The sequence below is a fragment of the Collinsella sp. AF02-46-1 genome (assembly GCF_003465825.1).
Taxonomy (GTDB): domain Bacteria; phylum Actinomycetota; class Coriobacteriia; order Coriobacteriales; family Coriobacteriaceae; genus Collinsella.
Window position 1 is genome coordinate 57,672 of the sequence record NZ_QSBV01000004.1, and the last position, 57,671, is coordinate 115,342.

Here is a 57,671-nt window from a genome sequence, read left to right on the forward strand (position 1 = left end):
CACACCGGCGCCAGGTCGCGATCGGGGATAAAGGCCATCCAGGCGCCCAGCAGCAGCGAGAAGACGCGGGTGTCGGTGCCGTAGTACACGCGGCTGGGGTCGGCGGCAGGGTTATAGAGCACCATCATGGCGATGGCGGAGACAGCAGCCAGGCCCAGAACCATGCGGCGCGTGTTGGGCTTGCTCATGTGCATGGATACCATAGCGAGCAGCAGCGGTGGCCAAACCAGGTAGAACTGTTCCTCGATGGCGAGCGACCAAAAGTGCGTAAGCGGCGAGGGGTCGCCCAGGGCGTTGAAGTACGAGACGTCCTGCATAATCTGCCACCAGTTGTTAAAGAACAGCAGCGACGGCAGAATGTCGGGACGCATCTTGGTGAGCATCACGTGGTTAAAGATGGTGCACAGCGCGCAGGTCACGAACACTACCGTTACCACGGCGGGGACCAGGCGACGGATGCGGCGAATCCAGAAGCTCTTAAGGTCGATGCGACCGGTCTTAGCGACTTCGTTGAGCAGCAAGCGCGTGATCAGATAGCCCGAAAGCACAAAGAAGATCGTGACGCCAAGCAGGCCGCCCTGAGCCCACGTGAGGTTGAGGTGATAGAGCACCACCGCGACGACGGCAAGCGTGCGCAGGCCGTCAAGGGCAGGGATGTAGCGGGACTTGGGGCGAGCAGGCGTCTGCTCCGCGGCGGGTGTGTTGGCGCGGCCCGCGTTGTTGGCAGAAGCGCGATGGGGGCTCGCGGTGCGTCGCGGCTCGTTGGCACGGCGTTCGCCCTTCACGCGTTCGTGCGGCGCCGGCTCGTTGCCCGTGCGGCGTCGACCGCGCGAGCCCGATTGCGAGAATTGTTCCATAAAACATCATCCAATGACGAGAATAATCAGCACGTATTCATTGTAGCTGCCTGCTCCTGTGAATGCTTGCTGCTGGCGCAACCTCAAGGGTGCGTTCACATCAAAGTGAACTAAAGTTATAGAGGTGCGAGAGCGCACGATCGACGCCGACGGTGGGCGTAAGGCCTGCAGACGAGGAGGTTTCCATGGCAGACAACGGCATTGTTGCGGTGTTCGGCAGTATGAACATGGACCTTTCGGTGGCGTGCAAGCGCATGCCGCGCGCGGGCGAGACCGTCGGTGGCAGCGGTTTTATCACCAATGCCGGTGGTAAGGGCGCTAACCAGGCCGTCGCCGCCGCGCGCATGGGTGCGCGAACGTGCATGATCGGCGCTGTCGGGCGCGATGCGTTTGGCGATGTGCTGGTGGCGGGACTTCGGGATGCCGGCGTGGGCGTTGAGTTTGTGGCGCGTCGCGATGACGTGGAGACCGGTACCGCGACTATCATTCGCTGTGAGAGCGACAACCGCATCGTGCTGTCGCCGGGTGCCAACCATGCGCTTGCAGGCGATGATGTGGCCTGTGCGTTGCGCTATCTGGTGGCCGATGAGCTCGATCGCGATGTCTGCGGGCTCGCCCCCGCGGCCGGAAGCGTCTTTATCGCCCAGGGCGAATGTGACCTTGCGGCGACGGCCGAGGCGCTTATTTGCGCTCACGAGCTGGGGTTCTATACGGTCTTTAACCCCGCGCCGGCCTGCGCCCTGCCGGCGGGTGCGTGGCCCGCAGTCGACCTGGTCTGTCCCAACGAGACCGAATGCCAGGCGCTGACGGGCATTCTGCCCGCAGATGACGCGAGTTGTGTCGAAGCGCTTAATGCCCTGCTCGGCAAAGGCGCTGGCGCCGCGGTCATTACGCTGGGCGGTGCCGGTTCGGTTACGCTCGGTGATGACGGCGAGCTGCTGCGCATGCCGTCGCTTTCGAGCACGGTAGTCGACACCACGGCGGCCGGCGATACGTTTATCGGCGCGTTGGCGGCGGCTCGCCTAGAGGGCTTGCCGCTCTTTGAGTGCATGGCCGCGGGTGCTCGCGCCTCGGCAGTGACGGTGTCGCGCCTGGGCGCTCAGCAATCGATTCCCACGCGTGCCGAAGTTGAACATTGGTTTGGTTAAACGATAAAGACGGAGAAGCGGAGTAGAACAATGGCAACCAAGAAGCTGATCCTTGATCTGGATATGGGTGTGGACGATGCGATGGCGCTGGCCTATGCCATCGCGAGCCCCGAGGTGGAGCTCGTGGGCATCACCACGTGCTTTGGCAACGTGCGCGTCGAGCAATCGGCGCACAACTGCCTGGCGGTGCTCGATCTGCTGGGTCGCCCCGAGGTTCCGGTGTACCTGGGCGCCGATCGTCCCATTAAGGCGACTGAGCCCTATACGCCGCCGGCGTCCACCACACTCATCCATGGCAAGAACGGCATTGGCGGGGCGAGCGTGCCCGCGTCGCCGTACGAGCCGGTGGGGGCGACGTCGGCCGACGGTAACGCGGCGGTCGATTACCTGATTGATGCCGCGCGCACCTATGGTCCCAATCTGGTCTACGTGGCGACCGGCCCGCTCTCCAACCTGGCACTTGCCTTGGAGCGCGATGCGGCGGCGATGATGTCTATCGGCCGCGTGGTCGTGATGGGCGGTGCGCTTACCGTGCCCGGAAACGTGAGCGCGGGCGCCGAGGCCAACATGGCAAGTGATCCCGAGGCGGCCGATGCCGTGCTGCGTTCGGGCCGCAAGCTCACTATGGTGGGTCTGGATGTGACGCATCGCGTGGTGCTCACGCGTCGCGACATTGCCGGCTGGACGGGCTCGGGCACCATGGCCGGTTGTGCGTTTGCGAGCATGGTGGAGCACTACATTAGCTCGTACGAGATGAACGCCTCCTACCTGGGTGGCTGCGCGCTGCACGATCCGCTTGCCGTCGCCGTGGCGATTGACCCCACGCTCGTGGGCGCGCTCGGCTGTAACTTGCGCATCGACCTGCTTGGCGAGTATCGCGGCCGCACCATCTGCGATGAGCGCCGTGTGGCCGATCCCGACAAGAGCGCACTCGTGGCACTGACCGTCGACGCCCCGCGCTTTCTGTCCGAGTTCAAGGCGCGTATGGCCCGCGTCCTGGGCTAAATGTTTTTCACGCCCCGCCCCATGTAGTCAATTTGGGACGGGGCTTTTTTAGCTACCGAGTAAATGTGCCCGTTGGGGGAATAGTCGCACCACTTTGCTTGACAACAGGCTAAACTAGCTATTAAACATTTACTATTCTGTTTAGATTGAATTTGCGGTCGTTTAGTTATCGAGTCACGGGGCGGTCAGGCCACGATGCTCGACCGCGACCGTTACTAGGGGGAACAATGGCTAAAGCAAGTGTTCGCGAGATCAGCCGCATCACCGGTTTTTCGCCTGCGACCGTGTCCAACGCGCTCAACCGCAAGCGCAGCGTGAGCGAGGAGACCGCCAAGGTCATCCTGGAGTGCGCACAATCGCTCGGATACCAGCAGTCGACGCAGCTCGAGAGTATCCAGTTCGTGCTTGCGCGCAAGACGGGTGCCATCCTGGACGAGAGCACCTTCCATCCCGCGGTTATTGAGGGCGTGGAGCGTCAGGCGCGTCGCCACGGCATGAGCACGAGCTTTGTCTCGCTCGACTTTAGCGACCTGGACGCCGTGCGCCCGCAGGTCGAGGGCCTGATCGCCGATCCGTCCGCCGCCATTGTGCTAATGGGTACGGAGTTGGGCGAGGAGGACTACGCCCTGTTCGCTAACGCCGCCGCCCACCTGATTGTGCTCGATGGCTGGAGCGATCGCCAGTATTTCGACGCCGTGGTCATTGCCAACACCGATTCGGTGCTGCGCGCCGTGGACTACCTTATCGAGAAAGGCCACAAGCAGATCGGCTATCTGGCGGGCGACCTTCGTATTCGCAACTTTAAGGATCGCGAGCGCGGCTATCGCCAAGCGCTTGAGGACGCGGGCCTCGAGGCCAATCCGGCATGGCGTGTCACGTTGGGCACCACGCTCGAGGGTGCCTATCGCGACATGGGCGTGTGGCTCGACAGCGTCTCGCACGACGACCTGCCGACGGCTTTCTTTGCCGAGAACGACGTGCTCGCCGTGGGTGCCATGCGCGCGCTCAACGAGCACGGCATACGTGTGCCCGACGATGTCTCGATCATCGGCTTTGACGACCTATCTCTGGGTGCCTTCTCCAACCCGCCGCTCACCACGGTGCACGTTCCCAAGCACGAGGTGGGCGAGATCGCGGTGCGCCGCCTGGTGGGCAACATCCGCAATCCCAAGAGCTATACCTGCAAAACGGCCGTATCGACCTATTTTGTCGAGCGCCAGAGCGTGCGCGAAATCTAGGCAGAACGGCGCCAGACCTCAGAGCGGAAAAGTCCGCCAAAGGCAACCATATATGACGCTACCAAGAGAGAGGGTCCTACGGGGCCCTCTTTTTGTTGCCCTTGTATGTTCAGATTGTTTACATACCGTTTAGGCTGATTTCTCTACCGTTTACGGGACTTTCGCGCTAAACTACTAAACAAAAGAGTAAAACATTTAGTAAACAGAACAAAACGAAACATGCGTCTGTTTACTGAACATGTGATTAGGGGAGGACGTACATGGATAAGATCAAGCTCGGTTTCGTGCCCACGCGCCGCAGCATCTTTAGCGCGCCGGACGCGATCAAGTATCGCGGCCTTACGGCTGATCGCCTGCGCGAGATCGGCGTCGACATCGTGGATATCGACGACATCAACGACGAGGGCCTGCTGTTCGACGACAGCCATATCGCGCCTATCGTCGAGAAGTTCCGCGCCGAGGGCGTCGATGGCATCATGCTGTGCCACGCCAACTTTGGTACCGAGTACGTTTGCGCCCGCCTTGCCCGCGAGCTCGGTCTGCCCGTGCTGCTGTGGGGTCCGCGCGACGAGCGCCCCGAGCCCGACGGCACCCGCCTGCGCGATAGCCAGTGCGGCCTGTTCGCCACCGGCAAGGTCCTGCGCCGCTTCCAGGTGCCCTTCACCTACATGACCAACTGCCGCCTGACCGATCCCGAGTTCGAGCGCGGCGTCTGGGACTTTTTGGCCGTGTGCAACGTGGTCAAGACCTTCAAGCACACCCGTATTCTGCAGATGGCCACCCGTCCGTTCGACTTCTGGTCGACCATGTGCAACGAGGGCGAGCTGCTCGAGAAGTTCAACATCCAGCTTTCGCCCATCCCCATGACCGAGCTTGTCCAGGCCGTGCGCGACGCCCAGGCCGACGAGCAGGCCATGGCAGCCATGCTCGCCCACATTGCCGACAGCTTTGAGATCTGCATCCCCGAGGATAAGGTCCCCGCTGTGGCCGGTCTTGCCATCGCCATGAAGCGCTTGGTCGAGAAGTACGGTTGCAACGCCGGTGCCATCCAGTGCTGGAACGCCCTGCAGGACGAGTTGGGCATTATGCCCTGCGCCGCCAACGCCATCCTTAACGAGATGGGTATCCCCGTCGTGTGCGAGACAGATATCCACGGCGCCATCACCGCGCTGATGGTCGAGGCTGCCGATCTGGGCCGTCACCGCGGCATGTTCGCCGACTGGACCGTGCGTCATCCCGACAACGAGAACGGCGAGCTGCTGCAGCACTGTGGCCCCTGGCCCTGCAGCTGTGCGGCCGTCAAGCCCAAGCTCACCTACCCGCTGGCGTTCGATCACCCCGGCGCGCTGACGGCCGAGGCCAAGCACGGCGACCTCACCCTTGCCCGTTTTGACGGCGACAACGGCGAGTACTCGCTGCTGCTGGGCAATGCCCGCGGCATCGACGGCCCGGCCGGCATGGGCACCTACCTGTGGGTCGAGGTCGACAACCTCAAGCGCCTCGAGGCCAAGATCGTCGAGGGTCCCTACATCCACCACTGCGTCGCCATTCACGCCAACGTCGTGCCGGTGCTCTACGAGGCGTGCAAGTACATCGGCATTGCCCCCGACTTATACGACCCGATTGAAGAAGACGTCAAAGCCTACCTGCGAGGAGAGTAGAAATGGCAACTATCGAAGAGCTTGAGTCCCTGCGTTGGGACCTTCGCCGCGATTGCGTCGATATCATCATGGCTGGCGCCGGCGGCCACATCGGCGGCGACATGTCGGTGATCGACGCCCTCATGACCCTCTACGCCAACCATCTCAACATTTCGCCCGAGACCGTCGACGATCCCAACCGCGATCGCTTCGTGCTCTCTAAGGGTCATGCCATGGAGGCCTACTACGCGGTGCTCTGCCACGAGGGCTATCTGGACCTCGATGACGTCAAGGCCCGCTTCTCCAAGTTCGGCAGCCCCTACATCGGTCACCCCAACAACAAGCTCAAGGGCATCGAGATGAACTCGGGCTCGCTGGGTCACGGTCTGCCCGTGGCCGTGGGCATGGCGCTTGCCGGCAAGATGGACGGCCGCGACTACCGCGTCTGCACCATCATGGGCGACGGCGAGCTTGCCGAGGGCTCGGTCTGGGAGGGCGCTATGAGCGGCGGCAACTACCAGCTCGATAACCTGTGCGCGCTCGTGGACCGCAACCGCCTGCAGATCAGCGGCAGCACCGAGGACGTTATGAAGCAGGACTCGCAGGAGGAGCGCTGGGCCGCCTTCGGCTGGAACGTGCTCTCCATTCCGGGCAACGACGTCCAGGCCATCGACGCCGCGCTGACGCTGGCCGCCGAGACCAAGGGTAAGCCCACGGTCATCATCCTCAACACGGTGAAGGGCTACGGCTCGCCGGTTATGGAGGACAAGGCCTCCTGGCATCATCATCTGCCCAACGATGAGGAATATGCCCAGATCATCGCCGATTTCGCTGCCCATAAGGAGGCTATCAATGGCTAACAAGATCGCCAACCGCAAGGTTATCTGCGACACGCTGCTCGAGGCCGCCGCAACTGACAAAGACATCGTCGTCCTGTGCTCCGACTCCCGCGGCTCCGCATCGCTCACGCCGTTCTTCGATCAGTATCCCCAGCAGTCCATTGAGGTCGGCATTGCCGAGCAGGACCTGGTGAGCATCGCCGCCGGCATGGCCTCGTGCGGCAAGAAGGCCTGGGCCGCCTCGCCGGCGTCCTTTGTGACCACGCGTTCGTATGAGCAGTGCAAGGTCGACGTCTCGTACTCCAACACCAACGTCAAGCTCATCGGCATCTCGGGCGGCGTGTCCTATGGCGCCCTGGGTATGAGCCACCACTCCGCGCAGGATATCGCCGCCATGAGCGCGATTCCCAACATGCGCGTGTATCTGCCGAGCGACCGCTTCCAGACCGCCGAGCTTGTGCGCGCCCTGGTAGCCGACAACAAGCCGGCCTACATCCGCGTGGGGCGCAACCCGGTCGAGGACGTGTACGCCGAGGGCGAGTGCCCGTTCCAGATGGATCGCGCCACCTGGGTGCGTCGCGGCACCGATGTGACGCTTGTCGCCACCGGTGAGATGGTCCGCCATGCCGTGGACGCCGCCGATTTGCTGGCCGAGCAGGGAATCTCGGCAACGGTGCTCGACATGTACTGCGTCAAGCCACTCGACGCCGAGGCCGTGATCGAGGCCGCCGGTACCACGCGTGCCGTCGTGACGGTCGAGGAGCACAGCCCCTTCGGCGGCCTGGGTTCCATGGTCGCGCAGGTCGTGGGCGAGCATTGCCCGCGTCCGGTTAAGTGCCTGAGTCTACCCGATGCGCCGGCCATCACCGGTACGAGCCCCGAGGTCTTTGCGCACTACGGCCTGACGGGCGAGGGAATCGCCAAGACGGTCGCCGAGTTCCTCGGCAACTAGTAGAAACAGACGCTGCGCGGCCGCCAAGCACCGCACCTTGCCGTTCAAACCGTCGCTTGCGTACACAAAGTACGCGGCGGCCCTCTTTCACGGCGATCTGCGGCACTTGACGACCGCTCGCTCCTTGTCCGTCGGGTTTTAGTTTTTGAATCGACGGGGGAGACAGGAGAGTACATGAGCAAATACATCATCGGAATCGATCAATCCACGCAGGGTACCAAGGCGCTGCTGGTGGACGAGGGCGGCCATTTGATTCATCGTGCCGATCGCCCGCATCGCCAGATTGTCAACGAGGCCGGCTGGGTGAGCCATGATCCAGCCGAGATCGCCGCTAACGTGCTGGCCGTGGCACGCGCCGTGGTGGAGGAGACCGGGGTCGATCCGGCCGACGTCGCCGGCATCGGCATCTCCAATCAGCGCGAGACCACCGTTGCCTGGAGGCGCACGACGGGCGAGCCGCTGTGCGACGCCGTGGTGTGGCAGTGCGCCCGCGCCCGTGAGCTGTGCGACGAGCTGGCCGCGCGCGAGGGTGTGGCCGAGCTGGTGCGCGACACGACGGGTCTGGTACTCTCGCCCTACTATCCGGCGGGCAAGATGGCTTGGATTCTCGCGAACGTTCCCACGGCTGCCGAGGCCGCGGCGGCAGGCGAGCTGTGTCTGGGCACCATCGATGCCTGGGTGGTTTGGACGCTCACGGGCGGCGCGGAGTTCCGCTGCGACTGGTCTAACGCCAGCCGCACACAACTCTTTGACCTGCGCCGTGGCTGCTGGAGTGAGCCGGTGTGTGAGGCCTTTGGCGTCGATCCTGCCTGCCTGCCGCAGGTGACCGACTCCGATGGCATGTTCGGCACGACGGATCTGGGCGGCTTTTTGCCGGCGCCCGTGCCCATTCACGGTGTGCTCGGCGACAGCCATGCCGCCTTGTTTGCCCAGGGCTGCCACAGCCGCGGCATGGCCAAGGCGACCTATGGCACCGGCAGCTCGGTCATGATGAACGTCGGCGTCGAGTTCGTTGCCAGCTCGCACGGGCTTTCGAGCTCGCTTGCGTGGCGTATGGACGGCGTGACCGAGTATGTGCTCGAGGGCAACGTGAGCTACGCCGGCGCCGTCAAGACGTGGCTGCGCGACGACCTGGAGCTCATCAACAATCCCGAGGAAGTCACCGACCTGTGCTACGCCGCCAATCCGGCGAGCCGTGTCTACCTTGTGCCGGCGTTCACTGGCCTGGGCGCGCCGCACTGGGCGAGCGATGCCGAGGGCTGCGTCTTTGGCATGACGCGCACCACGGGCCGTGCGGAGTTCGTAAAGGCCGCCGATGAGTCGATCGCCTATCAGATCTTCGACGTCATCGATGCGATGGTCGAGGATTCGGGTGCGGCGCTGGCCGAGCTTCGTGTTGACGGCGGTCCCACGCGCGACGCGTACCTGATGCAGTTTGAGAGCGACTTGGTTGGCTCGCCCATCCGCATCGCGAGCAACGACGAGATGAGCGGCCTGGGTGCGGCCTGGGCCTGCGGCATTGCGCTGGGCATGTACACGCGCGATGTCGTCGACGTCTACGGCGCCCGCGACATCGTGGAGCCTGCCATGCCTGCCGACGTGCGAGCCAAAAAGATCGCCGGCTGGCGCCATGCCGTGAAATCTACAATCGCGTACACCGCCTAGCATGATTATTCTGAGACGGGGATTAAAAACTCATTGATCCCCGTCCCGGGCAGCTCATTTGGGACGGGGCTTTTTTGACTGGTATGATTGGTGCGACCATTCGAACCAGCTAAAAGAGCCCCGTCCCAAATTGACTACCGAGAGGAACTGCCATGGAGCGCATTGCAAGTTTTTCCGTTGACCATCTGCTGCTTGAGCCCGGCGTGTATGTGAGCCGCATCGACCGCGATCCGGCGACCGGCGCCGCCGTCACCACCTTTGACCTGCGCCTGACCACGCCCAACAAGGAGCCAGTCATGAACACGGCCGAGTGCCACACCATTGAGCATCTGGGCGCCACCTTCCTTCGCAACCATGCCGAGTGGTCGAGCCGTATCGTCTACTTTGGGCCCATGGGCTGCCGCACGGGCTTTTACCTCGTCGTTTTTGGTGAGCTGACGAGCGAGGAAATCTTGCCGCTTGTGCGTGAGCTGTTCGAGTTTGTTGCTGGCTTTGAGGGCGATATCCCCGGCGCTGCTCCCGAGGAGTGCGGCAACTACCTGGACCAGAACCTCCCCATGGCCAACTGGCTTGCGCGTCGTTATCTCGACCGCGACCTGGCCGATATCGACGAGAAGCACCTGCACTATCAGCAGGCATAGGGCCGCCCTCTGCCTCCAAACCGTTCACACGGAGATATCGACCGTTTAACTGTTTAGAAGTGTTTATTCGAGGTCATTAGCACTAGCTCGCTTAAACTAGTCCTCAGAGTGATATTCAGGCAAGGCTCCTGAAGCAGCATCTGTCGACATTGATTGTCGGATTCTGCTTCGGGAGCCTTGTTCTGTTTAGGGGGGGGACACATGGAAATTGTTAAACGAATTAATACCAGCGCTGTCCTCTGCGTCGATGGAAATGGCAGACAGTTGGTTGCATTCGGCCGTGGTCTGGGGTTTAAGAATGTCGGAGACGAGGTCCCTCTTTCGGAGATTCAACGAACGTTTTATAACGTTAGCTCTCGCTACATCGCTCTCGTTGACGAGGTCCCCGACGAGCTTCTCGAGCTTACCTCGGATGTTATTGATATGTCGACAGGTTTGCTGTCTTATGAGGTGAGCCCTAATTTGCCGTTTATCCTTGCGGACCATATCGCGTATGCGGTTAAGCGCAAAGAGCAAAATATCGTTGTCCGCATGCCTTTATCGTTTGATGTCCGCCAACAATATCCCGTCGAATTTAGAATCGGCGAGTATGCACTTAAGATAATCAGGAAACGTCTTAACGTTAGGCTTCCAGCTCATGAGGCAGTTGGAATTGCCATGGCGTTTATCAATAACATGGCCGATTCGGACTCATGCGAAGTAGTTAAAGAGTTTAGCGCGGATATCTACGATCGTGTTCTGGAGGAGTCAACCGTTGCTGTTGAAAATCGGCTTGGCATTCAAGTTGATCGGGAAGGTTTCGATTACGCAAGGTTCGCAACCCATCTTCAGTACTTATTCAATAGGTTGAACTCTGGCGAAAGCATCGTGAGCGACAACCGCAAGATGTACCTCTCGCTCAAAAAAGAATATCCGGTGGCATCAATGTGCGCCGATGATATTGCTTCTGTTCTCAGCCGACTGACGGGGCGGGAACTTATAGACGAAGAAAGACTCTACCTCATGATGCACATCAATCGAATTGCATCGAAAACAAGGTAATTAGTTGGCAAAGGCGCGCGCTTTGCTGATGGTTACATATAAAACTCAACATGGGAGAAATGGTATTTATGGCAGATACAACCAAGCTCGCTGCCGAGATTCTCGAGATGGTGGGCGGCGCAGACAACGTTACATTTGTAGCTCACTGCATGACTCGTTTAAGGTTCAACCTTAAGGACGAAAGCATCGTAGACGATGCAAAAGTCAAGGCGATTGATGGCGTGATCGACATTCGCCATTCCGCGGGGCAATATCAGGTGATTGTGGGACCTAAGGTCGATAAGGTCTATGAAATCGTTGCCAAGGAAACCGGGATTGATGCCGGAGATTCCGAGGCAAGCGAAGGAGAGACTAAGGGCTTTCTGGGAAAGCTAATGAAGCTCATCAGCGGCATCATGATGCCCGTTCTTCCTGCCTTGATCGCATGCGGAATGATAAACGCCGTCCTTAGTATTCTGACGACGGCGGGTGCTGTTTCCGCCGAGAGCGGAATATACACTCTGCTGTACGGCATGGGAAATGCCTGCATGTATTTTCTGCCCGTTCTTGTCGGATCATCTGCTGCTCAGTTCTTTGGAACCGATCGATATATCGGTGCGGTACTCGGTGCAATCCTGATTTATCCGACTTTCGTTGCTGCGGCCGGAGCGGGCGATGCGCTGGATTTGCTCGGCATGAAGTTCACAATGGTGAGCTATTCCTCCACGGTGTTTCCTGCTATCGTGGCGGCTTGGTTCGCATCCGTTCTTAATAAGTGGCTGCGGGCGGTTCTTCCCGATGTTGTGGCATTTGCGCTCGTCCCGTTCCTGACGGTTGCTGTTGCCGCCCCCGTCTCGCTCCTTGTGATCGGCCCCGTTATTCAGCAGGCGAGCTCTTTGCTTGCGACTGCAGTGCTGGCGGTCTATCAGTTCAGCCCCGTCCTTTGCGGCGTTATTCTCGGGCCGATATTCGGTCTCGTTATGATCCCCCTTGGACTCCATTGGGCCCTGATCGTGCTTTCCATCAACAATATTATGACCGTCGGCTCCGATCCTATCCTTGGACTTCTCTGCTGCAGCATGGGTGTTGTCGGCGCTTGTTTGGCGTTTGCCCTCCGCTCGAAGGACCCGAGTGAAAAGAGTCTTGGGTTCAGCTGTGCCATTACGGGCTTTTTCGGGATTACGGAACCGGCGCTGTACGGCATCATCTTGGAGCACAAGAAGATCATTATCGCTTCCATGGTCGCCGGAGCAATCAGTGCTGTTATCCCGGCGATTTTCAACACCTGTACGTTCGTTATGACGTCGAGCGGCATTTTTAGCTTCCCCGGTTATATGGATCCTTCTGGTGATATGAGCAGCCTCATCGGCGCAATTCTTTGCAATGTCGTCGGTTTAATTCTTAACTTCGTTCTCGTTTACATCCTGTATCGCCCTGATGAAGAGGCAGTAGTGGAGTAGACAATTATTTGGGATGTAAGCTGCCGAAAACCCCGCGGCAGATTGCATGTGGTGGGCTTGCCGTTGATTCACGCGAGCCCACCCTCATTTTTGGAGTGACTAGCTATGACAATTACAGCCGATATGACGTTTGGCGAAATCGCGCTCCTTCCTGAGTTCGCTGGCTTTGGCGAGCACCTTATGCTTTGCCGGCCTTCAACTTGGGAGCGCATGTGGAATAAACCCATCGTGTCTCATATGAATTCTGATGCTAATCCATATGAAACTACTCGCGTTTTGCGTGGATTGAATCGGATTGTCGAGCTCGTGGATGACGGGAGGCAAGTTGCCTACGATATATGGGATGAAGCCGACTGCATCCGTGATCCGACTCGACGCAACACGAAACTGTTCTTCTTTCCCGGGAGACCCGGGGCTCCCTTTATCATTGCGGTTTCGGGCGGAGGTTATCAGAGCGTTTGTCATCAAATGGAAGGCTTTCCCGTTGCCCCCGAGCTCAACGATGCGGGCTATAACGTGTTCGTGCTGTCATACAGGGTGAGGGTCGAGCCTTTGATGCCGCGTCCAATCGACGATTTAAATCGAGCTGTCCGTTTTGTCTTCGAGAATTCAGCGAAATTTAATGTCGCAAAAAGTTATGCAGTTATCGGCTTTTCTGCTGGTGCGCATTTAACTGCCGAGTGGGGGACGGACAACAAGGGATTTGCGTCCTACGGATGCGAGGCACCCAAAGCCTTGGTCCTGTGTTATGCACCGATTGATCTTCGTGGCTTTGAGAACGCATCAGACAATAGATTTCTTGATTCGGTGTGCGGCGGGGCTGGTCGCGACTCGCTCGATGATTTCTGTATTAATCAGCATGTGTGGGAGCAGTATCCTCCGACATATCTTTGGCAATGCGCTGACGATGATATTGTATCGCCCGACAATTATGAAAAGATGGTCGATGCTCTGGATGCAGCTGGAGTACACCATGAGGGAGTCATGTATTCAGAAGGGGGGCACGCATTGATGAAGCCCCATGCGCCGGAGACCGACTACTGGTGTATGAGCGTTATTGAGTTTCTTAAAGATTATCTCGACTAGGAAGCTGCATGTCGCTTTTTGAGCGGGTGATTTCGTCATGCAATGTTTTCGGTATTGATCGTGGTCGTGGATGAATGATGTTCTAGAATGTTCATACTGTCACATAAACGAACAGGAGCGAACATGCATATCTACTCTGTATCAGATCCCGAGTTCAAATCCTATGGTCGCGTGTGGGACGACGTGCCGTCCAACCTGACCGCCCCGCTTGTCGAGGCGCTTGCGGCTACTCCCATTCCCGAGGGCACCAAGTACGTAGCAAGCGCGCCGGAGCTCGAGGGCGTCAAGGATGCCGATAAGCTGGGCTTTCTCATGTACGGCGGCCGCTCCTTCCAGCTCGGCTGGTGCAACGGGCACAACACACGCCTCAACTGCCTGGAGTATCACCGCGCCAGCGAGTTTAACCTGGGCGCCCGCGACTTTATCCTGCTCGTGGCGCATCGCTGGGAGATCGAGGACGGCAAGCTCGACACCGCGTGCGTCAAGGCGTTCCGCGTACCGGCGGGCAAGGTCGTCGAAGTCTTCAACACCACGCTCCACTACACGCCCTGCATGGTCGACGACGGCGGCTTCCAGGTGATGGTGGCGCTGCCGGCGGGCACCAATGGCCCGCGCCCCGAGGCCGCAGCCGACATGCCCGCCGCCGGCGACAGCTACTGCTACTGGAAGGCCGACAAGTGGGTTCTCTGCCACGCCGATAGCCCCAAGGCTGCCGAGGGCGGCTACGTGGGCCTCGTCGGCAAGAACCTCGACATCGCCTGCGACTAGCATCTTCCGTCTCGATTTGTAACATCTAGCGGGCTAAATCGTCTCTACCTGTTACAGATTTAGACAAACTGCGGGGGGCTGCCCGAAAATCTCGATCTGTAACACCAAGCCCGGTTTTGGCTGCCTACCTGTTACAGATCGAGACAAACCGCCCCCAACCACCACAAAGGTGCCTATCCCCTTTGTGGTGGTTTGGGGCGGCGGTATCAGAAAGTGTCAGGCAGGGGCGGCTGCCGGGCCGCCGTGTGCGAAAAGAAGTGTCGGCCTGCGTCGTTGCCGTTGAGTAGCGCGCTGCTTACGGGGATACTGAAGCTACGACAAACAGCGTGTGAAAGGATCGATGTATGGCTTTCCGTAAAGACTTCCTGTGGGGCGGCGCGACGGCTGCCAACCAGTGCGAGGGCGCCTACGACGTGGACGGCCGCGGCCTGGCCAACGTGGATGTGGCCCCGCACGGCCCCGAGCGCTTCGCGGTGGTCTCCGGCCAGCGCAAGATGCTCGACTTTGAGGACGGCTATTACTACCCCGCGCAGACCGGCATCGATTTCTACCACCGCTACAAGGAGGACATCGCCCTCTTTGCCGAGATGGGCTTTAAGACCTTCCGCATGAGCTTGGCCTGGACCCGCATCTTCCCCAATGGCGACGAGACCGAGCCCAACGAGGCCGGCCTGGCCTTCTACGAGGACGTGTTCCGCGAGTGCCAGGCGCACGGCATCGAGCCGCTCGTGACCATCACGCACTTCGACTGCCCCGTCCACCTCATCAAGGAGTACGGTGGCTGGCGCAACCGCAAGCTCATCGACTTCTATAAGAACCTCGCGACCACGATCTTTACCCGCTACAAGGGCCTGGTGAAGTACTGGCTCACCTTCAACGAGATCAACATGATCTTGCACCTGCCGTTTATGGGTGCCGGCCTGGTCTTTGAGGAGGGCGAGAACAAGGAAGCCGTCGAGTACCCGGCCGCCCACAACGAGCTCGTCGCCAGCGCTTGGGCAACCAAGATCGCCCACGAGATCGACCCCGAGGTCAAGATCGGCTGCATGCTCGCCGCGGGCAGCTGCTATCCCTACAGCTGCCGTCCGGGCGATGTGCGCCAGGCGCAGCTCGACAACCAGGACAACTACTTCTTTGTCGACGTCCAGAGCCGCGGCTACTACCCGGCTTATGCCGTCAAGAAGCTCGAGCGTCTGGGCATCGACGTCGGCATGACTGACGAGGACCGCGAGATCCTGGCCGAAAACACCGTCGACTTCATCAGCTTTAGCTATTACAGCACCCGTTGTTCCGCCGGTGCCGATAACCCTGATGTCGAGCGCACCCAGGGCAACGCCTTCGCCGGCGCCAAGAACCCCTACCTGCAGGAGAGCCAGTGGGGCTGGGCCATCGATCCGCTGGGCTTCCGCATCACCCTCAACGACCTGTACGACCGCTATCAGAAGCCGCTGTTTGTGGTCGAGAACGGTCTGGGCGCCAAGGATGTTGTCGAGGAGGATGGCTCCATCAACGACGACTACCGTATCGACTACCTGCGCCAGCACATCGCCGCGATGCGCGATGCAGTGACCGAGGATGGCATTGACCTGCTGGGCTACACCACCTGGGGCCCGATCGACCTGGTGAGCGCCGGCACGGGCGAGATGTCCAAGCGCTACGGCTTTATCTACGTCGACCGCGACGACGCGGGCAACGGCACCCTCAAGCGTTCCAAGAAGAAGAGCTTTGACTGGTACAAGCACGTCATTGAAACGAATGGTGAGGATCTGTCCTAAGGAAGCCGAGACACTCAACTTCAGAGTTTCCTAACCAAAACGCCCGGCGAGCAGTTAATGCCCGCCGGGCGTTTTGTTAAAAGAAGTGAAAGCACTCATTGGGGACGTACTTAAATGACCAGTCAAACAAGAACGTCCCCAACGACTACTCATTTAAGTCTGTCCCCAATGAGTGCCCCAAAGTGAGAGTGGATAATCTGCCGTTTTTGGCCTGTTTGGGGGCTCAAAGTGGGAGATTATCCACTCTCGTCATTTGGCCGGCACTTGGGGGCACTTCTTGTTGAGTGTGAGCGCCGTCGCTGCTACGCGACGGTGATGGCGACCTGGCCGTAGCGGGTGCAGGGGCGCTCGGCGCGCGTCTGCACGGTAAGGGTGAGCACAAGGCGGTCGCCGGGCCGCGCGTCGGCGGGCACGATGAAAGCGGTGTCTACCGTGCATTCTTGCCACAGCGACAGATCCTGGGCGCCTGCATAGCTCGACGGGTCCACGGCGACATCCCAATGCACATCGAAGCCCTTGCCGTCGGGGTCGACGATGGTCGCTGTAAGGTCGACGCGCTCGCCGGCTGTGGCGCTGCGGTCGGCCGTGACCTCGACAACATGTGCCGGATGCGAGCAGGCTGCCGGATCATGGGCACACCATTGCGCGCGGGCGGCAAAGTCTTCCTGATAGGCACGCAGGTAGGGATTGAGATTGTCGTCTGCGGGCGTGCCGATGGAGGCAAAACCGGCGGGCGCGTTCGCATCGGGATGCCCATCAAAAAACATGCGGCCCAGCAGCGTATCGAAGTCGCGGTCGTCGATACCGCGCAGGCCAAACGGAAGCAGCGGAATATAGGTCATGCTGTCGCCTTCGGCCATAAAGTCGCCGCGCTCAAACTGCACCGCGGGCCTGCCTTCTAGGCCCCAATCCAGACGGGCATGCTTGCCAAACTGAAAGCGCTCGGGCTCGTTTTCGTAGACCTTACCATCGCCATAGAGCATATAGCGTGCCATGAGGGGTCCGTTGCCCTGCGTGAGATTCCGCTCAGGCCAAGGAGCCTTAAACAGCGGCAGCGTATCGGGCTGAGCTGTTTTGGCGTCGAAATAGTTGCCATACATATAGGGCGTACGCCAAAAGATGAGCTCGGGAAAGAGCTCGCGTCCATGGTCGAGCCACGAGTTGTCCTGCCCCACGCCATCGGCAACGCCCATCACGCGCACCTTCTGATAGACCCGCTGCCGTACGGCGGGCCACTCGGGCGTGGCGCGATAGCGCTCGGCAATACTCATGAGGGCGCGAACGATCGTATTCATACCACCCCAGCTGAGCAACCATAACGTACGCGGATCATCATCCAGAATCGCCTGCGCAATTACGCGAGACCCCTCAGTTTCCTCAGTCACATCACCCTCAAAGGCAACATTTCCCACAAAGGTGCGCTCGATCATCTGGGCGGGCGTGGGAAACGGCGGCTCACCGGCAGCGGCCGCATTTGCTTGCAACTGCGGCCAAGCCTGGGCATATTCATTACTCCAGAGACTCTCAATCCAATGCTCGGGAAACGGCCGATACTCACGAAGCTCGCCGGCTAGCGGATCGGGCTCATGAGGCACAACAGCCCACTCATAAGAGCGCCGCCCTTTGGTCCGCCAATGCGAATTCACCTCGCCGAGCGTATGAACCCCATCCCCAAGAAAGTGATACTGCGAAGCCGTATACACCACAGCCTGAACATCAAGCAAGTTGAGATACAGAGCCAAATGAACAAGCGAGTTCATATCATCGACTTCCATATCAGTGGTAACAATCACCCGAGTCAACTTCTGGGACATAGGAACAGCTCCAATCAAAATCAATTCAGCCAGTTACGCGCAAGGCAAGACGGGACCCATGCCCCCATCGCCACCGACCCGGCGGCCCGCTAGAAGCGGCCGGCCAGGGTCACAGCAACGTCAACGCAGCGGAGACCGGGGTTTAGTCTTGCAAACATTCCGCAGGGGGCATGGGCAGGCGCAGCGCGAAGCGCAAAGCGCCAGCCCATGCATGCCCGAGGACGTTTGCAAGACTAAACCCCGGTCCCCGCGATGGGAGGGCTTAGCGGTCGACCCTGGCCGACCACTCCCAGCAGCCCACCGGCTCGCCGTCGATGAGTACGTTGCCCCCGTCGAAGTCTTGATAACACAGGTCGTTGAATTGGTGGATCCACACGCCGTGGTTGAACGTCTTCTTGGCCGAGCCGTCGGCCTCGCGATACACGCCGGTCAGGTCCTCGACATGGCTAAAGTAGGTGAGATGCACGTTGGCGCCGGCATCGCGCAGGCGCGCGAACAGCGGCAGCACGGTCTGCTGCGGGCACACGAGCTCGTCGCCCTTGGAGTGCGTAAACCACAGCGGCGTCTTGGCGAGCGCGGCTACGTCCTCGTCCGTGGCGTTGTACCACGGGGCGCAGCAGGGAAGGCCCGCGGCGAAGAAATCGGGGTAGTCGGCGCACAGGCGCAGGGTCATAAAGCCGCCGTTGGAAAGACCGGCGACCACGATGCGGTCGGTGTCGATGCGGTCGGCATGCTCGGCGACAAACTCATCGATAAGTGCCTTGAGCACGGGGGAGTAGATGCTCTGGTTGGAGTGACCAAGCTGCTCGACGCCGTTGTCCATCCAAAACGTGGGCGACTGCGGCACGAGCACCCAGGCAAAGCCGCCAAAGTAGCGCTGGATCTGCGCCTGGCTGATGGCCGTCACGCGGTTGCCGATATAGGCGCGCGTGGCGCCTTCGCCCTGCGTGGCGCCCTTGCCCTCGCCGGCGCCGTGCAGATACACCACGAGCGGTGCCTTTTGGGGCACGGCCGTGGCCTCGGGCGCAAAGGGGTTGAAGCATGCCGAGTCCTCGGCCTTAAAGCTGGGCTCAAAGAAGCCGTATTCGAGCGCGATACCGTCGACGGCGGTCTTTTGCGTGTCGTTGCTCCAGCCTTTGAGCGCAGGGCAGATATCGCCACGGCAGGTGTCGAAGACCAGGCCGCAGGTGGGATCGTCGCCGTCGTTGCCGGGAAGAGCCGCGAGCTGCGTGATGCGCAGCTGGTCATCGAGCATGCGCGAGCCCATGACGCCGCCTTCGATGGTCTTGGTCAGGCGCTGCTCGGCGACCTCGAGCGCCACATGGGTGCCCACGGCGAGTTTACGTCCGTTTTCGTCGCACGGATATGCGGCGAGAACGTCGATGTAACCCACGGAGGGCGCGGCATGGTCGGCGCCGCGCTCCTTGCGCATCAGAACTTCGCCCGAGCGTTCGTGACGCTCTACATATATATGGAAGGTGTTCGCGTCGATGTCGTTGGCGCGCACGGTGCAGGGCAGGTCGAGTACGACCTTGCTGATCCAGGGGCCAAAGTCGCCCAAGGTGGTGACGGTTGCGTAGGTACACAATTTGAGCTCCATGAGCTGCCTCCCTTACGCCGCGAATGCCTGGCATCTGCGGCAATACAAACTAAACATGTTTAGTGTAATCTAGAATTGAAGAATAACCAGATGAACTCGGTAAACGGCAAAATTAAACACGCCATGAACTACTAAACATATGTTTACTAGCTTCTAGCAGGGCTTCTGTTGATGAGTTAACAGATCAGTGAGGTGTTCATCAAAAAAAATCCCACGTAAATGGCTATATATCAATAGAGGGTCAAAGAGACCATCTCCCGCCATTCAAATACGTTCACCCCCGATTTCCTACCGTTCACCGGACTGTAGACGGCAAAATTGCCATAAATTCGGCGCTCCGTGTAAACTAAAGCCCGTAAACGTTCAGTAAACACCTTGTTTACGACAGCGTATCCAAGGGTCCGGCAACCGTAAGGGGTTATAGTCGCCGGGCCAAAGGCGTGCCTAAGCCCAAGGGGGCTGGCACACGAAGATATGGGGAGGGGTCCCATGGCAGTAGATAACAAGCAGATTGCCACCGATGTCCTCGAGCTCGTGGGCGGTGCGGAGAATGTTTCCGTTGCCACCAACTGCATGACGCGCCTGCGTCTGACGCTCAAGGATAACAGCAAGGCCGACGTGGAGAAGATCAAGAAGGTCAAGGGTGTTCTGGGTTGCCAGTTTGCCGGCAGCCAGCTCCAGGTCATCATTGGCCAGAACGTGCCCAAGGTGCTCGCCGAGTTCGTCGCCATGTCCGGCGTCAAGCAGGGTGAGGCCGTCAACGAGAACCTCGACGCTCCCAAGGAGAAGTTCGAGCTCAAGAACCTGCCCAACATCATCCTCGACTATCTGTCGGGCTCCATGACCCAGCTCATCCCGCTGCTCATGGCCGGCGGTCTGTTCCGCACCATCGCGGCCGTCCTCGGCCCCACCATGCTCGGTGTGCTCTCGGCCGACGACCCGACCTACACGTTCCTCTACACCACCCTGTACGAGGCAACGTTTACCTTTATCCCCATCTACCTGGGCTATGCCGCCGCTAAGAAGCTCGGCGCCAGCCCCGTGCTCGGCATGCTGCTCGGTGGCGCCCTCATGGCTCCTTCCGTGGTGAGCGTCGCCACCCAGGAGGGCGGCGGAATCATCTCCGTCTACGGCATCCAGATCGCCGCTGCCAACTACCAGCAGTCCGTCCTGCCGATCATCCTTTCGGTGCCCGTCCTGTACTTCATCGAGAAGTTCTTTAAGAAGGTCATGCCCGACGTGCTGTCCACGGTCTTCACGCCGTTCTGCACCATGGTCGTCACGATCCCCATTGCCTTCATCGTCCTCGCTCCGATCGGCAACGAGATCGGTACGCTGATCGCCAACGCCCTCTTCGGCCTTGCTGACCTTGGCGGCATCGGCATCCTGATCGTCATGGCCATCCTCGGCGCCTTCTGGCAGCTCTTCGTGGTCTGCGGCATGCACATGCCCGTCATCCTGCTCGCCCAGGTTCAGATCATCGCTGCCGGTTACGATCCCTTCGTCTTCGTTTCCACCAACTGCGCTATGGCCGCTGTCTGGGGCTGCGCCTTCGGTGCCTTCCTCAAGATGAAGAACCCCGACGAGAAGTCTCTCGCCATCGGTTACGTCATCTCCGCCATCGCCGGCGGCGTCACCGAGCCCGCGCTCTTCGGCATCCTCATGCGCTTCCGTCGCACCATGTTTGGCATGTTCATCGGCGGTGCTATCGGCGCTGTGTTCTCCGGCCTCATGGGGGTTACCTACTACCTCGCAGGCGGTGCGTCCAACTTCCTGGTCTTCACCAACTACCTGCAGGGTGGCCAGATGAACACCGTCTGGGCTATCGTTGGTATGGCAATCTCCTTTGTCATCGCCGCTGCCGTCGTCTTTGCCTGCGGCTTCTCCAAGGAGGAACTCGCCGAGATGGAGGCCTAAGGCCAAACCGTTCGGTCACATATGACCTCACCTACACGACAGGGCCCCGTCAGGCGTAAGCCCGGCGGGGCCCTTCTTGCAAGGTAGACTGATGGGGCGGACGGGATTCGCCCGCGAGGGTTTGCCAAGCGGCAGGGGCTTTCGCACGGGGTTACCGCGAAAGCCCCCGGCGGTTCGCAAATCCTTTATCAAACGAAAGGACATGCAGATGAGTTTGGGAAAGCTGACCGTCAACGGTCGCCAGGACGGCTTTTTGTGCGAGGGCAAACCGTTCTTCTGGTTTGCCGATACGTGCTGGAGCGCATTTACGAGCATTGCCGAGGATGACTGGGACTACTACCTGACCCGCCGTGCCGAGCAGGGCATGAATGTGCTGCAGATCAACACGCTGCCGCAGTGGGACCGCTGCTGCCCCGACCTGGGCATTTGGCCCTATGCCAGCGAGGACGGCGTGCACTTTGATTGGTCCCGTCCCAACCAGGCATATTGGGACCGCGCCGCCGCCATGTGCCGTGCTGCCGTCGAGCACGGCATCCGTCCGGCGCTCGTGCTTATGTGGTGCAACTACGTGCCCGGTACCTGGGGTGCCAAGATCGCCGAGCGTTGCGGCGCCGAGGTTATGCCGCGTGAGGAGGTCCGTGCCCACGTTGCCCGCGTCGTCGAGAACCTGGGCGAGTTCAACCCCGTCTACGTGGTGACGGGCGATACCGACTTTGCCGGCGACGAGGCGATCGCCTATTACGAGGACGCGCTCGACGAGGTCGTCAAGCGCGCGCCCGAGGCGCTGCGCACCATGCATATCAACCGCGCCAATCGCACCATTCCGGCGCAGTATCTGGACCGTCTGGACTTTTATATGTTCCAGCCCGGCCACAACTACGAGGGCCAGCCCGAGGCATGGCGTCTGCCGCAGGACTTTATCGCCAACTACCCTAAAAAGCCGATGGTCAACTCTGAGCCTTGTTACGAGCAGATGGGTGCGTCGCGCAATGTGTACTGGCGCTTCACCGCGCAGGATTGCCGCGCGAGCGTATGGTCGTCGATTCTTGCCGGCGCCAGTGCCGGCGTAACTTACGGCGCACACGGCGTTTGGAACTGGCAGACATCGCGCAGCCAAGGCTCGGTGCTGGGCGAGGGCTTCGACATGCCGTTCCGCTGGCAAGAGTGCCTGCAGTTTGCGGGCGTGTGGGACTTTGGCGCGATTGAGCATGTGCTTGCCGGCCTGGGTGCCACGGCTGCCGACGACGCGCTTGCCGTGGTTCCGGCGCAGGAGCTGCTCGATGACGCGCGCGAGGCCATTCGTGTGGCGCGCGTTGGCGATCGCGTCGTCACGTACCTGCCGCGCACCACGGCGCTCAAGTTTAAGCTCGACGGCGCGCGCGGCTGGACGGCGACGGTCCTCGACATGGAGGACAAGCGCATCGCCAAGCTGCCCGTCCGCGATAACGGTGACGGCACCGTGCGCGTGGCTCAGCATCCCTTTGAGCACGACGCCCTGGTGATCCTGACCCCTGGGCGCTAACGGCTCTTCTCCAACATTTACAACCCAGTCCCTTTCATAAGGCTGCGACGGAATGGTTCCTGCATGACGGCTTTAAGCTGTCAAGGGGAGCCATTCCGCCGCACTCATTGGGGACGTGCTTAAATGAGTGGTTTAACTTGAGACGGGACTTTTTGACCGCCTGATGGGTCGCGCGCCACAATTCGGGCGCTACAGTAGCTCGCCGTGGCGGGCAATGTAGCGGCGCTTTGCCAGCTGGGTGAGCGCGATGTAGGCGGCGACGATGCCGATGAGCAGCGCGAAAAAGCTCGTGGGCAGCGTCGTAAGGCCGAGCGCATCGGCGATGGGGCTTGCCGGCAGCCAGGTGACGAGCGCCAGGCCCAGCACGGTGAGAACGCACAGCGCGGGCGCGGCGTGGTCGCGCGGGCTCGGCAGGCGCGGGGAGCGCGGCATGTGGATCACGAGCGTCTGCGACCACATGGACTCGACAAACCAGCCGCTCTGGAAGAGCGTCGCAAAGGCCGCCATGCCTGCGGCGTTGCCCGTCCCGGCGAGCTCGGACCAGCTTGCGCCTACGGTGGCAGGGCACACCACAAAGAAGAGCGCGGCGAAGGTTACGATGTCAAACAGCGAGCTCACGGGACCCAACTCGAGCATAAAGCCCTTAATGGACGCGGCGTCCCAGGCGCGCGGACGGGCGGTCCAGGCGTCATCGACGGTGTCCCACGGCAGCGCGATACACACGATCTCGTAGACCAGCGACAGCAACACCAGCTGCAGGGCGCTCATGGGCAAAAACGGCAGGAACAGGCTCGCGACGGTCACGGACAGTACGTTGCCAAAGTTGGAGCTCACCGTGGTCTTGAGGTACTTGAGCAGGTTGCCGTAGGTGCGGCGGCCTTCGATGATGCCGCGCTCGAGCACGCCCAGGTCCTTCTGAAGCAAGATGATATCGGCGGATTCCTTGGCGATGTCGACGGCCGAATCGACCGAGATGCCGCAGTCGCTCGCGCGCATGGCGGCGGCGTCGTTGATGCCGTCGCCCATAAAGCCCACGGTGTGACCGAGCAGCTCGCGCATGACGCGCACCAGACGCGCCTTCTGCAGCGGCGAGAGCTTGGCGAAGAGGTGGGTGTGCTCGGCGCGCTCGGCAAGCTCGGCGTCATCGAGCGCATCGATCTCGGAGCCCAGCAAGACATCGCTCGCGTCGATACCGATCTGCTCGCAGACGGTGGCGGCGACGCGATCGTTGTCGCCGGTCAGGACCTTGACCGCCACGCCCTTGGCCTCGAGGGTGGCGACGGCGCCCGCGGCACTCGCCTTGGGCGGATCGAGGAAGGCCAAAAAGCCCATCAGCACCATGTCGCACTCGTCGGCGATGCCAAATTCGCCCACGCAGCGCGGATCGGTCTTCTGCGCCACGGCAATCACGCGCAGGCCCTCGGCGTTGAGTTCGGCGACTTGCTTGCGAATCTGGGCGAGCTTATTTTCGCTGAGCGGCTGGGCGACACAGTCAACCTCGACAAAGGAGCAAATCTCGAGCATTTCCTCGGCAGCTCCCTTGGTAACCATCTGGGTTTTGCCCTGGGCGTCGGCGACGACTACGCTCAGGCGACGGCGTGAGAAATCGAAGGGCACCTCGTCGACCTTGGTATAGCGGTCGCGCAGGCTCTGGCCCAGCGTGGAGTCGGGCGCGACAGTCGAGGGCGTCACGTCGGCACGGTCGATGACGGCCAGGTCGATAAGGTTTTTGAGGCCGGTCTGGAAGAAGCTGTTCAAAAACGCATGGCGCAGCACGCGTGCGTCCTCGTTGCCGTCAGTGTTGAGATAGCGCTCGAGCACGATGCGGTCTTCGGTGAGGGTGCCGGTCTTGTCACAGCACAGGACATCCATGGCACCGAGGTTTTGGATCGCCGGCAGCTCCTTGACGATAACCTGGCGGCGGGCGAGGTCCTTGGCGCCCTGCGACAGGCTCGTGGTCACGATGACGGGAAGCATCTGCGGCGTGATGCCCACGGCCACGCTCGTGGCGAACAGCAGCGCGTCGATGACGCTGCCCTTGGTGGCGGCGTTGACGGCAAAGACGACCGGCGCCATAACGAGCATAAGGCGTACGAGCAGCATGGAGACGCTCGAGACGCCGCGGTCAAACGCGCTCTTCTCGCCGCGCCCGTTGAGCATCTTGGCGATGCCGCCCAGGTAGGTGTCCGAGCCGGTGGCAACGACAAGTGCTATAGCGGTGCCGTTTTGCACGGAGGTGCCGGTAAAGACGATGTTTTTGCAGGCAGAGAGCGGCAGCGCGGAGCTGCCGGCACCCTCGGCGACGGTGATGGCAGCGGTCTTTTCGACGGCCTCGCTCTCGCCGGTGAGTGCGGACTCGATCACAAACAGGTCGCGCGCGGTGATGATGCGGGCATCGGCCGGCACCATATCGCCGGCAGAGAGACGGATTACATCGCCGGGGACGAGATCATCAAAGGGGATCTCGATACGCTCGCCGTCGCGCAGGGCACAGCAGGTGTTGGAGACCAGGTCCTTGAGGGCCTCGGCCGCATTGCCGCTGCGAGCCTCCTGGATAAACTTCATGCTGCCCGATACCAGCAGCATGATGCCGATGACGATGACCGTGGAGGGATCGCGCTGGGGCTCGGGTACGGCGAGCACGTCGATGTAGAGCGAGACCAGCGCGAGCGCGGCGAGGATGCCGGCGAAGGGATCGATGAACGCGTCGGCGATGCGGCGGGCGAGCGTCTTGGTCGGCGCCTCGATGGTGTTGGGGCCGGCGGCGTCCAGGCGCTCGGCGGCGTGCTCGGCAGTGAGTCCGTCGGCCGTGGCGTCAAGCAGCACGAGGGCGTCCTCGGCGCTATGGGTGGCGGCGAATATGGTGTTCTTGGACAGGCCGGTGTGAGCGGCGGGGCGCGCCGTGCGGCGGCGCTTGGAGATGACTTCGAGTACCGTGGCGGTTTTGAGCATCAGCATAGGGTCCTCCTTGTTAAAGGGAGTTAGCGTACGTGTCGTATGTGCTTTAAAAACCTAGATGTCGCTCACGTCATGCTCTCGAACCACCACAAAGGCGACAGGCACCTTTGTGGTGGTTTTGACGATCGATTCGTGGCGCTTATGCGTGTGCGGAATCCTCGCGGCGTGCCGAGGGCGACATGCAGGTTTTTCGACTATGGCTGCCTTCCATGGCACACCTCCTTAAGGCCGGGCGCGGCGCGCTTCGGGTGTCTCGCACCCGTTTTAATCCGCCCGTATTCTTGATGAGGGGGTTTGCCGTGTCAACCTCATTGTTCGGAAAACCATTGTCCCTGACAAAGCCTTTACAGAATGACGTGGCCTCAAAGCGCGCCCACATCGACGCCTCGCCTGCGCTAAACTGAAGAGCACGTACGCGATTACGAGAGGAGCCCGCATGGAGGCTTACAAGCAAGAGTTCATCAAGTTTATGGTCGAGTCCGACGTTCTTAAGTTCGGCAGCTTTACGCTCAAGAGCGGCCGTCAGTCCCCGTTCTTTATGAACGCCGGCGCTTACGTGACGGGCTACCAGCTCAAGAAGCTGGGCGAGTATTACGCCCAGGCTATCCACGATAACTTTGGCGACGACTTTGATGTCCTGTTTGGGCCGGCCTACAAGGGCATTCCCCTGGCCGTCGTGACCGCCATTGCCTACCACGAGCTGTACGGCAAGGAGGTCAAGTACTGCTGCGACCGCAAGGAGGCCAAGGACCACGGCGCCGATAAGGGCAACCTGCTGGGCTATGAGCCCCAGGACGGCGACCGCGTGGTCATGGTCGAGGACGTCACCACCAGCGGTAAGTCCATCGACGAGACCTATCCCAAGGTCATGGCTGCTGCCGATGTCGAGATCAAGGGCCTGATCGTGTCCCTCAACCGCATGGAGGTCGGCAAGGGTGGCGTGACCACCGCGCAGAAGGAGATCGAGGCCAAGTACGGTTTCCCCGTCGCGAGCATCGTCTCCATGGCCGAGGTCGTCGAGACCCTCTACAACCACGAGATCGACGGCAAGGTCGTCATCGACGATGAGCTCAAGGCCGCCATCGACGCCTACTACGAGCAGTACGGCGTCAAGTAGGTTCCGCCGTTCTACCGAACGGCGGACCGGCCGACGCTGCGCGCCGCCCAGGACGACAATTTGTCATTCAAAAGGCAAGGCATGACCAAAAGGTCTATGCCTTGCCTTTTTCATGCCAACTTGTTCGTCCTGGACGTCGCTCGCTGTCGTTGCCAAAACATCGGGGCTCTCGCTGCCGTTGCCCAGTCATTGGGGACAGACATAAATGAGTAGTCATTGGGGACGTTCTTAAATGACTACTCAGGATGAGTGTCCAAAAAACCGCGCTCGTTCGATTGGCGCATGTCTACGCAGCGTAGGTTGTCGAGCCTGGCCTTCAAATGGATACTGACTGTCGAACCGGTTCACTCCATTTCTTCAATTTGATTGGACAGCCCATGAACCAGACACGGCAAACCAATGCCTCCCATACTTTTTTGGCAGCGCATGCCATCAAGCAGCTGCGCGAAGAGCGCGGCCTCACCCAGCGCGCCCTGGCGGAAAGCCTTGGCGTGACCGATAAAGCTGTCAGCAAGTGGGAATCCGGCCGCGGCCTTCCCGACATTTCCCTCGTCGAGCCTTTGGCCCAGAGACTCGGCATAAGCGTGGCTGAGCTTTTGGCTGGTGACATTCGGGCTAACGCCAACCGTGCAGGCAATATGCTCAAAGGCGTCTTTTACGTTTGCCCTATCTGCGGAAACGTTGTGCACGCGCTCGGAGAAGGCAGCTTTAGCTGCTGTGGCTCCACGATGTTTCCCCAGGAGGCCGAAGAGCCGGACGCGGACCATGCCTTTTCCATCGAGCGCATCGAGGACGATTGGTACGTCACGCTCGATCATCCCATGACCAAGGATCACTACATTAGCTTTGTGGCATATGCGACTATGGACGGCATCTGCTTTAAGAAGCTCTATCCAGAGCAATCGGTGCAGCCGCGCTTCCATATTACCGGGCGCGGCAGGATATATCTTTACTGCAACCAACACGGACTCTTTACGTCGCTGACGCCTCGCAAATAACGGCTGTCTATCCGCCCTCCTCATGCGTTCCCAGGGGACCCAAAATGAGCGTGGATAATCTCCCGGTTTTGGCCTGTGTGCGGGCTCAAAGTGGGAGATTATCCACGCTCGCTAGGTTGGTGTCCAAAAATCCACGCTCGTCGCTACTTGAGTCCGGGCAGGCGGGTGTAGGGGAACGAGCGCTCTAAGAACTCGGAGCAGCGGGCGTAATCTTTGGCAAAGTAGCTGCTATAGAGCGAATCGAGTACGTATTGCACGGCGATATGGCTGGCGAACTGCGTGATGCGGTGCGTCATGCTCTCGTGGTCGCTTACCGTGAGATAGGCGGCAAAGCCGGGGTGAATGCGGGCACAGTACGGCGTGCCGATGACGATGACCGGGACATGTCGACTGCTAAGGATCGGCAAGATCTCCTTGAGGTTGGGGGCAAGGCCGCTGTAGGAGATGATGATTGCCACATGGTCGGGACCCGAGGCGAGCGCCGTGCGCACCTGCGCCTCGACGCTGTCGTGGCACGTCGCGCTTTTGCCGGCGGAAAGCAGGCGATCGCGGAACATTCCCGCTGGATACAGGTTATGCGAGCCCGTGTAGATGTCCACGGTGCCGGCGCGCATGATGAGCTTGGCGGCGTGGTCGAGCTGTGCAGGGTCGAGCAGCTCCTGCGTTTCGGCCAAGGTGGTCTGGTAGAGCCCCTCCATGCGCTCCATCACCTGCGCAGGGGTGGAGGTGGCATCGAAGGGAAAGTTGATGTCCACGTCGCGCCGGTTGCCCGCCTCGGTCGCCTGGCGGATGAGCTCGACCTTGAGGTCTTTGAATCCCTCGAGGCCGAGCTTTTTGCAAAAGCGGTGCACGCTCGCGACCGAAACGTTGGCGCACGCGGCAAATTCCTTAATGGAAAGCCCGCGCACATCCTCGCCCATGGCGAGGGCCGTTCGCCCAAGTTGTTGCTCGGTGGGGGTGAGGCTTTTGCCCTGCGTGATCTTCCGCCTGATATCCATATGGCTCCTATGCGTTTGCGTCGCGATAAACCAATCATAGCGATAAATAAAACGTTCGGCTTGGCTGGGAGTTTTGGTCCGCCGGTCTATGAACGACGGACCGCTCGACGCTGCGCGGGCCCTTGGCACGGCACCTTGGGCTTCAATCGTCGGGCGCGTGCGGAAGCACACATCCCTCCTCTTTCGGCCCAATTTGCCGCACCAGGGGCCCGCTCGCTGTTGTGGGCTCAACATAGGGCGCTGTCCTTGTTGGGCCGTTTGCGCCCGGGGCGTTACCCGAGCACGCGTACGGGCCCCAAGAGACCGCTGGGCTCGGAGGGCTCGGTCATGCCGAACACGTCGGGGACGGCATGGTCGAGGGTGTTGATGATATCGATCGCAAGCGCGTGCTCGCCGGCCAAAAGCGCGCCGGCCTCAAAGCAGTAAGGCGGACAGATGCGCGTGCCGAGGGATTTGCCGTCGAGGGTGACGGTTGCGGTCTCAAAGACCTCGCCAAGGTCGATGACGGTGCGGGTGGCCGCTTCGCCCAGGACAAAGGAAGCCTGGTAGCGGAATGTGCCGGCCTTGCCGGGGAACTCGGCCGAGGAAAGGTCGTGCAGGTCTGCAAGCTCAACAGACTCGCCAAAGGCATCGGTGCCAGGGGCAGAGAAGGCAACCGCCCAGGGCCCGTCGACGCATGTGGCTTCGTCTTCGGCGGTTGCCACAGCAACGGAACCTGTAGCCCCAAGGACCACGATGCAGCTCTCGTAGGGAGCCAGCTCGAGCGTGCCGTCAAAGGCGGCGGGCTCGGTGCCGTTGAGCAGATCGAGGCGCGCGCCTGCAACGGGTGTGCCGTCGGCAAGCGCAATCTGAGTGGAGATACCCTGCTTGGGATGCTCGTTGACGAGCATCAGATAGGTCTCGCCCGCCCGCTCGTAGCGCAGTGCGCGCAGCCAGGGCTGGGGCTCGGCGCAAACCACGGTCTGCATGCCGGTGTTGGCAAGTGTGTCTGCGAGCTCGGTGGTCGCCAGGAGCTTGATGCCGGCGACCGCGGCTGCATCCAGGGAGGCAAAGCCCTCGCGACCTGCAGCGTCACCGTCGTAGCGCTTGTTCGGCAACTCATCCAGCGCGTACACGGCAACACCTGCGGCTGCGGCACGCGCGGCAAAGTCGAGCACGGCTTCGCCGACAAACTCGGCTCCGGGCATCACCAGGCAGCGGTATGCCTGGCCGTTCACGCTAAAGCCGCTACCGTCTGCGGCAATTTCAACGGCATAGCGCCCTGCGTCCTCAAATGCCTCTGCCGGCACGATGTCAAAGTCGACCTGCGCGCGCATAAGCTCGGAGGCGGCATGCTGCATAAAGTTCGCCTCGCCTGCCCACTCGGCGTCCGCATGGTAGAGAAGCGCCACCGGGGTCGTTGCGCGCCCGCCGCTCAGCAGGCTCGCCGTACGGTTCATGTAGCTCATAAGCTGCCCAAAGTGTGCAAACTGGGGGTTTTGGCCATGCGCATAGAAATGCGGCGGGCAGTCCCAGTCGGGGAAGGCGGCCATGCTAAAGGCATGCGGCACAAACCAATTGACGCCGCGCACCAAAAAATGATCGGCGATCCACTTCATCTCGCGTAGGCCTTCGTGCCATCCAAATGCGCCAAAGACCTCGGCCATGCAGCGCCCCTGCTTTTTGGGGTCGAGGTGTGCTGCCGAGGAGCCCAGCTTGGGCAGCACGTAGTTATAGAACTCGAGGTCCCACACGCCGCGTCCGTAGCTGTGAAGGCCGCGGTCCATGCCGGGTACCAGCTGGTTGATCACGATGTCGACGCCCGCCATGTCCTGACCGCCCACGGCGCGGAAGTAGTGCCCGGCGCCCACGCCCAGGCGCGCGTGGCAGTCCTTGTCCTCGATAACGTGGCCGATGTACTGCACGCCGCGCGCGCGGCACCAGTCTCCGAGCTGGTCGCAGAAGCACTCCTTATAGAGGGTGCTCGCGATGTCCATATAGACGTGGCGTACGTGCGCGCCGGCCGGCTCGCGGTCCCACAGGTGCGGGAGCTCGGCCAGGTAGCGCTCGCCCAGTGCCGCGCGCAGGCGACGCTCAAGCTCGGCCGACCAGGGTAGGGGCGCGGTGGCCTTGCCGATGAGCGTGTCCGAGATGCCATCGGGGCCCGTGGTGCCCTTCTCGTTGGCAAATCCGGGCTCATCGGAGAAAAAGCCCAAGATGGTCTTGCCAAACTCATCGCCCAGATGCTCAAAATGCGGCTCGTAGACAGCATCGATGAGCTGCGCCACCGAGGCGCGGTCGACCATATTGATGTAGTCCTCGTTGTAGGAGGTCTTGCCGCTCGTGAACATCACGCATGCCTGCGTGAGGCCCGCAGGTGCATCGAAGACCAGGCGGCTGGGGTTGCCGTCTGCATCGTCGATTACTCGGTAAGCGACGTCGACGGGGCTGCCGTCCTGCATAAATGTCACGCCGTAGAAGCGCTCCGTTTTGTCGAGCATGTTGGCGAGCGCGATGCTCGCGGCGGACGTGGGGCCCACGATGTCGAACGTGCGGTGCGTGAGCACGATCTTGCGGAGCTCGGGCACGGCCTCCTTGACGGCGCCGTTGGCAAAGCCCGTGGGGAAGTGCGCGTCGTCCAAGATCCAGAGCTTAAGGCCCAGCTGCCTGCACTCGTCAATGACAAAGCGCAAGTCGCGCCACCAGCCCTCGCCGCAAAAATCGGGGTGTGGGCGGCTTTCGAGACAGACCTCGTGGATGTCGGCGCCGGCGATCTTTTCCAGATACTCGGCAATGGTCTTATGGCTCTCGCCCTTCATCCACAAAAACGGAAGCACGTGGTTGTCGTATGTGCCCTCGAGCACCTGCTGATAGTACGCGGTCATGGATCCTCCTTGGCTCGATCGATCTGCTGCATAGCACAGATTATGGACGCGTCGGCGCGTTCTGCTAATATCTGAATCACGACGAACTATGACCAAATCAACGATTGGCAAGCCATGGAGATCGACGAGCTCGAGCGTAGGCTCAACGAACTGAGCGCCAGTGAGATCGCTTATAAAGACGGCATGGCATTTGATTGGTCGATTATGACCGAGCATGTCGAAATCGACGGATGCCCAGTGCGCAAGATTGGCCAGCCAGGGTTTGCCTATGCCCAGCCCGGCATGCCGCGTGGCCTGACGATAAGGAAAAACTCGCGCTTTAATGCAGTTCCCGAGCACGTGCATGATTACGTGGAGCTGAGCTATGTGTATCGCGGACGCTGCCCGCAGACGGTGGCGGGGGAGAGGCTCGAGCTGGGCCGCAACGAGGTGCTTTTGCTCGACGCCCTCTGCCCGCATGCCGTGGCGGCGCTTGGTGAGGACGACATCATGCTGAGCATGACCGTTTCACGCTCTTTTTTGCGCCGGAGTCTCGAGTCGAGCCTCTCGCGCGAGAGCGCGGTCTCGCGGTTTTTGTTCAACGCGCTCAACAGCGAGACGGACCATCGGGGCCATGTCCGTTTTCATTGCGGCGAGAGCCGTCGGATTCGGCGCTACATGCAGGAGATGCTCTGCGAGCTGTACGACCCGAGCCCCAACGGTCCCGAGATCGTCTTGCGTCTGTTTCAGCTGTTTTTGGCCGAGCTCATGGATTGCTACGAGCGCGAGCTGGTGCGCGGCGCGGCGGACGGCGCAGCGGGGCCCACTGCCCTGGTGACGGGAATGCTTGGCTATATCGATCGCGAATTCGCTGCATGCTCCCTCGAGGGGATGGCGGCGGAGTTTGGCTTGAGCCCTAATTATGCGACGGCGCTCCTCAAGCGGCATGTGGGCAAGACCTTTAGGCAGCTTGTGCAGGAGCGACGCCTGGTACGTGCGGCCGAGCTTCTGCGCGGCGGCGCCACGGCCGGGGCGGCTGCGCATGCGGTGGGCTATGAAAACATGAGCTTCTTCTACCGTAAGTTTCACGACAAGTATGGCTGCACCCCCGCGGCATACCGCCGGTAAGCGCGGGGCGGATTGTCTTCGCTCCTTCGGTGTCAAAAAGTTTCAGCTGCAGCGCTGTTGCAGCGCGCGTCTGCGAAAAGAAGTGTCCAAATCGGCGCCTTCGCCCTGGCCTGGAGCGACTCGGCGGCATACTCGTTTCATCAGCAACACGCATGAGCGAGGAGGCACTTATGGGATTCCCCGAGGGTTTCTTTTGGGGCGGCGCTACGGCCGCAAACCAGTTTGAGGGCGCATGGAACGTTGACGGCCGCGGCCCTTCCGTCGACGACCACTTCCTGGGCGGCAGCTACAAGGAGCCGCGTCAGATTACGATCGACATCGACCCCGACCGCTTCTATCCCAATCATGACGGTATCGACTTCTACCATCACTACGAGGAGGACATCGCGCTGTTCGCCGAGATGGGCTTTACCATGTTCCGCATGTCCATCTCTTGGAGCCGTATCTTCCCCAACGGCGACGACGCCGAGCCCAACGAGGCCGGCCTCGCCTTCTACGATCGCGTTTTCGACTGCCTGCGTGCTCACAATATCGAGCCGCTCGTGACCCTGTCGCACTACGAGATGCCCTATCATCTGGTCGAGAAATACAACGGCTGGGCGAGCCGCGAGCTCATCGGCTTCTTTGAGAAGTACTGCCAGACCGTCTTCGACCGTTACCAGGACAAGGTCAAGTTCTGGCTCACCTTCAACGAGATCAACTGCGGCACCCAGGACATGGGCAACCTCTTTGAGACCAGCATGATCCAGGGCTTTGAGGGTCCGGCTTCGGCGGTCCACGCCACGCCGCAGGCCCGTATGCAGGCCCTGCATCACCAGTTCGTGGCCAGCGGTCGCGTCGTGCGCTACGCCCACGAGCACTACCCGCAGTTCAAGATGGGCAACATGGACTGCTTTATCCTGTCCTATGCCGCCACGTGCGACCCGGCCGACGTCCTTGCCACCCAGCAGGAGATGAACACCATGAACTGGTACTGCTCCGACGTGCAGGTGCGCGGCAAGTACCCGTTCTACGCCAAGCGCTTCTGGGCCGAGAACGGCATCGAGCTTAACATCGCCGACGGCGACCTGCAGGACATCGCCGACGGCAAGGTTGACTTCTACACCTTTAGCTACTACATGTCGGGCACCGTGGGCACCCATAAGGACCACGAGATGACCGAGGGCAATATGGCCTTTGGCGGCAAGAACCCCTACCTCGAGAGCACCGACTGGGGGTGGCAGATTGACCCGACGGGCCTGCGCATCGCCCTCAACGAGATCTACGCCCGCTACGAGATTCCGCTGATGGTGGTCGAGAACGGCATGGGCGCCTACGACGAGGTGGAGGAGGACGGCTCCATCCACGACCCGTACCGCATCGCCTACCTCCAGAGCCATGTCAAAGCCATGGGCGAGGCCATCGAGGACGGCGTCGACCTGATCGCCTATACCTGGTGGGGTCCCATCGACCTGGTCTCGGCCGGCACCGGCGAGATGCGCAAGCGCTACGGCTTTATCCACGTCGATAAGTACGATGACGGCACCGGCACCTACGAGCGCCGCCGCAAGGACAGCTTCTTCGCCTACCAGAAGATCATCAAGTCCAACGGTGCCGAGGGCCTGGCTTAATCGACAAGATGGGTGCCACCGGGGAAAAGCCTTGGGATGGGCTCGTGATTCGAGTCCCCACCTTAGCATTTGAACCATTTGGCACTATAATCACCATAGGCATGCGCATAACGTTGCGCTGAATCAAGAGGAGAAAACGTATGGGTCTGTTTGACATGTTCAAGAAGAAGGCTGAGCCCGCGGTTGCCGCTGCTCCGGCCTCCATCTCTGCTTCTGCCGGCGCCGACGTGCTGTGCTCGCCCGTCAAGGGCAAGGTCATCAAGATGGCCGACGTGCCCGATCCCGTCTTTGGTGGCGAGGTTCTGGGCAAGGGCTGCGCCGTGTGGCCCGAGGACGATCTGGTCTACGCTCCCTGCGACGGCAAGGTGACCGTCACCATGGGTCACGCCGTGGGCCTGCAGTCCGATAGCGGCATCGAGGTTCTGGTGCACGTTGGCGTCGATACCGTCAACATGAACGGCGACGGCTTCGAGGGCTTCGTCAAGGCCGACGATGTCGTTAAGGCTGGCCAGCCCATGCTCAAGATCGACCGCGCCAAGATCGCTGCTGCCGGTTACAAGGACTGTGTCGTCGTGGCCGTGTCCAACACCGCCGAGTTTGCCGACGTTGAGCTCGCCGTCGAGGCCGACTCCGCTGTCGCCGCCGGCGACGCCATCGTTAAGGTCGTCCGCAAGTAAACTGCGACAACATAAGGATGTGCAAGGGTGGTCGGGTTATCCGGCCGCCCTTTTTTAATGGGCCGAGTGGGCGCATTTTATTGCAGGGGGCTTGCTTTATAGGCCGTTCGTTCGTCAAATTGAGCCGCCTGCGCTTTTGTGACGCAGGGGGTTGGGCCTGGCCGCTAATATGGACTTGCTGTTACGACGTGCGCTGCGCAGGGAACGCGGCGCCGCTTGTTTGGAGGAACAACATGAAAAAGAAGCTGCTGCTTGCGCCCCTCATGGCCGTCTTGGTTGCGTGCGTGGTCCTGCTTTCCGGCTGCGGAGGCCCTTCGGTCGAGGAACTCATCACCAAGGACCTTACGACTCAGTTTGATGAGGTTAAGAACGGCGGCGATGACTTCCTTTCCGGTCTGGAAGAGGCTTCGGGCGACGAGTTTGAGCAGCTGGGCATCGATCCCAAGGAATACGCCAAGAGCTATCTCGAGGGTTTTGATTACAAGATCGGTGATGTGACGGTCGATGAGGACAAGGGCACCGCGACCGCCGAGGTTACCATCACCTGCAAGTCCATGAATAAGATCGTCGAAGATTTCGCCACCCAGTATCAGGAGAAGATCGCGGCGCTCGATACGATGCCTTCCGAGGACGACCTGTACAAGATGGCCGGCCAGGTCATGGTCGACGTGACCAAGGCCGCTAAGACCAAGGACACCAAGGTTACCTTCAAGTACACCGCCAATGACGATGGCGAGTGGTCTGCTGACGATTCCGCAACCACCGAGATGATGAATGCGATGATGAGCTAGGGGAGTTACGCGGTTCTACGAACCGCGTAACTGCTCGACGCTGCGCGGGCACCAGAGCGACAACTTGTCATTCAAAGAGGACGGCATGACCAGAAGGTCTATGCCGTCCTCTTTTCATGCCAATTTGTTCGCTCTGGTGCCCGCTCGCTGTCCGTCCTCTACCTGCGGCGTTGCCATGGTAGTCATTGGGGCGGCACTTGGGGACGTTCCTTTTCTGCCGGCAGTTGGGGACACTCCTTGCGCCAGCGTTGCATCGAATGCTCGGGAAAATACGAGCCGGTATTTGGCCGAATAGCGGGTCACGGTTTCCGGATGGCGTGGGTTGCGGAAAGTGCGACCCGGAATATTGCTCTGAAACGGGATGCCGTTTCCCCGACAAGGCTCAACCGGAAAGCGCATCCCATTCTGAGGCGGCAAAACGGGATGCGCTTTCCGCGCGACAGAATCTATCCAGCCGTGTTGAGCGACAGCCCCGCTACTCGCCCAGAATCAGCGCCGAGAGCTCGTCTTGGGTGTCCACCACGTAGTCGGCGCCGGCGGACTCCAGCTCTGCGCGGCCGCGGAAGCCCCAGCTGACACCGGCGCTCTTGAGGCCGGCATTGTGACCGGTCAGGACGTCGACATTGGAATCGCCCACATAGAGTGTGGTTGCCGGGTCGGCGCCTAGCTCTTTCATCACATGCAGCGTAACAGGCGCCTCGGGCTTGGGAGGAAGCGCATCGACGCGGCCCTGCACCAGCGCAAAGCGCTCGGAACCAAAGTATTTCTCGATAAGCGGAGCGGCCGAGACGTGGTCCTTGTTAGTGAGCACGGCAAGCTGCACACCCGCGGCGCGCAGGCGGTCGAGCATCTCGATCGTGCCGGCGTACGGTGCGGTGTGGTCCTCCTTGTGCTCGCCGTAGTAAGCCCTAAACTCGGCAAGCGTCTGCTCAAACATACGGCTGTCGCCCGCGTACTCGGCGGGCATAAAGCGCTCAACCAGCTTGAGCATGCCGTTTCCCACCTTGTAACGGTACTCGTCAACGGCAAACGTGGGCCAGCCGTGCGTCTCGCAGGTATGGTTGCCGGCGGCCGCCAGGTCCTCGAGCGTGTTGAGAATGGTGCCGTCCAGGTCAAAGATCACATGGGAAAAAGCTGCTGCCATGGGTGCTCCTGCCGCTTGAGTTGTAAAACGCACCCCATGATACTGGGCATGCGTGCCGGGCATGTTTGGAATCTGAATATCTTTAATAGCCCTGAGCCTTTGTCGTTAGCAAATCCTCGGCAGCTGTTCTCCCACGAGCATGTCGAGGATGCGGGTCGAGCCCCAGCCGGTGCGTACGCGCACGGCGGGACGGGCGCCCTCGGCAAGTGGCAGCACGCGACCGATGATGGCGGCGTTCTCGCCGTAGCGGGCGGCGCGCATGGCTGCCAGCGCGGCATCGGCTTGCTCGGCCGGCACCACGGCAACCATCTTGCCCTCGTTTGCCACCTGCAGCACATCGTAACCGAGCATCTCACATGCCGCCTGCACGTCGGGGCGCACGGGCACGGCATCCTCGTCGATCTCCATGGCAACGCCGCTGGCCTGGGCAAACTCGTTGAGCGTGGATGCCAGGCCGCCGCGCGTGGGGTCGCGGAAGCAGCGGGTGTCGGGGGCGGCGGCGAGCACGTCGGCAATCAGATGATTGAGCGGCGCAGCATCGCTTTCGATGTCGCTCGAAAACGCCAAGCCCTCGCGCTGGCTCATGATGGCGATGCCGTGGTCGCCTAGCGTACCCGATACCAGGATGGCGTCGCCGGGCCGACAGTTCGCACCGCTGAGCGTTACGCCCGCGGGCACTTCGCCCACGCCGGCGGTATTGATGTAGACGCCGTCGGCACCGCCACGCTCGACCACCTTGGTGTCGCCGGTGATTATGGACACGCCCGCCTCGCGCGCCGTTTCGGCCATGGTCTGCACAATCTGGCGCAGCTTGTCCATGGGATAGCCCTCTTCGAGGATAAAGCCGCATGAGAGGTAGCGCACGTTAGCGCCCGAGGTCGCGACGTCGTTGACGGTTCCGCATACGGCGAGTCGGCCGATATTGCCGCCGGGGAAGAACTGCGGCGTTACCACAAAGCTGTCGGTCGACATGGCGATTCGCCCGCTTGCGGGCAGTGCGGCGACACCGGCATCGTTGCCCGCAAGCAGCTCGGGCGACCCAAAGGCATCCAGAAAGACCTCATCGATAATGCGCTTCATCATCTGGCCGCCGGAGCCGTGGCCCAGCAGGACAGTGCTATCGGTGGCAGTACGGGACATATCGAAAACTCCAATCGTGGGTGGTGCCGGTACGCGGGGGCGTCCGGGCTAGTCGCGGTATCTAAAGTACGCCGCGCAGCTGCCTTCGGAGCTCACCATGCAGGGGCCGACGGGGTGTTCGGGCGTACATGCGTGGCCGAACAGCGGGCAGTCGCTCGGTGTGATGGCTCCGCGAAGCACGTCGCCGCAGCGGCACCCGCGTGGCTCGACCGTCGCCTCAACGGGCACGTCAAAGCGGGCGCCGGCATCAAAGCGCGCGAATTCGGGTCGGATGGAAAGACCCGAAGCCGCAATCGGCCCCAGCCCGCGCCACGTGGTGTCGCATGGCTCAAACACCTGCTCGACCAGCTGGCGCGCTACGGGATTGCCGTCTGCATTGACGCCACGGCGGTAGGCGTTGTCGATTGCGGGCCTGTGCTCGACAATCATCTGGACCAGCATGCAGATGCCCTGCAAGATATCGACCGGCTCAAACCCGGTGACTACGCCGGGGGTCTCGAACTCATCGACCAAAAACCCAAAGGGTGCCAGGCCTGTGATGGTAGCGACGTGACCAGGCAGGATAAAGCCGTCGATGGCGGTCTCGGGGTCGTTGGAGATCGCACGCAGAGCCGGCGGCGTGGTCTTGTGAGCACAGTAGACCGAGAAGTTCTGGAGCCCGCGCGCGTCGGCCTCCAGGATAGCGGCGGCAATGGTGGGCGTTGTGGTCTCAAAGCCGACGCCCATAAAGATGACCGGGCGTTCGGGATTTTGCTCGGCAATGTCGAGTGCGTCGAGCGGAGAGTAGACGATGCGGATGTCGCGCCCCGCCGCCTTTTGCGCGGCAAGCGAGGTGGACGATCCGGGCACGCGCATCATGTCGCCAAAGGTGGTGATGATGGCGCCGTCCATGTTGGAAAGCGCGATTGCGTGATCGATGTCGCGGTTGGCGGTGACGCAAACGGGGCACCCCGGGCCGCTTAGCAGTTTGAGCCCCGTCGGCATAATGGAGCGAAAGCCATAGCGGCCAATGCTCACGGTATGCGTACCGCAGACTTCCATAAGGTTGATGCTGCGGTTGCCGACAAGCTCATGAATACGATCGATGAGCTCGCGGGCCAGCTTGGGGTCGCGAAATGCCGAAAAGTCGATACCGGAGCGAACCGGCTGCGCCGCCGCCACTAGTATGCCTCGGCTGGGTTGGTGGCGAGTTGGTCCTCTTTGGCCAGCTCGGTCATGGTATTGACGAGCTCGAGTGTCTCTTGGGCTTCCTGCTCGTCGACAATCTGAATGCCAAAGCCGGCGTGCACGAGAATATAGTCGCCTACCTGTGCCGTCGGCACGAGGCGCAGCGAAACGGGGCGCTCGATGCCCATCATGTCGACGGTCGCCTTAAGGTCGTCGTCGCGTTTGACCACTTTACCGGGAACGGCAAGGCACATAATGTTCCCCTTTTATACGTTTTGCGCTGGATAGGCGCCTAATTACCCATCAGTTGATGGTAGCGCTCGCGGGAGTCACGAGCAAACGCGTTACACCTGTGAGACGGCGGCGCGCAGGCTGGCAAAACAGCCTATCGCAACGCCGTCTGCGCGAGGCGAGCGCGAGCGATGGCGGCCTGACCGTAGGCGATGCAGCCGTCGTTGGCGGGTACAGCGTGGGGGACCAAGACGGCAAGACCGGCGTCTTTGAGTTCGTGGGTAAGGAGCTGAAGCAAAAGCCGGTTCATGAACACACCGCCCGAGAGCGCGACGGTATCGAGGCCTTCGCGCGCGCAGATCTCGCTTGCGATGCGGGCCGACGCGCGTGCGATGGTGACATGGAAGTCGAGCGCGAGCTTGCCGGCGGGCACGCCGGTCCTGATTCCCTCCAAAAGCGCCTCAAAAAGCGGTCTGGAGTTCAGAACATGGAAGTCGTCCGGACGGGATGATTCGGTTGCGGAAAAGCTGGCCATATTGCCGGTGGGGCAGGCACTTTCACTGCTGAACGCGCGCCAGGCGGCGGCTTCGAGTTCTATGGCAGGCTCGCCCTCGTAGGTTGCCTTGTCGCAGATGCCCAGAATTGCTGCCGCGGCATCAAAGAGACGCCCCATGCTGCTGGTGCGCGGGCTGTTGATGCCGTGCTCGATCATGGTGGCTGTCACGCTGCGCGTTTGCTCGTCGAGGCTGCCCAAAAGCCGAGCGGCGCCTGGGTGCTCGAGCAGACCGAGCTCACTGAGCAGGGCAAAGGCGTTGCGGCGGGCGTCGCGCACGGAGGCCGCCCCGCCGGGGAGCGCCCAGGTGAGTAAATGCGCGGCGCGCTCAAAGCCGCCAAGGCCGGCAACAAGAAACTCGCCGCCCCAAATGGTCCCATCGGTGCCGGCGCCGGTGCCGTCAAAGGCGATGCCAAGGACACGCGCGTCGGTTGTAAGCTGGCCCGCGGCGATGGCCTCGGCCATTACGCTCGCGATATGCGCATGATGGTGCTGCACCTCGACGAGCGGCAGATTGTGCTCCCGTGCCTGCTCGCGCGCCCACTGACCCGATAGATAACTGGGGTGTACATCGCAGGCCAAGGCGGCGGGTGCCAAGTCAAAGAGATCTTCCAAGCGCGTGCGCGCGGCGTTCCAGGCATCGAAGGTCTCGCCGTTTTCAACATCGCCGATATGCTGCGACACAAAACAGGTTGCCTCGCCGTTCGTCCCTTCACGCGTGAGTGCAATCGTGGCTTTTTGTTGTGGCCCACAGGCGAGCACGCAGGACGGAGTGCCGTCGAGCGCCGGCAACGGCAGCGGCTGGGGTGCATATCCGCGAGCGCGGCGAACGGGCATAACAGCGCCGTCGACCACGCGTACCAAAGAGTCGTCGTAGCGCGAGAGGATCGCGCGGTCGTTACCGAGCAACGCGTCGGCGATGCCGGCGGCAACGAGGCGTTCCCAGGCAAGGTCGTCGTCGGTCTCGATGGGTTCTTCGCTCAGATTTCCGCTGGTCATGACGAGCGCGTGCATGCCGCGGGCTTCTGCCGCGGCAAGCAACAGATGCTGAAGCGGGGTGTAGGGGAGCATAACACCGAGCTCTGGAAGGTCGTGCGCGACGGACGGCGCGAACGCGAGGGCGTCGGGGGAGCCGCCGCTCTCGCAAGCAGCACGTCGGCGCAGCAGCACAATGGGGCGAATGCTGCCGGCCAGCAAGCCGCGTGCAACGTCGTTGACATGGCACAGGCGTTCAGCGTCGGCAAGGTCGCGTACCATAACGGCAAGCGGTTTGTTGCTGCGGCGTTTGCGGCGGCGAAGCTCGGCTACCGCCTGCTCGTTGGAAGCGTCGCATGCCAAGTGAAATCCGCCCAGACCCTTGATGGCGACGATACCGCCACCGGCCAGCAGCTCAACACAGCGGTCGATAATGGCGTCGCTGGTCTCGCGCGTGGTGCCGACGGCCGGCAACGCGGCGGCTTCGTCCGGCTCACCGCCCACGCTCGCTTCGCGCCACGTGATATGCGGCCCGCAATCAAAGCAGGCATCGGGCTGCGCGTGAAAACGCCGGTCGAGTGGGTCGGCATACTCCGCGGCGCACTTGGGACACATGGGAAAACAATCCATCGACGTGGCCGCTCGGTCATACGGCAGCGACCGGATGATGGTAAAGCGCGGTCCGCAGTTGGTACAGTTGATAAAAGGGTAGTGATAGCGCCGATCGGCGGGGTCGAACAACTCGCGCAGACAATCATCGCAGGTGGCGATATCGGGTGAGACGAGCGTCGTGTGCGCGGTCTGGTCCTGCGATGCTACGATGCGAAAACCCTGTTCATTGGCGGTATCCCAACCGTGGGCTGCCAGGTCCACAACCTCGACATACTCTACGCGGGCTGCCGCAGGCGCATGTTCAGAAAGCGCGGCAACAAAAGCATCGAGCGCATCGGCCGGAGCATGCGCCTCGATATGCACGCCGTCGCCCGCGTTGAGCACCCATCCGCAAATGCCATGCGCCATGGCCTCGCGATACACAAACGGCCGCATGCCAACGCCCTGCACAATGCCCGTCACATGAATATGCACATGCCGCATGCGACACCCCTCATCAAAACCGACCAAAAAGGGACAGGTTTATTTTGGTAGGTAAAACTTCTAAACCTGCCAAAACAAACCTGTCCCTTTTTGGCAGGTGCGCTACAGTCCCAGGCTCTGCTTGGTGGCGGCGCACGTGAGCTCGCCGTGCTTAACGCCGCGCAGGCCCAGCAGACGGTCGGCCAGCTCGTAGACGCGCTCGCCGCGACCCTTGAGCGCCAGAATCTCTAAGCAGTTGTGGTGATCCAGATGCACGTGCATGGTCGATACGATCTCGTCGGTGTAGTCGTGCTGCACTTCGTCCAGACGGCGCGTCAGGTCGCCGGTATGGTGGTCGTAGATCATGGTGAGCGACCCGATAACATGCTCATCGGGCGTGCGCATCTGCTCCTTGGCGATCGAGGCGCGAATCAGGTCGCGCACGGCCTCGGAGCGGTTGGCCACGTCGCCGCGGCGCGCGATCTGTTCGTCAAAACGGCGCAGCAGGTCGTCCGGTGCGGTAACCGAAAAGCGGACCAGCTCGGAGCCGGAGCCACTACAGTGGCAGCCTGCGTCACCGTCCGCCCCGTGCGGATGCTCGTGCTCGTACCCGCAGCCGTGCTCGTGTTCGGCCACGTTACACCAGCTTCACGGAGCCGACGGAGTTGTGGTCGGCCTCGATGGCCTCTTCGTAGCCCTCGAGTGCGTCGTGGGCCTCGTGCAGCGCGGCCATGGCTGCCTCGAGCTTGGCGCCGATGCGCTCCATGTCAAAATTCTCGGTCGCATGCAGCAGCTGATGGCTCCACTCGTGAGCGAGCTCGATGGTGTCGTCGACCTGCTTGACGCTCATGGCAAGCTGGCTCATGTTCATTCCAACATCATGCATGGAAAATCTCCTTTTGTATGGGGCAGTTCAGTGGTTCAGATTTTACTACGCTCGCTCTATGCGCTGCTGCATAAGAAAACGGGTACGAGTCTGTGTGACTCGTACCCGTTCACTGGGGGCTGTTTGTAACTACCATACTATCCGTGGTCGCACGCGCCGCACCCGGCAGTCCGGCGAGCGGTGCAAAACCGCTCATGGACGGCGGGCAAGTAACAAGCGTATTACAGATGCTTCTCCAGCAGCGCCTGCAGCCTCGCCTTGGGCAGAGCGCCAACCGAGCGGTCAATCTCCTCGCCGTTCTTAAACACAATCAGCGTGGGGATGCTCATGACGCCATACTTCATGGCCAGGTCCTGGTTGTCGTCGACGTTGCATTTGGCAACGGCAAGCTTGCCCGCCAGCTCATCGGCAACCTCGTCAACGATGGGCGAGAGCGATCGGCAGGGCCCGCACCACGGCGCCCAAAAATCGACCAGCACGGGCAGGCTGTCGTTAACGATGGAATCGAAGTTCTCGGGGGTAATCTGCTTAATGTCAGCCATGGTGACCTCCATAATACGACGCGGCTCGGCCGCGTAAAACTCAGTACGACCGTGCTTATACCCAGCCGCCCGCAAAGCAACCACTCGCGGGCAGCTCTTTTATATAATGGTGGGCACGCAAACGATTGGAGAGCGCATGTCCACGTCACAAAGCCAGAAAAAAGAAGCCATCGCCCAGGCGGCCGAGCAGGAGCTCACATCGCTTGCGGTCCGTGGCGTGCGCATCGTGGGCAACGCGTGCTCGCCGATCGTGCTGGTCAAAGGCGATTTGGACGAGGCCGAGCGTTCGGGCGGCGAGCTGGCTGCCGGTCCGGACGGTGCTGCGCTGCGCAAGGCGCTTGGGGCCATCGGCTACGCGCCCGAGGATTTTTGCGTGCTGGCAAGCGTCGCCGGCGCAGGCGACGGAGCGGTCGCGGTGGGCGAGACTCTGCCGTGCGAGCTGTTCCGCGAGGCGCTTGAGGCTCTGGATCCCGAGGCGGTGCTGCTGCTCGATAACAGCGCGGCCGATGTCATGCGCGAAACCTACGCCGATATGCTCGTGGCGATTGATGACTTCGACACCGCCATGCTCAAGCCCGGCCTGGTCGCCCATGTGCAGGGGCGCCGCGTGCTGGCGCTCGACGGTTTTGAGGCGGCGCTCACCGACAAGGCCGCCAAGCAGCGCATGTGGGCCTACATTAAGCAGCTGACCCCGGCGGCTGCACCGCTGTAGCGAGGTTGGCGGCAGCCCCTACATCACGGCGCGCAGCTCAAACCGGTCGCCGTTAATGCGGAACTGGCAGTTGCCGTTCATGCGCTCGACGGCAAGCATAATGCTCTTGGTGCCAAAGCCGTGCCCAGTGTGCTGAGCCACGGGCATGCCGTCGACCATGTGCGGCGCACGGCCAAACGTGTTGGAAACCAGCAATAGAAGCTGACCGTCTTCGTAGCGAAGGTCCAGGTCGACAAACCGCTTGCCTTCGGGGGCGGCGCTCGCCGCGGCGATGGCATTGTCCAGGGCGTTCGATACCACACTGAATAGATCGACATCGCCCACGTGGACGGTTTCGGGCACGGCGGCGTGCAGGTCGGCGGTGATGCCGTGCGCGTTGATGTCCGCGGAAAGCGACGAGAGCGCAATGTTGACCGTTTCGTTGGCGCAGTAGCGGCGCACGGCGGTGCGGTCGTTGGTCTCGCAGAGCGCGTCGATGCGCTCGAGTGCCTCATCGGTGTGACCCTCTTCGATCAGGGCCGCTAGACCGCGCAGGTAGTGGCGCATGTCGTATCACATTGAGACCAAGTCAAGAAGAATCGCTTCGGTCGAATCGCGTCTTTTGGGTGAGTTCTCAACGTCCGCTGCCGCTGGTTTCCACCGTATGCCGAAAACACCCGGACGATGCCGTGCAGATCGCTTCGCTCTGCTATAGTCTCCCAAATTCACGTTTTCTATTGGGATGGTGGTTAATATGGGCGACATACTCGAATCGTTCCTGCGCGTGGCGATGGTGGTGTTCATCGTCGGTCCGCTCACTGCATGGGTCGCCCGTCGCGGCGCGCGCGAGCGCAGTGAGGCGACGGACAGCCTCGATCGCTTCACGGTGCGCATGCCCGCTGCCATTCGCACGATCATCGCCTGCTGCGCCGTCGCGTTCGAACTGCTCATGCTGGGTGTCTACGTCTGGCAGGGCGTCTCGTTGGGCGAGTGGGACCACGAACTTGTGTGGTTCGGTCACGCCATGGCGCTCGCGGGCATGGCCATCTGGGCCCTGCTGAGCATCCCGCGCATCGACGTGGACGGTGAGCGAATTCTCTCGCGTAACGCCTTCGGCATCCGCAAGGAGACGACGTTTGGCAACATCACCCGTGCAACGCTTCACACGCAGATGATGAGGATCGACCTGTTCGAGGGCGACCGGAAGTTCTGCTCGATAAGCCTCGAGGGGGTGTGCTCGCTCAACCTCCTCGCCCGTCTGGAGGAAGAGGGCATCGAGGTCTCGGACGCTGTTGACGGCCCGATGACCAAGGCGGGTCTGTGTTGGTCTGCCATCAAGCCGTTGACGATTGTTTTCAACGGTATGGCGCTCGTCTTCTCGCTCGTGATCGCCTTCATGGCTGTTTTCACCGACGCCGGTGCTCGTCTGCTCCTGCTCGTCCCATGCCTCTTCCTGTTCATAGGGGGACTCCTGCCTCTGCTCATGCTCAGCATGCCCGCCCGTGGTATCTACGAGATCGGCAGACAGGAGCGCGAACTCGGTTTCTCCTTCGCCGAGGAGATGGCGAGCCGAGGTGCCACGGGCACCTCGCTTGTCGACGACGATTGGTTCATCGAGATCAGCAACGCCCGCGTCGTGGCGTTCCGCCGCGATTATCTCAAGAAGGTCACGGCGCACGAGGATAGCGAGAGCGGCGACCGTTGCACGGTGACCACGAAAGGCGGTCGCAAAATCAAGGTGTACGCAGCGGGCAGCACGCTCGAGGACCTGCGCTCGTGGTTCAAACAGGGTGCCAAGGCCAGAAGCACGCTCGACCGTGCAGAGGACGTGCTCGAGACGACGCCTGATTGGGTTGTCTGACCTGTATCGTCTTTTCGGACACGCATGCTAGAGGCCCAATCCTTTAGAATACATTCATCGACGACCGAGAGGACGGTATGCTATGTCCAACCCAGCCGCCAAGTACACCGACGAGTTCAGGCGCGAGACCGCCGACTACATCATCTCGACGGGCAGGCCGATAACGGAATGCTGCGCAGAACTGGGCCTGAATTCCAAGACCGTGAACAAGTGGGTGCAGAGCCGCCGGCGCGAGCTTGCCGGCGGGCCCGACCCCAAGGCCGAGGACCGCGAGCTTCGCGAGGCGAAAAGGCGCATACGCGAGCTCGAGATGGAGAACGCCTTCTTGAAAAAAGCCGCGGCCTTCTTCGCCAAAAGCCAGGCGTAGCCGCATGCTACCGGATGATGTTGGCGGAGAAGGCCGAATTCCCGGTGAAAATGATGGCCCGCGTGCTCGGCGTGAGCCGATCGGGCTTCTACTCGTGGCTCTCCAACGGCTGCCCGCGAGAAGACTGGTCGGCCGAGCGCGAGGCGGTCCGGCGCGTGTGGCTGGAGTCGGACCGCAGGTTCGGCTTCCGGTTCGTGAAATGCTTCCTGCCCGGCGAGTTCTCCGGATTGACCCTGTACAGGGTGCGCAAGCTGATGCGCGAGCTGGGAATACGCGGCTGCACGCCCAACGCCAGGAAGCGCACCACCATCCCCGACCCGAAGGCCAGGCCCCGGCCCGACCTGGTGCGCCGCGACTTCACCAGTCCCGTTCCAACCTGCAAGCTCGTGGGCGACATCACCTACCTGCGCACCGGCGAGGGATGGCTGTACCTGTCGACGGTCATCGACCTCAACACCCGCATGGTGGTGGGCTGGTCGCTCTCCGAGCGCATGACCGCCGACATCGTGGTTTCGGCGCTGGCGTCGGCCAAATCGCGCGGCTACGTGGCCGGCAACGCGATATTCCACGCCGACCGCGGCGCCCAGTACACCAGCAGGCTTCTGGCCGAATGGGCGCGCGACAACGACGTGCGGCTGTCCTGCAGCCGCGCCGGCAACTGCCACGACAACGCGGTGGCCGAGTCGTTCCTCGCCATGCTGAAGAACGAGATGTACTACAGGCGCAGCTTCCCGACCAGGGATTCCGCCAAGCACGCGGTGGTCGAGTTCATCGAGGCGTACTACAACCGCCGAAGGCCCCGCTCGACGATCGGCTACAAGGTGCCGGCCGAGGCCATGGCGGCCTTCTTCGAGAGAACCGAGCCCAAGCTCGAGGCCATGCCTATGGCCGCTTGATTTCTCGAGCTTGCGTGTCCGAAATCTTGACACAGGTCAGAAGGCCTCGATGCCAGCGCTGCGCCGATATGGGGCAGCGGCCCCCCCCCGTTGGCCGCCATGGCCCTGACTTCCGAGCGTATGCTGGCGCCGCTCGTCTTAAGACGTCGACCTCCATCCGGAGCCTGCGGTTCTCGCGCTCGGGCTCCAGGATCCGGTTCTACTCGGGCGTGCGGTTGTCGGCGGCGCGCGGCGAGCCGGTCTCGTTTATCGACTTGACCCGCCTCTCCACGGTGCTCTTGTCGAGGTCGCACTCGTCCATGGCCTCGCGCCTGGGCTTTCCGGCGTTGTGGAGATCGACTATCTTCCTCTTGAACTCGTCGGTGAAATGCCTCGGTCTGGGGCCGGTCGAGGCCGAGCCCCCGGTCCGGCTGGGGTAGCATGTCGCTGCGGACCATTGTCTTTCCTCTCGTTGAATATCTAGGCGCTGACGATTCTAGGCGATGGCCCTCTCTTGCTGCTTACACCTCGATTGTGCTCGCTACCCCCAGCGGGCCCGGATCGAGCGATTCGGACCCGCTTTTGGGGCCTGCCGGAAACCCGGTGGTCAAAAAGGGCCAAATATGAGTACTGTTACCAGTTTGGTGGCAGCCAAATGGCCTCAAAAATCGGTGCCAGAGGCCAAAAGTGCATCGATTTTCGTTCTTCAGAGTCGCGATCGGGCTCCAAACAAGGCGATTTTGCTGCTCTGGACCGGAAAATCGATGCTACTAATTTGGTGACAGTACTCATATTTGGCCCTTTTTGACCACTGCCCCTTGGTCCAGGACAAAACGGGCTGCCCGAATCATGGGGCGGGTCCATTTTCGGCTGTCCTCAGCTTGCCAGTTCGAAAATGGACCCGCCCCAAGATTGAATCTTTATTCCAACTTTACACCTGGCTTTACAGCTGTCTTGTCAGCTGTAAAGCCAGGTGTCATACTAAAGCCCCAAGATTCGCCAAAAGAGAGGGGCCTTGATGGCACAGAGCGCGAACATGGATGCATCGGAGCTTGCACGCGATATCGCGGCCGGCCTAGCATCGGCAACGACGGCAACGGAGCGCGCGGCACTGGTGCCCGCAGAGCTCGTCGAGGCCATTCAGCAACTAAAAGCCCAACGTGACGCGGTAATCCTGGCGCACTACTATGTGGCGCCCGAGGTCCAAGCCGTTGCCGATTACGTCGGCGACAGTTTCTACCTGGCAAAACTCGCCAAGAGCCTGCCGCAGCAGACTATCGTGCTGTGCGGCGTGGAGTTTATGGGCGAGAGTGCCAAGCTGCTCAACCCCACCAAGACCGTGCTGCTGCCCGAGCCGGGCGCGGACTGCCCCATGGCGCACATGGTCAAGCGTGAGACGGTCGACGCGGCGCGCGCCGAGTACGGTGACGACCTTGCCGTGGTCTGCTACGTCAACTCCACGGTCGAGATCAAGAGCTGGAGCGACGTGTGCGTCACCAGCTCCAACGCCGTCAAGATCGTGTCCGAGCTGCCGCAGCAGCACGTCCTGTTCATCCCCGACCAAAACCTGGGCCGCTTCGTAGCCGAGCAGGTGCCGCAAAAGCACGTCATCCTCAACAACGGCTACTGCCCGCGCCATCACATCATCACCGTCGAGCAGATCGTCGACGCGACGGAGGCCCACCCCGACGCGCTCGTGCTGGCGCATCCTGAGTGCAAGGCCGACGTCCTGGCCGAGGCCGACTACATCGGCTCCACCGCCGGCATCATCAAGTATGCCGAGGAGTCCGACGCCAGCGAGTTCATTATCGTGACGGTCCGCGGCGTGCTCTACGAGCTCGAGCGCCGCTGCCAGGGCACCGGCAAGAAGTTCCACTTCCCCGCGGTGAAGCCCACCTGCGTCAACATGGACCTCATCACGCTCGAAAAGCTCGTGCGCTGCCTGGAGACGGGCGAGGGCGAGGTGCAGATCGGCGTCTCGGACGAGGCGGCAGACCAGGCCAAGCTCACGCTCGACCGTATGCTCGAGTACGCAGCGCGCTAGAACAATGTGACATGAGGGACAGTCCCGCATGTCACATTACAAGGGAGAGGATTCCTGTGGAAACCAAACAATACCCCGACATGGAGTGCGACGTCGTCATTGCCGGCTGTGGCGTGGCGGGCCTGTACGCGGCTCTCAACCTGCCGACGAGCACGCGCGTGATCATGCTCTCCAAGGGCGCTGTCGACGAGTGCGATTCGATGCTCGCGCAGGGCGGCATCTGCGTACTGCCCGAGGGCTCGGACTACGATGCCTTCTTTGAGGACACCATGCACGCCGGCCACTACGAGAATCGCCGCGAGAGCGTCGACATCATGATCCGTTCGAGCCGTTCGGTCATCAACGATCTGCTAGCGATGGGCGTGGATTTTGAGCGCAAGGCCGACGGCAGCCTCAACTTTACCCGCGAGGGTGCGCACAGCCGTCCGCGTATTGCCTTCCATGCCGACATTACGGGCAAGGAGATCACGACCAAGCTGCTCCAGGCCGTTCGCAAGCTGGATAACGTGCAGATTTTGGAGCACGTGGCCATGACCGACATCCTGACGGGCGAGCGTGACGGCGTCACGGTGTGTGTCGGTGTCGTCGCCGTTTCCGTGGACGAGGACAACTCGGTTCGTCCCGCCGACGAGCTGGCAAATGCCGCCGAGGGCGTGCATGCCGGCGAGCCGTTTAAGATTCATGCCCGCCGCACGCTGTGGGCGACAGGCGGTATCGGCGGCGTGTACGACCATTCGACTAACTACCCGCAGCTCACCGGTGACGCCTGCTACATCGCGCAGGAGCACGGCATCACGATGGAGCACCTGGACTACGTGCAGATCCACCCCACGGGACTGTTCTCGCCGCAGCCGGGCCGCACCTTCCTGATCAGCGAGAGCTGCCGCGGCGAAGGCGCGATTCTGCTCAATGCCGCCGGCGAGCGCTTTACCGACGAGCTGCAGCCGCGCGATGTTGTCGCCGCCGCTATTCGCGAGCAGATGAAGCAGGACGGCACCGAGCACGAGTGGCTGAGCTTTGCCCCCGTCGAGCGCGACGTGGTGACCGGGCACTTTGCCAACATCCGCGCGCGCTGTCTGGAGGACGGTCGCGACATCTTGGACGAGCCCATTCCCGTTACGCCCACGCAGCACTACTTTATGGGCGGCGTGTGGGTCGACAAGGACGGCCGCACCTCGATGCCCGAGCTCTACGCCGCTGGCGAGACGGCCTGCAACGGTGTTCACGGCAAGAATCGTCTAGCTTCCAACAGCCTGCTCGAGTCCCTAGTTTGGGGCCGCCGCGCTGCTTGGCGTATGCGCACCGGCGAGTCGCTGACCGTGGAGCAGGCCGGTGAGCCCGCGCTTGACGGACGTCACCGCGCCCTGAGCGCCGAGACCCTTGCAATCGATGATTTGGCCCGTGCTGCCGGCACACAGGCCGTGGAGGAGTAGACCATGAATCCCATTACCATGAAGCTCGTCGTCGATGATCTGATTTTGCAGGCTCTGCGCGAGGACATCACGTTTGAGGACGTGAGTACGGCGAGCGTGTGCCCCACGGCGCGCCCCGCTACCGTTGAGCTCATCGCCAAGGCCGATGGCATTATCGCCGGCCTGGACGTATTCGCTCGCACCTTTGAGCTGCTGGATCCGCAGAGCTCCGTGTTGTTCGATGTTTCGGATGGCGACGAGGTGCATGCCGGCGACCATGTGGGTCAGGTGCGGGGCGATGCGCGCGTGCTGCTTTCGGGTGAGCGCGTGGCGCTCAACTACCTGCAGCGCATGAGCGGCATCGCTACCTACACGCACAGCATGGCCGCGGCGCTCGAGGGAACCAAGACCGTGCTCGTCGACACGCGCAAGACCACGCCGGGCATGCGCGTCTTCGAGAAGGCCGCGGTCGAGATCGGCGGCGGCAGCAACCACCGTTACAACCTGTCGACGGCCGTCATGCTCAAGGACAACCACATCGACGCCGCCGGCGGCGTGATGCGTGCGATCGAGATGGCGCGCGCCCATGCATCGTTTACCACGACGGTCGAGATCGAGTGCGAGAACCTGGACATGGTGCGCGAGGCCGTGGAAGCCGGCGCCGACATCATCATGTTCGACAACATGACCCACGACGACATGGCTGCCGCGATTGAGCTTATCGATGGCCGCGCCAAGACCGAGTGCTCGGGCAACGTGGACGCCAGCAACATTCGCGCCCTGGCCGATCTGGGTGTCGACTATATTAGCTCGGGCGCCCTGACGCACTCTGCGCCGATCCTCGACCTCTCGCTTAAGCACCTGCGTCTGCTGGACGGTAAATAATGAACGCCCGCGAGCGTCGCCGTGCCATCATGGGCGTGCTTGAAGGAGCCAAGGAGCCCGTTTCGGGCAGCGCACTTGCCCGCGAGGTTGGCGTGAGCCGTCAGGTCGTGGTTCAGGATATTGCCCTGTTGCGTGCCGATGGGCACGATATCGTGGCGACCAACCGCGGCTACGTGCTGCAGGAAGCCGCGAGTAGCCCCGCCGTGCCCACGCGTCTTGTTAAGGTGCGCCACGGCGTGGAGCAGGCGGGCGACGAGCTTACGAGTATCGTCGACGCGGGTGGCGCCGTGCTCAACGTGATCGTCAACCATCGTGTGTACGGCAAGATCACGGCCGACCTGGACATCCGCAATCGTCGCGATGTTGAGCGCTACCTGCACGATATCGAGAGCGGCAAGAGCTTTCCACTACTAACGGTGACGAGCGGCTACCACTTCCATCGCATCGCGGCGGAGGACGAGCAGACCCTCGACGAGATCGAGGCCATACTCAAGGAGAAGGGCTACCTTGCCGATTTAATGCCCTACGAGGATGATTTGTCCTAACCCGATACTGTCTATATAAGTTGCGGTGAAATAGTTCCTACAATCGGCACCTAAGCAATGAGCCAGGAACTATTCCACCGCAACTGCCAAGGTAGCCCCGTCCCCAATTAGCTGCCTGTACAAACAAAAGGAGGCCTCCGCGGCGATGCGGAAGCCTCCTTTTTTGTGCACGGTGTACTTTTGAGTGTGCAAGTGGGGGAGTTGTTACTCCTCGACGATCTCGGTGATCGCGCCAGCGGGGCAAGCGTCCTGGCAAGCGCCACAGGCGACGCAGGAGTCCTCGTCGGCGACGGTAGCGACGTCCTGGAGCTCCAGAACGCCAGCGGGGCAGGAGTCGACGCAAACGCCACAAGCGATGCACTCGTCGGCATCAATTACGGGATGAGCCATGGTAGTTTCCTCTCTGTTGACCGACGCTACAGGCGATGCGCGCCGGTTTGATTCGGGCAAAAACATACCACGGGAGCGACCGTTTGCAATACCCTCTGGCCGGCATCTTCATACCGTTCGCCGAGTATGCCAAGGTTTACTAAAAAACGCGCAGGTGGGGCCGTTGAGCTGCGCAAATGTTAGCTATAGGTGACTTTTAATATTGACCTATTGAGCGCGCCTGCGGAAAGGGCATCCCGTTATTTGGCCGAAAACCGGGTCGCAGTTTCCGGTTGGGCCCGCTAGCGGAAACTGCGACCCGGTATCAGCTCTCAAAACGGGATACGGTTTCCGGTTGAGCCTTCAGACGGAAACTGCGACCCGGAATCTACGCTCAAACCGGGATGCGCTTGCCGCAAGACGGCCCCCAGGCACCCCCGGACGCAAACCTCAGCCATCTCTACATAGATCTCAATAGATTTGCCGAGAACTCATTCAGCGCATCTACCTGCGCATTTAAGAACCTAAACTCTCAACAATAAGAAATCTTATATGAATTGACTTAGATTTTGTATATTCCGGCCCATAAGGGGATACACTACATCCTGAAAGACAAGCCGAAGCGCCGCGCGACAGATCGTCGAGGCGGCGCGAACGCAAAAGAGAGAGGGAATTTCTAATGAGTAAGATTCTTGGTATCGACCTTGGTACTACTAACTCCGCAATGGCCGTCCTCGAGGGCGGTTCTCCGACCATTATCGTGAACGCCGAGGGCGACCGCACCACCCCGTCTGTCGTGGGCTTCCGTGCTGACGGCGACCGCGTCGTGGGTAAGGCCGCTAAGAACCAGGCGGTCACCAACCCCAAGAACACCGTGTTCTCCATCAAGCGCTTCATGGGCCGCAAGTACTCCGAGTGCACCTCCGAGATCAAGACCGTGCCGTATGAGGTCAAGGAGGGCCAGGGTGGCCGTGCCGTCGTCGATATCGAGGGCAAGGATTATACCGCCGAGCAGGTGAGCGCCATGACGCTCGCAAAGATGAAGGCCGACGCCGAGAAGTATCTGGGCGAGACCGTCACCGACGCCGTCATCACCGTCCCGGCCTACTTCAACGACGCCCAGCGTCAGGCCACCAAGGACGCCGGCAAGATCGCCGGCCTCAACGTCAAGCGTATCGTCAACGAGCCGACCGCTGCTGCTCTGGCCTATGGCCTGGACAAGCAGGGCACCGACCAGCGCATTCTGGTCTTCGACCTGGGCGGCGGCACCTTCGACGTCTCCATCCTCGACCTCGCTGACGGCGTGTTTGAGGTTCTGTCCACCTCGGGCGACAACCACCTGGGCGGCGACGACTGGGATCAGCGCGTCATCGACTGGATGGCCGATAAGTTCCAGCAGGAGAACGGTGTCGACCTGCGTCAGGACCCCATGGCCCTGCAGCGTCTGAAGGAGGCCGCCGAGAACGCCAAGAAGGAGCTCTCCGCAGCCCAGCAGTCCACCATCAACCTGCCGTTCATCACCATGAACCAGTCTGGCCCGCTGCACCTCAACTACACGCTGACCCGCGCCGAGTTCGAGAAGATCACCCGCGACCTGCTCGAGCGCTGCAAGCAGCCTGTCACCAACGCCCTGCGCGACGCCAAGCTTAAGCTCTCCGATCTGACCGAGGTCATCCTCGTCGGCGGCTCCACCCGTATGCCCGCCGTCCAGGATCTGGTCAAGACCATGACCGGCAAGCAGCCCAACATGTCCGTGAACCCCGACGAGGTCGTTGCCGACGGCGCTGCCGTCCAGGGCGGCGTGCTCACCGGCGACGTCGAGGGCATCCTGCTGCTCGACGTTACCCCGCTGTCGCTGGGCGTCGAGACCATGGGCGGCATCATGACCAAGATGATCGACCGCAACACCACGATCCCGACCTCCAAGACCGAGGTCTACTCCACCGCTGCCGACAACCAGACCAGCGTCGAGATCAACGTGCTCCAGGGCGAGCGCGAGCTTGCCCGCGATAACAAGTCGCTCGGTAAGTTCCAGCTGACCGGTATCCCGGCTGCCCGCCGCGGTGTGCCGCAGATCGAGGTCACCTTCGACATCGACGCCAACGGCATCGTCAAGGTCTCTGCTAAGGACAAGGGCACCGGCAAGGAGCAGCAGATCACCATTTCCGGCTCCACCGCGCTTTCCGACGACGAAGTCGATCGCATGGTCAAGGACGCCGAGGCTCATGCCGAGGAGGACAAGAAGCAGAAGGAAGAGGTCGAGGTCCGCAACCAGACCGACAGCCTGTGCTACTCCACCGAGCAGACCCTCAACGAGCTGGGCGACAAGGTTTCCGCCGATGTGAAGTCCAAGGCCGAGGCCGCTATCGCCGACGCCAAGAAGGCGCTCGAGGGCTCTGACGTCGAGGCCATCAAGGCCGCTGGCGAATCCCTGCAGTCCGTAGCCTACGAGCTGGCTCAGGTTGTCTACGCCGACGCTCAGCAGCAGACCGACGGCGCCGCCGGTGCCCAGCCTGCCGACGATGACGTTGTCGACGCCGACTACGAGGTTGTGGACGACGAGGACAAGTAATCATGTCCGCCCGTAAAGCTCGCACGGAGGCGGCCGCCGCTGGCGCCGCCCCCGTTGACTCTGAGGAGAAGGACGTGAAGATTCCCGTAGAGGCCGTCGACGATACCGAGGCCAACGAGGCTGAGGCCGCCGAGGCTGCCGAGAACCAGGTAGAGGATTCCAACAAGGAGGCGACGATGACCGAGGACGAGATGGTGGAAGCCGCTATCCGCGCCGGTGAGGAAGCCGCCGACAACGACTTTAAGCTCAAGTTCGAGCAGGCCCAAAAGGAGCTTGCCGACGTACGCAGCGAGCTCGATGCTGCGGCAGAGGCTCAGAAGGCCGCCGAGGACAAGGCAAAGGACGCCACCGAGCGTACCGCCCGTCTGCAGGCCGACTGGGAGAACTTCCGTCGCCGCACCGCCAGCGAGCGTATCGCCGAGCGCGAGCGCGCGACCGAGAAGCTTGTCACCGCGCTGTTGCCGGTGGTTGACGATATCGAGCGTGCAATCGACCATGCCCGTAGCCAGGAGCTTTCCGACGACTTTAAGCAGTTCGTCGATGGCGTTGATGCGGTGCATGCCAAGCTGCTCGATGTGTTTGCGCACGAGGGCGTTGAGCCCATCGACCCCAAGGGCGAGGCGTTCGATCCGCTCGAGCACCAGGCCGTGGGGCGTGTCGAGGACGCATCGCAGTACGACGAGACCGTCAACGACGTGTACCAGAAGGGCTACCGCATGGCGGATCGCATCCTGCGCTCCGCGATGGTGACGGTGACCTACGGTGGCGAGAAACGCCCCGCACCGGAGCCCGAAGCGGCGCCCGAGGATGCTACGGCCGATACGGCCGAGAGCACCGAGGAGTAATTGAGAAGGGCCCCGGGGCAACACCCGGGGCCCTTTCTGGCCTAGTGCCATATGACAGTATGAGCCGCCGCCCGTTGAGCGGTGGATGAAACAGGAGAGGAGCTACGATGGCTGCAGGCAAAACCTTCTATGACATCCTGGGCGTATCCAAGAGCGCCTCCGACAAAGAGATCAAGAGCGCGTTTCGCAAGCTCGCGCAAAAATACCACCCCGATGCCGGCGGCGACGAGGCCAAGTTCAAGGAGATTAGCGAGGCTTACGAGACGCTTTCGGACGAGAAGAAGCGCAAAGAGTACGACCAGATGCTCATGTTCGGCGGCATGCCGGGCGCGGGCGGCGCGTATGGCGGCGGCTACGGTGCCGGCGCCGGTGCGAGCGGCTGGGGCGATATCTTCGACAGCATCTTTAGCGGCAACGGCGCCTGGGGCAGCGATTGGGGCTCGGGCTTTGCCGGGGCTGCGGGTGCTGCCGGTGCCGGCGCGGGCCGCAGCCGTGCTCGCAAGGGCGGCGACCTGTCGCTGACTGTCGACGTGACGGCCGAGGACGCGTTCCGCGGCGTGACGCACAAGGTCACCTACCGCATTCCCTCGACGGGCGAGCAGCAGACCATTACGGTCTCGGTGCCTGCGGGCGCCGTGGATGGCGGCAAGCTGCGCTACAAGCGTCGCGGCGAGTATGGCGTTGCCGGCGGCGAGCGCGGCGACCTGGTCGTGACCACGCACGTGGAGGAGCATCCGCTGTTTAAGCGTAAAGGTGCCGACGTGACCATGGAGGTGCCGATCTCGGTCTACGAGGCGGCGCTCGGCTGCACGGTGGACGTGCCGACGCCCGGCGGTGCGACGGTTCGTCTGAAGGTGCCCGCGGGTACCCAGACGGGCAAGAAGTTCCGCTTTAAGGAAATGGGGGCGCCCGACGTTAAGCACCGTGGCCGTACGGGCGCGCTGCTCGTCGAGATCAAGGTGCAGGTTCCCACGAACCTGTCCGACGATGAACGCGATGCCATGACCAAGCTGCGCGAGGCCGACACGCGCGACTATCGCGAGAAGGTCAATCGTTACAAGGCGACGTACTAGGGCGGTCGCGGCGCACGCCCACGCCCGCGGGCTTATGATGGACGATAACGAGACGGAAAGGGGTCAGGTAGCATGGCCGAGGACAATAGGAACAAACCGCTGTACATGATCAGCGTGGCGGCCGAGCTGACCGGCATGCACCCGCAGACTCTGCGCGTCTACGAGTCCAAGGGCTTGGTGAACCCCCAGCGCTCGGGCGGCAACACGCGTCTGTATTCGCGTGCCGATATCGAGCGCCTGGAGCTCATCAACCAGCTGACTGACGAGGGCATCAACCTTGCCGGCGTGGTGCGCATCCTCGATATGAAGGAGCGTGCCGAGGAGCGCGAGCGCGAGAACGAAAAGCTCCGCGC

48 protein-coding genes and 1 pseudogene (2 of these 49 cut by a window edge) are annotated in these 57,671 nt (G+C 61.5%); 33 read left to right on the forward strand and 16 right to left on the reverse strand.

The annotated features are described in order from the left end of the window. Positions 1-857, reverse strand: partial view of an acyltransferase family protein gene (locus DWV20_RS02640; protein ID WP_117758588.1) — the start only. Its footprint begins 1,360 nt before the window's first position; the window shows 857 of its 2,217 coding nt (coding positions 1-857); the start codon lies at positions 855-857; its stop codon lies off the left edge, out of view. Between the two features lie 185 nt (positions 858-1,042). Here DWV20_RS02640 and DWV20_RS02645 point away from each other — a divergent pair, with 185 nt between their 5' ends. The 13 genes from DWV20_RS02645 (at position 1,043) to DWV20_RS02705 (ending at position 16,094) form a co-directional block, all read left to right on the forward strand. Beyond that, the gene (locus DWV20_RS02645) at positions 1,043-2,005 is read left to right on the forward strand and encodes a ribokinase (RefSeq protein WP_118256319.1); all 963 of its coding nucleotides are present in this window, start codon (positions 1,043-1,045) and stop codon (positions 2,003-2,005) included. Between the two features lie 30 nt (positions 2,006-2,035). Further along, positions 2,036-3,010 (forward strand): nucleoside hydrolase, encoded by a 975-nt coding sequence (locus tag DWV20_RS02650; protein WP_118256320.1) that lies wholly within the window; start codon positions 2,036-2,038, stop codon positions 3,008-3,010. Positions 3,011-3,237: 227 nt separating this feature from the next. Further along, the gene (locus DWV20_RS02655; protein ID WP_117655452.1) at positions 3,238-4,248 is read left to right on the forward strand and encodes a LacI family DNA-binding transcriptional regulator; all 1,011 of its coding nucleotides are present in this window, start codon (positions 3,238-3,240) and stop codon (positions 4,246-4,248) included. Between the two features lie 260 nt (positions 4,249-4,508). After that, complete coding sequence (locus DWV20_RS02660; protein WP_117758592.1) at positions 4,509-5,909, forward strand: L-fucose/L-arabinose isomerase family protein; 1,401 nt, start codon at positions 4,509-4,511, stop codon at positions 5,907-5,909. Positions 5,910-5,911: 2 nt separating this feature from the next. Further along, a complete protein-coding gene (locus DWV20_RS02665) occupies positions 5,912-6,748 on the forward strand; it encodes a transketolase (RefSeq protein ID WP_199411442.1) in 837 nt (278 codons plus the stop codon). Next, positions 6,741-7,679: a transketolase family protein gene (locus tag DWV20_RS02670; protein WP_118256321.1), complete on the forward strand. Its 939-nt coding sequence runs from the start codon at positions 6,741-6,743 to the stop codon at positions 7,677-7,679. Before DWV20_RS02665 ends, DWV20_RS02670 begins: the two co-directional genes overlap by 8 nt. Before the next feature lie 174 nt (positions 7,680-7,853). Further along, a complete protein-coding gene (locus DWV20_RS02675; protein ID WP_118256322.1) occupies positions 7,854-9,344 on the forward strand; it encodes a glycerol kinase GlpK in 1,491 nt (496 codons plus the stop codon). 152 nt (positions 9,345-9,496) lie between these two features. Then, positions 9,497-9,985 (forward strand): S-ribosylhomocysteine lyase, encoded by a 489-nt coding sequence (locus DWV20_RS02680; protein WP_117640520.1) that lies wholly within the window; start codon positions 9,497-9,499, stop codon positions 9,983-9,985. Positions 9,986-10,186: 201 nt separating this feature from the next. Then, positions 10,187-11,026: a PRD domain-containing protein gene (locus DWV20_RS02685; RefSeq protein ID WP_117646431.1), complete on the forward strand. Its 840-nt coding sequence runs from the start codon at positions 10,187-10,189 to the stop codon at positions 11,024-11,026. A gap of 68 nt (positions 11,027-11,094) precedes the next feature. Further along, positions 11,095-12,465, forward strand: coding sequence for a PTS transporter subunit EIIC (locus DWV20_RS02690; protein ID WP_158565462.1), 1,371 nt, complete (start codon positions 11,095-11,097; stop codon positions 12,463-12,465). Positions 12,466-12,570: 105 nt separating this feature from the next. Then, entirely contained in the window at positions 12,571-13,551 is a 981-nt protein-coding gene (locus DWV20_RS02695; RefSeq protein WP_117778711.1) for an alpha/beta hydrolase, read from the forward strand. 123 nt (positions 13,552-13,674) lie between these two features. Beyond that, positions 13,675-14,319, forward strand: a complete 645-nt coding sequence (locus DWV20_RS02700; protein ID WP_118256323.1) for a DUF4867 family protein — start codon at positions 13,675-13,677, stop codon at positions 14,317-14,319. A 344-nt stretch (positions 14,320-14,663) separates the two neighbouring features. Beyond that, positions 14,664-16,094, forward strand: coding sequence for a 6-phospho-beta-glucosidase (locus DWV20_RS02705; protein ID WP_117800091.1), 1,431 nt, complete (start codon positions 14,664-14,666; stop codon positions 16,092-16,094). A 302-nt stretch (positions 16,095-16,396) separates the two neighbouring features. On the opposite strand, the gene DWV20_RS02710 is transcribed toward DWV20_RS02705, so the two are convergent. Continuing rightward, positions 16,397-17,908 carry a nucleoside hydrolase-like domain-containing protein gene (locus DWV20_RS02710; protein ID WP_117800092.1) on the reverse strand — a complete coding sequence of 504 codons (1,512 nt, stop codon included), beginning with the start codon at positions 17,906-17,908 and terminating at the stop codon, positions 16,397-16,399. A gap of 262 nt (positions 17,909-18,170) precedes the next feature. Further along, complete coding sequence (locus DWV20_RS02715; RefSeq protein WP_117766220.1) at positions 18,171-19,508, reverse strand: prolyl oligopeptidase family serine peptidase; 1,338 nt, start codon at positions 19,506-19,508, stop codon at positions 18,171-18,173. Positions 19,509-19,997: 489 nt separating this feature from the next. On the opposite strand from DWV20_RS02715, the gene DWV20_RS02720 reads away from it, so the two are divergent. Continuing rightward, positions 19,998-21,425 (forward strand): PTS transporter subunit EIIC, encoded by a 1,428-nt coding sequence (locus DWV20_RS02720; protein ID WP_118256324.1) that lies wholly within the window; start codon positions 19,998-20,000, stop codon positions 21,423-21,425. A 208-nt stretch (positions 21,426-21,633) separates the two neighbouring features. Next, positions 21,634-22,947: a DUF4038 domain-containing protein gene (locus DWV20_RS02725; RefSeq protein ID WP_099432502.1), complete on the forward strand. Its 1,314-nt coding sequence runs from the start codon at positions 21,634-21,636 to the stop codon at positions 22,945-22,947. Positions 22,948-23,136: 189 nt separating this feature from the next. On the opposite strand, the gene mgtA is transcribed toward DWV20_RS02725, so the two are convergent. Further along, on the reverse strand, positions 23,137-25,905 hold the full coding sequence (gene mgtA / locus DWV20_RS02730; RefSeq protein ID WP_118256325.1) for a magnesium-translocating P-type ATPase: 2,769 nt from the start codon (positions 25,903-25,905) through the stop codon (positions 23,137-23,139). A 436-nt stretch (positions 25,906-26,341) separates the two neighbouring features. Here mgtA and pyrE point away from each other — a divergent pair, with 436 nt between their 5' ends. Beyond that, positions 26,342-27,022, forward strand: a complete 681-nt coding sequence (pyrE, locus tag DWV20_RS02735) for an orotate phosphoribosyltransferase (protein ID WP_117564525.1) — start codon at positions 26,342-26,344, stop codon at positions 27,020-27,022. Between the two features lie 377 nt (positions 27,023-27,399). Continuing rightward, positions 27,400-28,020 (forward strand): helix-turn-helix domain-containing protein, encoded by a 621-nt coding sequence (locus DWV20_RS02740; RefSeq protein ID WP_055250846.1) that lies wholly within the window; start codon positions 27,400-27,402, stop codon positions 28,018-28,020. Between the two features lie 143 nt (positions 28,021-28,163). Here DWV20_RS02740 and DWV20_RS02745 read toward each other — a convergent pair whose 3' ends face one another. Together DWV20_RS02745 and DWV20_RS02750 are read right to left on the reverse strand one after the other, a co-directional pair. Beyond that, entirely contained in the window at positions 28,164-29,018 is an 855-nt protein-coding gene (locus tag DWV20_RS02745) for a MurR/RpiR family transcriptional regulator (protein ID WP_089573523.1), read from the reverse strand. A gap of 272 nt (positions 29,019-29,290) precedes the next feature. Further along, positions 29,291-31,882 carry a glycosyl hydrolase gene (locus tag DWV20_RS02750; protein ID WP_118256326.1) on the reverse strand — a complete coding sequence of 864 codons (2,592 nt, stop codon included), beginning with the start codon at positions 31,880-31,882 and terminating at the stop codon, positions 29,291-29,293. Between the two features lie 114 nt (positions 31,883-31,996). On the opposite strand from DWV20_RS02750, the gene DWV20_RS02755 reads away from it, so the two are divergent. From DWV20_RS02755 to DWV20_RS02770, 4 genes are all read left to right on the forward strand, one after another. After that, positions 31,997-32,989, forward strand: coding sequence for a helix-turn-helix domain-containing protein (locus tag DWV20_RS02755; protein WP_117817495.1), 993 nt, complete (start codon positions 31,997-31,999; stop codon positions 32,987-32,989). A gap of 170 nt (positions 32,990-33,159) precedes the next feature. Next, positions 33,160-34,599, forward strand: a complete 1,440-nt coding sequence (locus DWV20_RS02760) for a glycoside hydrolase family 1 protein (RefSeq protein ID WP_118256327.1) — start codon at positions 33,160-33,162, stop codon at positions 34,597-34,599. A gap of 140 nt (positions 34,600-34,739) precedes the next feature. Further along, positions 34,740-35,276 carry a PTS glucose transporter subunit IIA gene (locus DWV20_RS02765; protein WP_118256328.1) on the forward strand — a complete coding sequence of 179 codons (537 nt, stop codon included), beginning with the start codon at positions 34,740-34,742 and terminating at the stop codon, positions 35,274-35,276. A gap of 233 nt (positions 35,277-35,509) precedes the next feature. After that, complete coding sequence (locus tag DWV20_RS02770; protein ID WP_118256329.1) at positions 35,510-36,067, forward strand: hypothetical protein; 558 nt, start codon at positions 35,510-35,512, stop codon at positions 36,065-36,067. Positions 36,068-36,542: 475 nt separating this feature from the next. Here DWV20_RS02770 and DWV20_RS02775 read toward each other — a convergent pair whose 3' ends face one another. The 8 genes from DWV20_RS02775 to trxA all read right to left on the reverse strand — a co-directional run bounded on the left by DWV20_RS02775 (position 36,543) and on the right by trxA (position 43,779). After that, positions 36,543-37,211 (reverse strand): HAD family hydrolase, encoded by a 669-nt coding sequence (locus DWV20_RS02775; protein ID WP_118256330.1) that lies wholly within the window; start codon positions 37,209-37,211, stop codon positions 36,543-36,545. Between the two features lie 105 nt (positions 37,212-37,316). Then, positions 37,317-38,351, reverse strand: coding sequence for a hydrogenase expression/formation protein HypE (gene hypE / locus DWV20_RS02780; RefSeq protein ID WP_117757706.1), 1,035 nt, complete (start codon positions 38,349-38,351; stop codon positions 37,317-37,319). Between the two features lie 48 nt (positions 38,352-38,399). Beyond that, on the reverse strand, positions 38,400-39,512 hold the full coding sequence (hypD, locus tag DWV20_RS02785) for a hydrogenase formation protein HypD (protein WP_118256331.1): 1,113 nt from the start codon (positions 39,510-39,512) through the stop codon (positions 38,400-38,402). After that, positions 39,512-39,772 (reverse strand): HypC/HybG/HupF family hydrogenase formation chaperone, encoded by a 261-nt coding sequence (locus DWV20_RS02790; RefSeq protein WP_117757708.1) that lies wholly within the window; start codon positions 39,770-39,772, stop codon positions 39,512-39,514. Before DWV20_RS02790 ends, hypD begins: the two co-directional genes overlap by 1 nt. Positions 39,773-39,903: 131 nt before the next feature. Then, positions 39,904-42,372, reverse strand: a complete 2,469-nt coding sequence (gene hypF / locus DWV20_RS02795; protein ID WP_118256332.1) for a carbamoyltransferase HypF — start codon at positions 42,370-42,372, stop codon at positions 39,904-39,906. A 102-nt stretch (positions 42,373-42,474) separates the two neighbouring features. Further along, a complete protein-coding gene (nikR, locus tag DWV20_RS02800; protein WP_118205863.1) occupies positions 42,475-42,987 on the reverse strand; it encodes a nickel-responsive transcriptional regulator NikR in 513 nt (170 codons plus the stop codon). A 1-nt stretch (position 42,988) separates the two neighbouring features. Next, positions 42,989-43,237, reverse strand: coding sequence for a hypothetical protein (locus DWV20_RS02805; RefSeq protein ID WP_006235225.1), 249 nt, complete (start codon positions 43,235-43,237; stop codon positions 42,989-42,991). A gap of 221 nt (positions 43,238-43,458) precedes the next feature. Next, positions 43,459-43,779 (reverse strand): thioredoxin, encoded by a 321-nt coding sequence (trxA, locus tag DWV20_RS02810; protein ID WP_055250861.1) that lies wholly within the window; start codon positions 43,777-43,779, stop codon positions 43,459-43,461. Positions 43,780-43,915: 136 nt separating this feature from the next. On the opposite strand from trxA, the gene DWV20_RS02815 reads away from it, so the two are divergent. Beyond that, positions 43,916-44,491, forward strand: a complete 576-nt coding sequence (locus DWV20_RS02815; RefSeq protein WP_117862665.1) for a hypothetical protein — start codon at positions 43,916-43,918, stop codon at positions 44,489-44,491. Positions 44,492-44,509: 18 nt separating this feature from the next. On the opposite strand, the gene DWV20_RS02820 is transcribed toward DWV20_RS02815, so the two are convergent. Then, entirely contained in the window at positions 44,510-45,037 is a 528-nt protein-coding gene (locus tag DWV20_RS02820; RefSeq protein WP_117843688.1) for a GHKL domain-containing protein, read from the reverse strand. A gap of 187 nt (positions 45,038-45,224) precedes the next feature. On the opposite strand from DWV20_RS02820, the gene DWV20_RS02825 reads away from it, so the two are divergent. The 7 genes and pseudogenes from DWV20_RS02825 (at position 45,225) to DWV20_RS02850 (ending at position 52,459) form a co-directional block, all read left to right on the forward strand. Beyond that, on the forward strand, positions 45,225-46,331 hold the full coding sequence (locus DWV20_RS02825) for a hypothetical protein (protein WP_233539760.1): 1,107 nt from the start codon (positions 45,225-45,227) through the stop codon (positions 46,329-46,331). A gap of 82 nt (positions 46,332-46,413) precedes the next feature. Further along, a pseudogene (locus DWV20_RS10035) lies at positions 46,414-46,641 on the forward strand (transposase); the annotation flags it as partial. Beyond that, on the forward strand, positions 46,542-47,594 hold the full coding sequence (locus DWV20_RS02830; protein ID WP_158566293.1) for an IS3 family transposase: 1,053 nt from the start codon (positions 46,542-46,544) through the stop codon (positions 47,592-47,594). The pseudogene DWV20_RS10035 and the gene DWV20_RS02830, both read left to right, overlap by 100 nt. A gap of 997 nt (positions 47,595-48,591) precedes the next feature. Beyond that, a complete protein-coding gene (gene nadA / locus DWV20_RS02835) occupies positions 48,592-49,617 on the forward strand; it encodes a quinolinate synthase NadA (protein ID WP_118256335.1) in 1,026 nt (341 codons plus the stop codon). A 56-nt stretch (positions 49,618-49,673) separates the two neighbouring features. Continuing rightward, the gene (locus tag DWV20_RS02840) at positions 49,674-51,050 is read left to right on the forward strand and encodes an L-aspartate oxidase (RefSeq protein ID WP_233539761.1); all 1,377 of its coding nucleotides are present in this window, start codon (positions 49,674-49,676) and stop codon (positions 51,048-51,050) included. A 3-nt stretch (positions 51,051-51,053) separates the two neighbouring features. Further along, positions 51,054-51,914, forward strand: a complete 861-nt coding sequence (gene nadC / locus DWV20_RS02845) for a carboxylating nicotinate-nucleotide diphosphorylase (RefSeq protein ID WP_118256336.1) — start codon at positions 51,054-51,056, stop codon at positions 51,912-51,914. Beyond that, positions 51,914-52,459: a transcription repressor NadR gene (locus DWV20_RS02850; RefSeq protein ID WP_089573639.1), complete on the forward strand. Its 546-nt coding sequence runs from the start codon at positions 51,914-51,916 to the stop codon at positions 52,457-52,459. Before nadC ends, DWV20_RS02850 begins: the two co-directional genes overlap by 1 nt. A 204-nt stretch (positions 52,460-52,663) precedes the next feature. On the opposite strand, the gene DWV20_RS02855 is transcribed toward DWV20_RS02850, so the two are convergent. Next, entirely contained in the window at positions 52,664-52,849 is a 186-nt protein-coding gene (locus tag DWV20_RS02855; protein WP_006235216.1) for a DUF362 domain-containing protein, read from the reverse strand. Positions 52,850-53,507: 658 nt separating this feature from the next. On the opposite strand from DWV20_RS02855, the gene dnaK reads away from it, so the two are divergent. The 4 genes from dnaK to DWV20_RS02875 all read left to right on the forward strand — a co-directional run. Further along, positions 53,508-55,400, forward strand: a complete 1,893-nt coding sequence (dnaK, locus tag DWV20_RS02860) for a molecular chaperone DnaK (RefSeq protein WP_117564548.1) — start codon at positions 53,508-53,510, stop codon at positions 55,398-55,400. A gap of 2 nt (positions 55,401-55,402) precedes the next feature. Continuing rightward, positions 55,403-56,245: a nucleotide exchange factor GrpE gene (locus tag DWV20_RS02865; RefSeq protein WP_117564549.1), complete on the forward strand. Its 843-nt coding sequence runs from the start codon at positions 55,403-55,405 to the stop codon at positions 56,243-56,245. Between the two features lie 107 nt (positions 56,246-56,352). Beyond that, positions 56,353-57,318: a DnaJ C-terminal domain-containing protein gene (locus DWV20_RS02870; RefSeq protein ID WP_035136622.1), complete on the forward strand. Its 966-nt coding sequence runs from the start codon at positions 56,353-56,355 to the stop codon at positions 57,316-57,318. Between the two features lie 72 nt (positions 57,319-57,390). After that, a protein-coding gene (locus DWV20_RS02875; RefSeq protein ID WP_055250809.1) for a heat shock protein transcriptional repressor HspR crosses the window boundary here: on the forward strand, positions 57,391-57,671 show its 5' portion. Its footprint extends 136 nt past the window's final position; only the first 281 of its 417 coding nucleotides appear in the window; it begins with the start codon at positions 57,391-57,393; the stop codon falls past the right edge of the window.

Excerpts from the sequence above, each read along its gene's own strand:
- DWV20_RS02720 (WP_118256324.1), top strand. The coding sequence starts at position 19,998 with ATGGCAGTAGATAACAAGCAGATTGCCACCGATGTCCTCGAGCTCGTG.
- DWV20_RS02755 (WP_117817495.1), top strand. The coding sequence starts at position 31,997 with ATGGAGATCGACGAGCTCGAGCGTAGGCTCAACGAACTGAGCGCCAGT.
- DWV20_RS02865 (WP_117564549.1), top strand. The coding sequence starts at position 55,403 with ATGTCCGCCCGTAAAGCTCGCACGGAGGCGGCCGCCGCTGGCGCCGCC.
- hypE (WP_117757706.1), bottom strand. The coding sequence starts at position 38,351 with ATGTCCCGTACTGCCACCGATAGCACTGTCCTGCTGGGCCACGGCTCC.
- DWV20_RS02660 (WP_117758592.1), top strand. The coding sequence starts at position 4,509 with ATGGATAAGATCAAGCTCGGTTTCGTGCCCACGCGCCGCAGCATCTTT.
- DWV20_RS02775 (WP_118256330.1), bottom strand. The coding sequence starts at position 37,211 with ATGGCAGCAGCTTTTTCCCATGTGATCTTTGACCTGGACGGCACCATT.
- DWV20_RS02695 (WP_117778711.1), top strand. The coding sequence starts at position 12,571 with ATGACAATTACAGCCGATATGACGTTTGGCGAAATCGCGCTCCTTCCT.
- DWV20_RS02710 (WP_117800092.1), bottom strand. The coding sequence starts at position 17,908 with ATGTCCCAGAAGTTGACTCGGGTGATTGTTACCACTGATATGGAAGTC.
- DWV20_RS02700 (WP_118256323.1), top strand. The coding sequence starts at position 13,675 with ATGCATATCTACTCTGTATCAGATCCCGAGTTCAAATCCTATGGTCGC.
- DWV20_RS02825 (WP_233539760.1), top strand. The coding sequence starts at position 45,225 with ATGGGCGACATACTCGAATCGTTCCTGCGCGTGGCGATGGTGGTGTTC.
- DWV20_RS02805 (WP_006235225.1), bottom strand. The coding sequence starts at position 43,237 with ATGCATGATGTTGGAATGAACATGAGCCAGCTTGCCATGAGCGTCAAG.
- DWV20_RS02680 (WP_117640520.1), top strand. The coding sequence starts at position 9,497 with ATGGAGCGCATTGCAAGTTTTTCCGTTGACCATCTGCTGCTTGAGCCC.
- DWV20_RS02855 (WP_006235216.1), bottom strand. The coding sequence starts at position 52,849 with ATGGCTCATCCCGTAATTGATGCCGACGAGTGCATCGCTTGTGGCGTT.
- DWV20_RS02765 (WP_118256328.1), top strand. The coding sequence starts at position 34,740 with ATGGGTCTGTTTGACATGTTCAAGAAGAAGGCTGAGCCCGCGGTTGCC.
- DWV20_RS02820 (WP_117843688.1), bottom strand. The coding sequence starts at position 45,037 with ATGCGCCACTACCTGCGCGGTCTAGCGGCCCTGATCGAAGAGGGTCAC.
- DWV20_RS02745 (WP_089573523.1), bottom strand. The coding sequence starts at position 29,018 with ATGGATATCAGGCGGAAGATCACGCAGGGCAAAAGCCTCACCCCCACC.
- DWV20_RS02870 (WP_035136622.1), top strand. The coding sequence starts at position 56,353 with ATGGCTGCAGGCAAAACCTTCTATGACATCCTGGGCGTATCCAAGAGC.
- nadA (WP_118256335.1), top strand. The coding sequence starts at position 48,592 with ATGGCACAGAGCGCGAACATGGATGCATCGGAGCTTGCACGCGATATC.
- hypF (WP_118256332.1), bottom strand. The coding sequence starts at position 42,372 with ATGCGGCATGTGCATATTCATGTGACGGGCATTGTGCAGGGCGTTGGC.
- DWV20_RS02740 (WP_055250846.1), top strand. The coding sequence starts at position 27,400 with ATGAACCAGACACGGCAAACCAATGCCTCCCATACTTTTTTGGCAGCG.
- DWV20_RS02690 (WP_158565462.1), top strand. The coding sequence starts at position 11,095 with ATGGCAGATACAACCAAGCTCGCTGCCGAGATTCTCGAGATGGTGGGC.
- DWV20_RS02655 (WP_117655452.1), top strand. The coding sequence starts at position 3,238 with ATGGCTAAAGCAAGTGTTCGCGAGATCAGCCGCATCACCGGTTTTTCG.
- trxA (WP_055250861.1), bottom strand. The coding sequence starts at position 43,779 with ATGGCTGACATTAAGCAGATTACCCCCGAGAACTTCGATTCCATCGTT.
- mgtA (WP_118256325.1), bottom strand. The coding sequence starts at position 25,905 with ATGCTGATGCTCAAAACCGCCACGGTACTCGAAGTCATCTCCAAGCGC.
- DWV20_RS02790 (WP_117757708.1), bottom strand. The coding sequence starts at position 39,772 with ATGTGCCTTGCCGTTCCCGGTAAAGTGGTCAAACGCGACGACGACCTT.
- DWV20_RS02650 (WP_118256320.1), top strand. The coding sequence starts at position 2,036 with ATGGCAACCAAGAAGCTGATCCTTGATCTGGATATGGGTGTGGACGAT.
- DWV20_RS02670 (WP_118256321.1), top strand. The coding sequence starts at position 6,741 with ATGGCTAACAAGATCGCCAACCGCAAGGTTATCTGCGACACGCTGCTC.
- pyrE (WP_117564525.1), top strand. The coding sequence starts at position 26,342 with ATGGAGGCTTACAAGCAAGAGTTCATCAAGTTTATGGTCGAGTCCGAC.
- dnaK (WP_117564548.1), top strand. The coding sequence starts at position 53,508 with ATGAGTAAGATTCTTGGTATCGACCTTGGTACTACTAACTCCGCAATG.
- DWV20_RS02715 (WP_117766220.1), bottom strand. The coding sequence starts at position 19,508 with ATGGAGCTCAAATTGTGTACCTACGCAACCGTCACCACCTTGGGCGAC.
- DWV20_RS02705 (WP_117800091.1), top strand. The coding sequence starts at position 14,664 with ATGGCTTTCCGTAAAGACTTCCTGTGGGGCGGCGCGACGGCTGCCAAC.
- DWV20_RS02645 (WP_118256319.1), top strand. The coding sequence starts at position 1,043 with ATGGCAGACAACGGCATTGTTGCGGTGTTCGGCAGTATGAACATGGAC.
- DWV20_RS02675 (WP_118256322.1), top strand. The coding sequence starts at position 7,854 with ATGAGCAAATACATCATCGGAATCGATCAATCCACGCAGGGTACCAAG.
- DWV20_RS02665 (WP_199411442.1), top strand. The coding sequence starts at position 5,912 with ATGGCAACTATCGAAGAGCTTGAGTCCCTGCGTTGGGACCTTCGCCGC.
- nadC (WP_118256336.1), top strand. The coding sequence starts at position 51,054 with ATGAATCCCATTACCATGAAGCTCGTCGTCGATGATCTGATTTTGCAG.
- DWV20_RS02725 (WP_099432502.1), top strand. The coding sequence starts at position 21,634 with ATGAGTTTGGGAAAGCTGACCGTCAACGGTCGCCAGGACGGCTTTTTG.
- DWV20_RS02685 (WP_117646431.1), top strand. The coding sequence starts at position 10,187 with ATGGAAATTGTTAAACGAATTAATACCAGCGCTGTCCTCTGCGTCGAT.
- DWV20_RS02770 (WP_118256329.1), top strand. The coding sequence starts at position 35,510 with ATGAAAAAGAAGCTGCTGCTTGCGCCCCTCATGGCCGTCTTGGTTGCG.
- DWV20_RS02850 (WP_089573639.1), top strand. The coding sequence starts at position 51,914 with ATGAACGCCCGCGAGCGTCGCCGTGCCATCATGGGCGTGCTTGAAGGA.
- DWV20_RS02750 (WP_118256326.1), bottom strand. The coding sequence starts at position 31,882 with ATGACCGCGTACTATCAGCAGGTGCTCGAGGGCACATACGACAACCAC.
- DWV20_RS02815 (WP_117862665.1), top strand. The coding sequence starts at position 43,916 with ATGTCCACGTCACAAAGCCAGAAAAAAGAAGCCATCGCCCAGGCGGCC.
- DWV20_RS02760 (WP_118256327.1), top strand. The coding sequence starts at position 33,160 with ATGGGATTCCCCGAGGGTTTCTTTTGGGGCGGCGCTACGGCCGCAAAC.